The organism is Pseudomonas sp. ICMP 460, from assembly GCF_002723595.1.
GTDB classification, from domain to species: Bacteria; Pseudomonadota; Gammaproteobacteria; order Pseudomonadales; family Pseudomonadaceae; genus Aquipseudomonas; species Aquipseudomonas kitaguniensis.
On the sequence record NZ_LKBR01000006.1, the window covers coordinates 57,672 to 115,342 of the forward strand.

A 57,671-nucleotide genomic window follows, 5' to 3' on the forward strand; every position below is an offset into this window, starting at 1 on the left:
TCGTACGAATTTTTGCCGGGCTTTTAGGGGGTGTGCGGGAGATTTGCTCGGGCGCGCCGTTCCGGCTCCAGGAGAGGAGCGCGCCTGGCTGGACCTCCGGCAGCGGAGGAGTGGCTTTACGCTTTCCCGCGGCTACCTTCGCCCAATACCCAACGGCAGGACGGGGAATGTTCAGATGGGTGAATACGCGCGCCAAGTAGCTTGAGGACACCCCATAACGTTCCGCGATTTTGGTCATCGGCGTTGACCAAGCCTGCTCGTAGAGTGACTCCCTGGTGACGGTGTCCTCGGGCGACGCACCGATGACGGCTGGAATGTTCGGAGTGTCTTCCATGCATGAGTGCTTATGAGTAGGTGGCAGGCAGATTCTTCTTTCAAACAGCCTAGCTCATGAATTGTGACGCTTATGGAGGAAAGCACGAGCGCAGCGTTGTCATGTCTTGGCGTAATCAATGCAAAGACGGCCAAGGGTAACTGCCAGCGCCCTGATCTGAGCGGTGCGGTGCGCAACTGCACATCGCTCATATTAGTTATCAACCGAGGCGATTCCAGCTAGGGCGTTGGAAAAATGAACGGTTGTGGGACGTCGGTGCGGAGCATCGCTGAGTGAAGTATTCAGCCACTGCGGCGCAAAACGGCTGAAATAATTTTAAAGTAGCTTGCGGGGATTAAGCGCCAGTAAATCTTAATTCGACTTAATAGTACACCACATGTACCATTAACTTGGCGTGGTCGGTGCCTATCCACAACTACGGTTCCATTGGAACCCAGAACAAGAAAACAACGTTGCCGGTGCCAAGTCATCAACCCACTATTTAAACTTAAGGTGTTTGACCGAGTGCGCGCGCTGCTCGTCGAGCGAGTTGTAATAGGTGTTTTGCGTGGTGCTCAGACTGTTATGGCGCAGGTCCGCCTGCAAATCCTTCATGTCGCGAAAGGGTGCATCAAAAGTTGCCGACGTGTGTCGCAACCAATGCAACGATGCAGAGCGCAGGTTATCGATTTCATCGTCGCTGCGACCTTCTGCGGTCATTTTCAGCAAGGCGCGATCAAACACCTGCTGGAGTAACAAGCGTAGGTGTCGACCTGAAAGGCCACCCCGGCCGCTTAACGTGGTCAGTAGGGGATAGGTCTCATGCGGTGAGGGCAGGGCACTTAGCCCCAAGTGTCTTCGATAGCGACTCAAATAAGTGTACACGTAGTCATCGCGCACGCTGATTTTGGCCGACTTGTTGCCTTTGCCCACTACATGAAACCACCAGTTGCCCATGCTATCTCGCCGAAAATCACGCATGGTTGGTTCCCAGTTGTCGCGACCGACCAGATCAGAAACGCGTAAGTACATGGCAAACAAAGTCGTGAGTACAAACAGCGTGCGTTCATGGTCGGGGTCTTCTTCGGCCATTTCCTCCGCGGTTTCGATTACATAATCCCACTGGAGGTGGGAGAGGGCGCGGCCGGACACCTCCTGGTATGGCGTTGCTTGTAGACCGCCTTTTGTTTGATCGCGCGAAATGGGTTGGCTTCGGTGAGGCCTTCGTCCATGGCGTATTGATAGAAGCTGCCACAGACGGCAAAGACTTGGGCCACGGACCCTTGGGCCATCTTGTAACGATTCTCTGACGGCGAGGGCTCCGGAAGGTGTTTGTCACGTTTGGGCGCCGTCTGGCTGAAAGGACGCCACACCGCGTTGAGTTAGTAAGTGTCGGCACTGCTTTTGCGCTGGCCACCGACCCGGAGGAAGCGCGACTTGACCATCGGTCCAATCCAAGCCGCCGTCGGCTGCAAGCAGAATTCCATAAACGCCTCGGCGTCACTGCGGCGTAATTCCAGGAAAGGCTTCCGGGCCATCAGCAGTGACCAAAGCAACAAACGTTCCACGTGCGTGCGGTAGGAATTGAAGGTCGCCTCATTGCCGGCATACGATTTGAGGAAACCGCGCGCAGCGATATAGCCCTGATGAGCCTCCAGCTCCTCGGGAAAGCTTGCCAAGTAATCCCGAGCCAGAGGTAATTCTTCACTCATCTGGTGAAAGTTCAACTCCAAAAAGCGTCGGTAGCTTTCAAACAATGGTTGCGGTGACGAAGGCATGGGACGTCCTGCATGAAATTGGAACTTGCGGGAATGAAATATACGGGTCTGGACATTATCGGATATCTGAAAGGGCTAGCTGCGCCTGCAACGACATAACTCAACTAAACAGTCATTTAGTTGAGTTAGCCACCAAAATGACTTTCATTCGATGGATGAATCCTAGCGCCAGCGCTTTTTAAAAGCAAGGTACGACGTCCAACAGAAATGTAGGTATATATAGGGCCGAACCGCCTAAATTAACGAAGGCCGATCCGTAACTGAAAGAACTAGCCTCATCAGTTAGGTGGTGAAAAACCTTTTCCAAAAAAAGAACTTTTTATGGGTCTGTCCGGTGTTTAAATGCGCCTCTGTTTTGGCTTGTGGCCAAGTGTAGCCGGGGTTAGCGTCTAATTAAGTGGGCTTCGGGGTGATTAAATAACTAAAACTGGTCCTTTGTTCGGAGGTTAAACCGGGTAACTCTCAACTATTTCAGGTTTGTTCGGTAATTAAAAATTTACATATTGCGCTCTGTAAGCCTTGCTGATTGGTAGTCTTTCGTTGAGATTCTATAAAATCTGTATATCTGCCTGGGCAAAAGATGTGGTTTTGTTCGGTGAATCGAAAATATCGGACTGTAGAAAAGTATTTATCAGCCACGTGTTGACAGGTGATGCCTCATAGACGCAAATTTTCGTCGCGTTTCCGGCTTATCTGGAGAGATCAAGATGCCCCCGTCACAGTAGTTCGGTGATTTAAAACTTCTCGATAGATCCATAGCTTTTTCCGCCACTTACCTATTTTTAGTAGTACAGAACTGGCACGGCCCTTGTACCATGGGGGGTTTAGCAAAACGGTTTATTATCACAACCCACCTAGGTTTTCACAGGGTTCTTTGTAAAAGCTAGAGGAACATCCAGTTATCCTAGGTAAGTCATTGATTTTAATTGAGTTCGGTGAATAGCTACGATTTGGTTCGGAGGTTGGGTGTTCCCGACAGTGATCAAGGTCTGGGGCAGGCTTCAAATTTGACCTCCAGAGCCCCCCAGCTCCGCACATAACGGTACGCATAATGTATATTATGTTAAATGATGTGTCATGCTCGTCAGAAATGCCCTACAACCCCTTGGGCTGGGTTCTACTCAACTTAGCCTTGTTAGCTGCCATTCTTTGCCGAGTCAGACAAGGCCTGCACGAAGCCGCAGGCCTTAAACGCCCTGCCCGACACCGCCCATTTCGCGTGGAGCAAAGCGACAAGGATTCCCCATGGAAACGCAATACAAACGACTGTTAACTGACACCACGACTTGGGTGCCCGTCATACTTGAATACGGTGCTCACTTCCTTTTGGCAATTGCAACACTGGTGATTGGCTGGTGGATGATCAGCGGCGTAACGCGACGCATCAGTAAGGTATTGGCGCGGCGCCATGTCGACCCTACGCTGCGCAGTTTCACCGGCAGCCTGGTTAACATGGGACTGAAGATTACGCTGATCATCAGTGTGGCTTCGATGATCGGTATTCATACCACCAGTTTCATCGCGCTGGTCGGCACTGCCGGTCTTGCAGTGGGCCTGGCGCTGCAGGGAAGCCTGTCGAACTTGGCTGGCGGCGTGTTGATCTTGCTGTTTCGTCCGTTCAAGGTCGGCGACGTCATTGAGACGCCAAACCTGTTCGGCACGGTGAACTCGATCAGGATCTTCCATACGATCATTCTCACCATAGAGAACAAAAAGATCGTGGTGCCCAACGGGGTCCTTTCGAACGGCGTTATCACCAATCTCTCCAGCGAACCGGTACGCCGCGTGACGCTGGACGTGGGTGTCGACTACGCCTGCAACCTGGCAACCGCCCGCGCAGCCCTGCTGGGTATGGCTGTCGACCCAAGGATTGAGCAGCATCCGGAACCCACGGTGGTCGTCAAAGCGTTGGGCGATAGCGCGATAGTCATGTCATTACGCGTATGGGCGAAACCCGAGCATTACTGGCACCTGTTGTATTTACTTAACGAAAGAGCCCCTGCTGCATTGGCAAAAGAAGGAATCAGTATTCCATTCCCGCAACGGGTTATTACCGTTATCAAAACTCAATAATTCTTCAGGGAAGTTAACTTAACTTCCACCTCCCTGCCCCATAGCGAAAACGCTAACGGCAAATTCCGTTTAATGAGAACGCACTATGAACGCTGCAAACATTCAGCCCGCCGTGGCCGAAACGTTGACGCGGACGAGCACGACGTCCATAAAAAATTTACCCATCAATCTGTTTGGCTCAGTAATGGGGCTAGCCGGATTGGGCCTGGCATGGCGCTTGAGTGGACAGTTTTATGGCTACGGCGCTGTGCTCGGTGAAGTACTGGGAGGCTTGGCCGGCCTTGTATTTGTATTGCTGACCCTGAGCTATTTGACCAAGTGGATAAAACACCCTGAAACCGTCCGCGCGGAGTTCAATCACCCCATCGCCAGCAACTTTTTCGGCACTGTGACCATTGCACTGTTGCTTCTTTCGGCAGTGGCGGCGCCCCACAATCAGTTGCTCGGACAGGCACTCTGGGTACTCGGCAGTCTTTTGACCGTACTACTCGCCGGCCTGCTGGTCTCCCGGTTGTTGTCGGGCGACCAAGATCAATTGCATGTTGTTCCGGCGTGGCTGGTGCCGGGTGTTGCCAGCCTGGATATTGCGGTCACCGGTGCGCACATGCCGATGAAATGGGCGCCCGAGTTTAATTTGCTTGCTGTCGCCATCGGCACGGTACTGGCGCTGATCTTCTACACGCGGATCTTTTCGCGGCTGGTCCATCAGACCACATTGGCCAAAGGCATGGTGCCCTCGCTGATGATCCTGATCGCACCGTTCGAGGTGGGCTTCCTGGCCTACGTCAACATGTTCGGCATCGATAGGTTCGCCAGCGTGTTGTTCTACTTCGGCTTGTTCCTGTTCGTGGTGCTGAGTTTCAAAGTGTTTCGCCGTGATGTGTCCTTTGGTCCTTCCTGGTGGGCGATCAGCTTTCCCATCGCCGCATTGAGCAATGCCGCGTTGACCTACGCGCATGCACAGGACAACACCCTGCTGACGATAATAGCGGCGGTGATTTTGCTGTTCCTTACCGCCGTATTAGCCGTCCTGGCAGTGAAAACCCTGACGCGGCTCTTCAGTGGCAAATTCTTCCCCAACTAATTTTCGCCCCCCAAACAGGCGAGCCATCTTTGGCTCGCTTTTTTCGTATGGGTACAGGACTTATCAAATGACCTATAACGCTTCCTGGTTATTACTGATCATCGCCGGTTTTCTAGAGGTGGTCTTCGCAGTCGGATTGAAATCTGCGAGTGGCCTTGAACGACCTTGGCTGTTGGCCGGCACCTTAGTGGTACTGGCCGCAAGCTTGACGCTGTTGACCATCGCGCTGCGCGTGCTGCCCGTAGGAACCGCTTATGCCGTTTGGACCGGTATCGGTGCCGCAGGCACAGCGCTCGTCGGAATGTACTGGCTGGGTGACGCCGTATCGTTATGGCGGCTGATATGGATCGGCTTGATTCTGCTGAGCGTTATCGGATTACGCTGGCTTAGCTGAGCGGCCGCTGGTACTCCACCAGTAAGGCCTGCAACCCAGCACCGAGGCGGATGCTGGGTTGGTTTTGCGGCGCGTTTGCAGGTCAGGTATTCGCGCGCAATTGATCATAGCCGCGCAGGTAGTAATTGAGTGCCGAGATCAACCAGCACAGTACAAACATGCCGATAATCCAATAGCCAATTTCACCGAAGTTGTCGTTGATGGCGTTGACAGGTGTCCAGATTCCACCCCGCAATTCGAGCTTTTCGGCAATCAGGCCCAGCGCCTCAACGCCTCCAATAAACAGCGCAACGACCACCGAGGCGGCAGTGATGGTGATGTTGTAGTAAAGCTTGCGCACCGGCTTGGAGAACGCCCAGCCATAGGCGCCGACCATGACGAAGTTGTCCAGCGAGTCGATCAGCGCCATACCGACCGCAAACAGCACCGGGAACACCATGATCGACCACAGGCTGATGCCGTGTGAGGCACTGGTGGCGCTGATCGCCAGCAAGCCGATTTCTGTGGCGGTGTCGAAACCCAGGCCGAACAAGAAGCCCACCGGGTACATATGCCAGCTCTTGTTAACCAGGTTGAACACTCGACCGAACAGCCGCGCCATTACTCCGCCCTGGTTAGTTGCCAGAAAATCCAGCGCTTCGGGCGCCAGAACCAAGCCTGCCTTGACCTGTTTGAATTTTTTGTACACCGATACCAGGATCACCAGGTTGAACAGGCCGAACAACAACAAGAACACCGACGACACCAGGGTACCAATCAAACCCCCGGTTTCCTGGAACCAGGCCATGTCGTCCTTGAACGCCATCGCCGTGGCGGCAATGGCGAAAGAGGCCACTATCACGATCGTGGAGTGCCCCAACGAGAACCAGGTGCCTACGGCAATCGGCCGCTGGCCTTGCTGCATCAGCTTGCGTGTGACGTTGTCGATGGCGGCAATGTGATCGGCATCCACGGCGTGGCGCAAACCGAAGCCGTAGGCCAGTAATGCGGTGCCCATCAGCACCGGGTTGGTGCCGAACTCGATAACGGCCCAGGCCCACGCAAAGCAGTTGGCCGCGACCAGGCAGGTCAACAAATACACAGCGTGACGCGTGGTGACTGACGCCTGCCTGGTAGGGGTTAGAGAGGTGCTTGCAGTCATTGACGGTTCCTTGATTGGCGATGAACGTGCGTGCGTGGTGCGGGGCATCCAGACAGGGTTGGCTTAGCGCCAGAGAAACTTCGGCTGCACGCTAATGCCCTTGATTTCTTCGCGAGCAACGGTCCAGAACGCGCGGATTTGCGCTTTGACTTCACCGCTGTCATTGCCCAATACCTTGAAAATCAGCCCGCAGTTATTCGGCAAGCGGCTGACACCGCTCGCCTGCCCCGCTGCTTGGTCAAACAACGCCGGAATGCGCTCGATAATCCGCGCGTGATGCTCCTTGGGCGTGAGCAAAATCACATTGGCGAGGATGTCAAAGGTTTGCATCACACCCGTGGCATCCAGGCTGTCGGTTTTTGGCTGCAGGATGTACTTCTCCACAAACAATTCCCGGCCCTCGAGGTTTTCAGCCGACACCCGCGAGGAGTACAGGTCAAAGCCAAAACGCTCGTCCACGTGATGATATTTGCGGCCTGACATCAACATGTCGCAGTAGATGACGGTGGCGGTTGGATGCACCTGGATGCGGGTGTGGGTGATAAACCGCGCGTTGCGATGCGGAATCACCGGGTCGGGCAAAAACTCCAGGTAGCCGCCCTCCTCGACCCTGAAGTTCTGGATTTGTGCGGCATAGTTGGCATTCATCGAATGCACTTTGGTCGCTGACTGAGTGGTGACGTGGCCACAGGCTCCCGGCCCAACAGTCACGTCTGTGGCCAAACGGTCGCCCTGCAGCACACAACCGGTGGTTGAGATCATGGTGACGCAAGGCAAGTCAGGCATTTGTTCATCCCAATACAATGCCATTTGCACCAGCGACGGTACGCGCCGCTCCATGTTCGCCAGTACGCTGCGCTTGCCACGCAGTTCAAACCCAAGCAGCAGATAACCACTTTTGCCTACCGCGCCGCTGCGCATTTGGCGCGGCTCGTCCTGATAACGCGCAAGCTCAGGCGCATCTTGCCCAATGGTGTGGGCGAGCAGCCGTGATGGCGTGTTCAGGATGTTCAGCAATTGGGAGGTCATGCAACGACCTCGGCGCCGGGTTTGTGCGCAAACAGGAACATGTGCTCGATCATGTCCACCAGCTCCTCTATCCCATGGCCGGTTTTGCAGTTGGTGAGGATGTACGGGCGGTTGTTGCGCACCACCCGGGTGTCACTTTCCATTACCTCCAGGCTCGCGCCAACGTAGGGCGCAAGGTCGATTTTATTGATGATCAAAATGTCCGCCTGCACCAGGCCGGGGCCATTCTTGCGCGGGATTTTTTCGCCTTCCGCCACGTCAATCACGTAGATATAGAAATCAGCCAATGCCGGGCTGAACGTCAGCGTCAGGTTGTCCCCGCCGCTTTCGATCATAACCAGGTCGCTGTCCGGGAACTTCTCTTCCATTTCTTCGACCGCAGCGATGTTCATGCTCGGGTCTTCACGCACCGCCGTGTGCGGGCAGGCACCGGTTTCGACGCCGAGGATTTTGTCTTCGTCGAGTATCCCCTTCAGCGTGCGCTTGACCTGCTTGGCGTCTTCGGTGGTGACAATGTCGTTGGTAATGATCAGCGGTTTGTAGCCACGGTTGATCAGGATGGGGGTGATGACTTCGATGACTGCGGTTTTACCCGAGCCCACCGGGCCGCCAATACCAATGCGGGTAATTTTTTTCACAAGTGCTCCTTACTGAAAATGTTAAAGGATTAGTTCATAAACAGCCGTACATGGGCTTTGACGTGTACGGCAGCGAGCACATCGACAATGGGCACGTAAGCGCACATCTGCTCGACATCGCCGATTTCAGCGATGGCGCAGAAGGCTTCAATCTCGTGATTGAGCTCAAACAGGATGTGCTGGGTATCGAGGTGGGTAACCCGCATCAAACGCATCGCCGCGCTGAGGATGGTCATGGCCACACCGTACTGGTGCATCACCACCACCTCCCGGGCGCCGATGCCCAGGGTCGACATCACCAAGGCCTGGGTGACCGGATAAGTACCTGGTGTTTTGCCCGCCTTGATCTGCTCCAGCCACCAGCGCACTTGGGGGTGTTCAACAACATGCATCGACATTTCGGCGAGCTTCTTGCCCATGCGTGTGGCCATCAACCGGGTTTCTTCGCTGAGCTTGCGGTTATGCACCGCCCAATCGACCCGCACGATGCCGTCGCGGTCATTGCTCTGTGCCGCCTGATGGGCCGCGACGACTGCCATGCCGTCGCCGCTGGCAGCCTGTTGCAAGGCTGTGAGCACAAACCCCTTGAGACTCGTAACGTCGTGAACGATGCCTTTTTGGATAGCGGACTCAACGCCGTTGGAAAACGAAAAGGCCCCCACGGGTAATACCGAATCGCCAAATTGCAGGATGCGAATCAAATCGGACGGTTTCATCAAAGCGCCTTTTTATGCCGCACCTAGTGCGTGTGGCGGATACCGTCGCCATGGCTGTGCGGGCCATGCACTGTCAGGGTCGCTGCGTCGAGCTTGTCTTGTGGGCTGGCGACGTGGACATGCGTAGCGGTTTCCTCGGCGCCGCCGAACAGCAGGCGCGCTTCGCAAGTGGTAAGCCTGGGCAGAATGTCAGCACCCGCCACAAACGCGTACGGCAAGTGTTGAAACCCATGGGTGCGCATCACCGAGTCCATCATCTTGGTTGCCACCGTGAGCGCGATGTACACCTCATTGTGTTGGGTCACGGCTTTCCAGTGCTGATTGCCCAGGGCGTGCCCCAGCTCGAAACTGGTTTTGATCAGTACGTCCAGGGGTTGCTGTTTAAGCTCGCGAAGGTCAATCACCATGACGTCGCGCAGGTTCAATTGCACCACCACTGCGGTCTGGGCAGGCACGTCCCACAGCAGGATATCGCCGTCGCACAGCACCACATGGCGCTCCAGCGAGATACCCAAGTCCAGCCCGCTCATGGTGGTGCGCCGGCAGCGACTTTTATGCGCTTCACGGGGGTCGAGTACCAACAAGTCAATGCGCGCGGTCTTGAGTTGCAGTTTCCAGGCGGCATCTTTGTTGGCGTTGCCGAGTATTTTTTCAATCAGGATCACGTTGCACACTCCTTCCTCGATCAGTCCTGCTGCCTGGCCTTAGCCAAAGAAATAACGCTGGTTCATCACGGCCGTTTCAATTGGGTCGCAGGTGGCGTGCACACCGTCGACTTTCACTGCAAAGGTTTCCGGATCGACGTCGATATGCGGTGTTTTGTCATTGCGCACCAGGTCCTTCTTGGAGATGGTGCGGCAGTTGCGTACCGCCATGACCTGCCGGTCCAGCCCGGCCTTTTCCTTTACGCCGTCTTCCAGTGCGGCCTGGGACACGAAGGTCACGCAGGTGTCTTGCAGGCTTTTGCCCAGCGCCCCATACATCGGGCGGTAGAACACCGGCTGCGGGGTGGTTATCGATGCGTTCGGGTCGCCCATGGCCGCCCAGTTGATCATGCCGCCCTTGATCACCATCTTCGGCTTGGCGCCGAAGAACCGCGGGTCCCACAGCACCAGATCGGCCATCTTGCCGATTTCCACCGAGCCCAGCACATGGCTGATGCCTTGCGCGATCGCCGGGTTGATGGTGATTTTTGCCACGTAGCGCAGCACCCGGAAGTTGTCGTTGTCGGCGCTGTCTTCCGGCAATTTGCCACGGCAGACTTTCATCGCATGGGCGGTCTGGACGATCCGCAGCCAGTTCTCCCCCACGCGGCCCATGGCCTGCGAGTCGCTGGAGAACATCGACAACACGCCCATGTCCTGCAGCACGTTTTCGGCGGCGATGGTTTCCGGGCGCACCCGGCTTTCGGCAAATGACACGTCGGCGGGCACGTTAGGGTTGAGGTTGTGACAGACCATGATCATGTCGAACAGCTCGGCCTGGCTGTTGATGCCATAGGGCAAGGTCGGGTTGGTGGAGCTGGGCAGCACGTTGTTCTGGCTGGCCACTTTGATGATGTCCGGGGCGTGACCGCCACCCGCGCCCTCGGTGTGGAAGGTGTGAATGGTGCGACCTTCGAAGGCATCGATGGTGTCTTCGACGTAGCCACCTTCATTGAGGCTGTCGGTGTGCACCGAGACTTGAATGTCCATCTCATCGGCCGTACGCAAGGAATAACGCAAGGCATTGGAGGTAGCGCCCCAGTCTTCGTGAACCTTCAACCCCGCCACGCCGGCAATGATCTGTTCCGCCAGCGGGTCACGCCCGCAGGCACTGCCTTTGCCGAGCATGCCGACGTTGACCGGCAAGCCTTCGAGCGAACGCAGCATCTGGCGTATGTTGTACGGCCCGGCGGTAACGGTGGTGCCGTTGGAGCCATCGGTAGGGCCAATGCCGCCGCCAAAGAAGGTGGTCACCCCGTTGGACAACGCGTGAAACGCCTGCTGCGGCGAGATCAGATGAATGTGCGTGTCAATCCCGGCGGCAGTCAGTATCAGGTGTTCACCGGAGATTGCGTCCGTGCTCACCCCCACCACCATGCCGCTGGTGATGCCGTCCTGGACGCTCGGGTTACCGCTTTTGCCGATGCCGGCAATCTTGCCATCGCGAATCCCTACGTCGGCCTTAATTACCCCCTGGATCGCGTCGATGATCGTGACGTTGGTGATCACCAGGTCCAGCACGCCGTTTTCGCGGGTCAGGTTGTTATTGGCGCCCATGCCGTCGCGCAGGGATTTGCCGCCGCCATACACCGACTCTTCGCCGTAACCGCGCAGGTCCTGTTCGATCTCGACAAACAGCTGGGTGTCGCCCAGGCGGATTTTATCGCCCACGGTCGGGCCGAACAGCCCAGCGTATTCTTTGCGTGAAATGGTAGGCATCGATGGCTCCTTTCTAAGGCGTGGAGGACTTGAAACCGAGGTCCGCCGCGCGGCGAATTGCTTGCAGTTTCTCGGGCCGCTCATGCGGGCTTTCGGCGCCATCCGGTGCCCAGCCATCCACCAGGTTGTTGAAGCCGTAAAGGGTTTGCTTGCCGCCGAAGAAAATCAGCGGCACCTCGATTTCGTCACCTGGCTCAAAGCGAATGGCCGTGGTAGCGGTGATATTCAGGCGCTTGCCATAGGCTGCGGCGCGGTCAAACTCAAGGGCGCGGTTGACTTCGAAGAAGTGAAAGTGCGAGCCGATCTGAATCGGCCGGTCGCCGGTGTTGCGCACCCTGAGGGTCGTCACCGGGCGGTCTTCATTGAAGGTAATCGGTGTACTTGCGTAGATGCAGCCACCCAGCGGTACATCGTCGTTACTGTGGGCATGTACGCCGCCGGGGTTTTTGGCGTGGGGGATGTCGTGTTGCGGGTTTGTGTCTTGATGCGGGCTTGGGATTTTTTTTGTGCTCATGGTGTATTACTCCCGTTACTTGATCGGGTCATGCACAGTGACCAGACGGCTGCCATCGGTGAAAATCGCCTCTACCTGAACGTTGGGCACCAGGTCGCTGACGCCATCCATCACGTCAGCCTTGGTCAAGACCTTGCTGGCCTCATACATCACGTCCTCTACCGTCTTGCCGTCCCGTGCGCCTTCCAGTGCCGTCACGGTGATAATCGAAACGGCTTCGGGGTAGTTCAACTTCAAGCCCCGCGCCTTGCGCCGCAAGGCGACGTCCGACAAGGTGTAGATCATCAACTTGTCCATTTCTCTCGGGGTCAGTTGCATAAGCCCTCCTGTTTACGCTGCGCTAAACATCATGGCGCCGGGCGGCCGCACATCGGCCCTCTGCCCTGGGTGTAACGGCTTAACGCCGGTGCACGGCGGCGCACTGTCAATGATCGACATGAGCCCGGCGAGTGAACGCAAGTCCGGTGTGGCTTCCAACGAGGCATGCACGGCCTGGTGATCGCACGGCACCGTGTCGACCAGCCCGATGCGATAGTCGCTGTACGTCAGTGAGTGATAAACATGGGGGTTGCACTGGCAAAAATGTGCGACGTTCACGCCTTCGTAAGCCCCCAGCAGCGCGTCCACAATCAACAGATCAAACGGCGATACCGGCGGCGCGGTCAGTGCCTCCAACTCGTGATAAGAGCCCGCGGCGGCAATGCAGTGGTAACCCAGGCGATTCAACATGTTCTCGATGACACTTCGCTCGGCCGGCCTGCTGTCGGCAATCAATATGCGTAACGCTTTGTTCGTCATGGGCAGTCTTCCAGGGCGCGGCAGGCTGAGCCCGCCACGCCTTCAGGGTGCTTTGATTGAACGGGCTATCGGGCCTGGACCGCCGATGCTCCATTGGAGACGATCACTTCAACGCGGCGGTTGAGCTGCCGGGCGCTGGCAGTGCTGTTGCCCGCCACCGGGTACTCTTCGCCGTAGCCACGGGTAGTGATGCGCGATGGATCAACGCCCTGCTGAACCAGCGCGAACGACACGGCATCGGCGCGGCGCTCGGATAACGTCTGGTTCGAGGCCTGGTTGCCGACCGTGTCGGTGAAGCCCTCGATCCGCACTTTGCGTTCAGGGTTGGCCGTCAAGAAACCAGCCAGTTGCACAGCATCGCGGCGCGCACCGGACTTCAGATCAGACTGGCCGGTATCGAACAGCACGTCACCAAAGGTGATCACCTGGCCACGCTCGGTGGGCTTGGCGTTCAGCGCCTGCAACGCCTTGAGCTGCTGGGTGCGAACATCCAGCTGCACCTGCGTGCGCTCAACGTCGATATTGGCCAAGCCTGCGCTGGCTTCACGCCCGGCAATCACCTGTTCGGCCAAGGCAATCTTCTGCGTGGCCAAATAAGCCAGTTGGTCAATGCCAGCCGCCTTGCGATCCGAATTGGATAACACGTCAGCCTTGCTCAGGGCCGCAAAGGCATCTTTGGTTTCGATCGGCGCCAGGGTGCTCGACTGGGGGTTGTCTTGCAGCGTCGAAAACTGTTGGCGTGCCTCAACCAACTGAGGGTTTTCCGCAGTGGCAGCACAGCCCGCCAACACCAGGGCCACAGCCGAGGCCAGGGGTAACAGCAAGTAAGTACGCATAGTCAGTCCTTAGCGAATAGGGGTCGGAGCGGAGGCAGGGGCTTGCAGCATTTCCTGCTTGAGCACTTGAATGCCGCCCTGGGCGTCCTTGAGCGCTTTCTGCGTCTTCGCCGTAATGGCCGTGCGTTCCGCCAGGTTGGCATCTGCCTGAATCTGCTCGGCCAGCGCCTTGACCTTTACGTAGTTTTTTTCGCCGATGTCGCGCTCCATCACGAAGACCTTGTCTTGTGCGGCCTTCATTTGCAGCGGTGCGTATTCAGTCGCTCCGGCAGAGACGGCGCGGTCGACCGCGTCTTTGGCCAGGGAAATCTGCTCAGTGGGCATCGGGGCGCTGGCACAGGCAGCCAGCGTAGCCGCGGTGATCATTAGCAACAGCGGCGCGGGAGCCCGGGTGTAGAGGTGTCGATACTTCATTCAATGCTCCAGCCACTTCAAGTTGAGTAACGTCGGGAATCAACCCAGTGGCTGATGGTGCGCGTCTGTCTCTGTGGAATAACGACGAACGGGACTGAGGACTTGTAGGGAAATTCCCACAGGTCAAAGGCCAGGCAAAAAAAGACCCGGCATAAAGCCGAGCCAAAGCACTGGGATTTCTTACCAGAGGTAGCGATAACCGAGCGTCACGCCCCAAGGCTGCTCGATGTCATCGCCTTTGGCGTATTCGGCGTCCAGGGCGATCTTGCTCTTGGCACTGACTTGCACAATGGCGCCAAACCCGAGTTCGCCACGGTCGCTGGCGAGGTCGGTTTTGAAGCGGTTACCGTTGACCTTCACGTGGCTCTTGCCAGCGTGCTCATTGATGTACGACGCCTTGACGTAAGGCTGGATATTCAAACCGTTGTCCAGCGTCAGGTTGCGCCCCAGCAGCGAGCCCACCCGGCTCTGCAGCGAGTTCACGCGCTGGGCATCCACCTGCAGCCCGTTGCTGGCGGTGTATTGCGCGCCCTGAGTGCGGGTTGCCGTGAGTTCCAGTTGTGGCTCGACAAACCAGCCGTCCTTGAGCGCGATGTGCTTGCCGACCTCAACGTCCATGCCGATCCCATGGCTGCCATAGGAGGACTTGACCGAAGAGCCGAGGTTGGTCGGCGTCTTGATGTCGGTGTCGAAATGGCTGTACTTGAGCACGCTGTCGACATAGATACCGTTGTCATTCAAGTAGGTCGCATAGGCACCGATCATCTTGCTGTCGATTGAGCCTGTGGCCCCTTCGCCAAAATTCAGGTCCGAGCGCCCTGCGCCTACCATGCCACCGACGTACACCTTGCCGCTGGCCAACGCAATCGCCTTGTCGGCGCCGACTTCCACTCCGGTGTTGTTCTGAGTGAAGGCGCGGCTGGCGTTTTCGCCGACATTGAACTTGCTGCCAATGGCCCGCGTCCAGACACCGCCCTCATCCTGGCCCATGCGCAACTCGCCCAGGCGCTTGACCAGCACGCCCATCTGCGAATTCCACAGGGTAGCCACGGCGGTCTGGGAAGCGATGGCGGCGTTGCTGCCTTTCGACAGGTCGTCGGGCTTGCCCGGTGTAGCCCCAGTGTTCACCAAAAACCAATCGTCGCCTTGCTGCTGGAGGGAGTAGCGAAACGCGCCGGCATCGACATGGTCGCCGTACAAACCAAACTGCCCGGCCCCGCCATTGCCGTCGACCAACCGCAGCTCGCCACCCGCCGCCGCCGGTTCATGCCCGGAGTCCTCGACGATCAACGTGTGATCGCCTTCAATCTGACCGCCTACGCGCAGCAGATTGCCCTGCAGGCTGGCCAGGTCCGTGTTCATCAGGAAGCTGCCGTTACCGCTGAGATCGCCATCAATGGTGAGCGTGCTGAAGGGGCTACCGCTGAAATTGACCTGACCGCCGGCCATATGCAACTGGCCGACCTGTGAGTCGCCGGTCATCTGCCACAGGCTTTTATCCAGACTCAGTTTATCCAGCCCGTGCACCATGCCCGTGAGGCTGGAGTGGTCCTGCAAGGACAGCGCAGAGTCGAGCGCATCGACCCGGATGTCACCCGACAGGTGCGAACGCTGTGCGTTGATCTTTACATCCTGGGTGTCGACCCACGTACCGTCGGCGAGCTGGCGTTGCTCCACCACCAGCAGGTCTTTGGCACTGATCTGCGAATCACTCAGGTCGATGTTGGCGCTGCCGCCCTGCACGCTGATGCCGCGACCGTCGGCGGCGCTGAGGGAACTGCCATTGATCACAAAGGTATTGCTAACACCATTAGTGGCGAGTGATTGCAGGCCAATACTGTTGGCACGGTCGGCGCTCAGGCCAACATTATCAAGGCGCACGGTGCCGCCATTCGAGGCTTGAACACCCCGCGCAAACTCACCGGTCATGTTCACGACGGAGTTGCTGATAGCAATGCTGGAACCGGAAGCCGCCACCAGCCCGATGGCGTTCCCGCTGCCGCGTATATCCACCCGATCCAGGCTTATCTGCGAATTATCACTGGCGTACGCGCCGACGCTGTTGGCGCCCACCTGCAGCGACAGGTTTTGTGCAGCAATGGAGGACGTATTGCCGGCATACAACGCATAAGCATTGCTGCCCGTCGTGTGAATGTAGCCCCCGTCAAGGCTCGCCTTGCCGCCCAGCTGGGTGAACACCCCGATAGCGCCGTCGCCCGACGTATCGATGCTCACATCACGGGCGATCAGCTCGCTGTCAGCGTCGGGTACCCAAATGCCAAACGCATTCGCGCCGCTCGTGGTGATGTGCACGGTGTCGAGTGTGCCCGTCGCATTGCGGTTGATGTTCACACCAATCGCATTGTCGCCAGCGGTTTGAACCAGCACATTGTTGAGGGTCGCGACCGCCCGCTCGGAGGCGCTTGTGCCGCGTATATAAACGCCATGGGCGGTGTTCCCAGAGGTTTGCAAGGTGCTGTTGTTCAGCGTAAGCACGCTGTTTTCCAGCACATTGATCGCAGACGAAAAGCGGCCGCCGGTGCTGAGGGTCAAATGGTCGCCATTCACTTGGGTGCCGCGCCCGAGGTTCAGCGCAAACGAATTGTCACCTGCGGTACTGATGCGGTTGTCACTGAGATCTCCAGTGTTATGGGTGCCCGCAAAGCTGAGTCCGTGGCTCATGTCACCCAGGGTTGTAATGCTGGTGCCGGTCATGACCGTGCCGACGTTGGCACCCGACACAATCACTCCGTGACTGTTCCTGCCGTTGGTGGTGACGGCGCTGTCGGTGATCAGCAAGCTTACGTTGCTGTCTCCAATGGCAATGCCCGGCACGCTATCCCCGGAGACGTCAATGATCTGCCGGTCAAACTCAAAGTCAGCGGCATGAGCAACGGTGCTGTCGGCAGCAATCACCAGGAAGACGGCGGTGAAGGTGAGCGCGAAATTCGGTAGACGATCCATAAGTAGTCCTTCTTATTTCAGCGTGCAAAAGTCCGCATCGCCCTGATTAGCAAGGCGAAGGATTGCGGGGAGAGGGACGGCGACGTGTGCGTAGCCGTAGCGTTGAGGCGGGTGCCAGTGGTGTGGAGCAGCGTCACGGGGGACGCTGGGGTTAGTAACTGTTGATTTGAAACGACAGGTTGGCCTCGAGGTTTTTTGTATCCCGGGTGCGCAGTTCAGCCACCGGCACTTGCGGCTTAAGCTCGACTTGCATCGACAGCTGCGAACCCTCCACGGGCAAACCGCCGCTGACGGCAATCACGCGGTCTCCGGGCATCGCCTCGATCGAGGCACTGGAATTCCCGGGCGGCGCACCGAGGGACTGCACTTTCGCCAGCTGAACACTGCGCCCATCGACTGAGGCATTGCTGAGCGTCACTCCGAGCTGCCCCCGCTGAGCGAAGCGAAACTGCTCGCCCTGCCCGGCCCCTTGCAGCTGAATCAAGAGCTTCGCCGGCTGCGGGCAACTGGCATTGAGGCTGATGACCCGGTTGCCCAACGGGTGCATCGCATTGCCGCTGGCGGGGTCATTTGCCCCCGGTTGAGTCACCCGACCAAAGTCCAGGTTCGAATCACTGAGGGTGATTTGGCATTCCTGAGCGGCAAAGGTCTGCTCGGCCAGAAACAGCGCGTACAGGACACAGGCTGTCAGGCCAATGGCTTGAAAATGCAAGGTTTTAAACTTCATAGCGGTTCCTGGCCCGAAGGCGGGTTTTCCATCAGCCAGCCGTGCAGGTGGCTTTTACGGTTTCGAAATAGACGTTCAAGTCAGGTTCTTCCGGGAGCTGGAAGTGGACGTTACAAGACTTGTCCTCACCCTGACTGATGCTTAGCGCATCGGTGAGTTGGTCATTGGCAATAAAGACCTTGCCGTCATCGACCACGGTGGTCACAAACTTGCCCTTGCTATCGAGTACGGCCGCGCCTTTTTCAATTGGCTTGCCCTCGGCGTCATTGATTTGCAGCAACGCGCGACGTGATTTCACTACCGCAAAGTCCAGCTTGTTGACCGAGCCGCGCCCTGCGGAAACAGCTTTGAAACCGTTTTGAATATCAACGTTACGGGGCAGGCTCTTGGTGTCGATTTCAACGCGGGTGTTCTGGTAAGCGTTGAGCTGCGGTATCACCGCATTGCCCCACGGATCGGTCCAGACCGGGCCGCTCGGTGTGGTAAGTTTCACACCGCCTACGTCCCCCACTTTCGCAACCCCGAAGGTGTCCGCCAGGGGATAGGGGGACAGCGTCACGCCATTTTCATGCACGGCCACCCCCCCACGCAGTTGTCCGCTATAGCTGGTGTTGTCCGGGCCGTTGCGTGAGTACCCCAGGTTGACTTGCGCATAACGCGGCAACAGGTTCAGGTTCCCGGCGAAGTCTTGCTCCTTGCGTTGCACGTCGCGCTCGGCAGTCAAACGGTACTTGGCAAAATCACTGCTGTTGTCATCGAAGGTGGTCCCAAAGTGAGTCGTGCCATCTCGCTTGCTGGCATAGCTGCGCACACTGCGCTTGCCGCCCAAGGGGACGCTGACCGACAGGTACATTGCGGTTCCATCGTCATCGCTGCGACGACCACGGAAATCATTATCGGTGTCGGTATGAGTTCGCCCCATCCTGCGTTCCAGATTGAAACTGACGGTGGTGTGCTTAAAGGTTTTACCCCAAGACGCTGTTGCAAACTGCGTACTTCGTCCATCGAATGAACTGCCGGTTGTGTAGCCAGCGGTCACGCTACCAAGCCACTCATCGCTCCACCCGACATTAACGCCGTACTGGTCACGGTTCAGGCTCCTGAAGGAGTCCCGCGTGTGGATCCGCGTCGTATCGAGCAGGTCACGGAAGCCCGATGTCTGACGAGTCATATTAATGCCCGCATTGAGATTTTTAGTCAGGGTGGAGTTGAGGGTTAAGCTCACTTGGGTCCCCTTGACGCCTTCTTCACCCGCGTTGGCCAGCGTGTTGCGAACGCTTGCGTATGTACTTGACGTGATGTTCGAATCCAGTGTCCAGGCTGCGGCTTGATAGCTGTTGTCACTGGCCATCAAGCCGGTGGAGAGTTTGTTGGTTGGGCTGAGCAACCATCCCCCCGAACCGGTCACCACCATGGGCGACTGCTGGTCGTCCCTGTCGAAGGTACGCACTTTACCGACAGCCACCGAATAGCCAGGTGCACTCAACGAGCCCTGCACCAGCGAAGCTGCAGCGACGGTGAAGCTGCGTGTCTCACCACTAGCTTCTATGACCCGCACGTCCAGGTCAGTGAAGCCGTTGAGCAACTGCACATCCGGCAGGCGAAACGGTCCGGCCGGTACCAAAGAGGTGTGGATCAGGGCGCCCGCCTGGCGAATCTCAACCCTTGCCGAACTCTGGGCAATACCCTCGACCGTAGCGCCGCCTAGACCCTTACCTTGCAGGCCTGTGTCCGGAACCATCTGTGCGCCCGTAATGGCGGCACCGGGGAATACTGAGTTACGGATATTGATCTGGCCGGCCTGTAACGTTGACTGCAACGGCACAAACGTCTTTTGCCCATAAGTGTAGAGGGACTGAAAATTACGCGTGTTATTTTGCACGTTATACGACTGACGACTGCGCACAATCCAATCGCCTGCATTAAACCCTACCTCAGTGTTAGTCGAGTAGTAACGACTCTCGCCATTTGAATACTGACTGTTCTGGCCCAGCACTTCATAGTTGAATAAACCTGCAATCCCGCCTGAATCGTAAATACCCTGATCCTGACTCAGAGGCCGTAAGGCATCGATACTGACCAGCAGCGAAACTTCTCCTCGACTTGGGTGTAATTCTATCGCGGTCTGCGCAAAAGCCTCCAGGAAGTCATAGCAGTCATCCTCCGATTTATCGTTTGCCCCGAGAGTAAGGTACTTGTCGCCTGGGATTATTAAATTGGCTTGATCCAGAAATGCTCGGGTAAAACATAACTGTCCCTGTTCATCAAAGAGGGCGTCGACGCTCCCCCGTTTTTTGCCATTAACCTGAAGATCTACCCGTCGAACACCCGCAGAAAAACGCTGTGCCTTGCTGAAAAATTCCGCCACTTTTATATCAAGCCCGCGGCTTTTCAGCATTTCAAGATCAAACGAAGCGGCGCGGGGTACTTCGTTTTTTGGTGGATGACTGACTGTAGGTGCAGCAGCAGATGTTGACGCCTTTGTATCTTGCGCCCAACTACCCAACAGCGCAGCCATGACCACAAATAACGGCTTAAATGCACTGACTGGATAAACGACGCGGGTCATACACGCACCCGTTCGCACGGAATGCGTCAACACGAGCAAACTAGGCATACAATACACCATCAAGAAAGTGGGGACGAAATCACTACTGGCTCAGTGGTGCATCGAAAGGTTTTGTTGCGTAACCATAAGTGGTGGCCGGGTAGATCTGCACCGTTGAGTCGGGTGCAAGGCGAGCATCAGTAGGCAATTTAAAGCTGTCTGTCTGACCGGGCAAAATATAAGTACGCGGTAGTTGCAAAGATATCTTTGCTGGCAGGACATTAATGAGTTGGTTGAGTCGGACGACGTACCGGCTATCATTTTTTACCGTTAACGTTTGCCCGTTCACTGACCATTTCAGTAATGTCCAAGGGTCCGCTTTGAGTGGCAGGTCACCTGGCGTAATCAATACCGGTAAATTTTGGCGCACGGTCATACCAATGACAGAGGCAGATTCGGGGTTCTTTTCCGGGATACCTTCAATATTGACGCGCTTGAGTCGCTGAGTCGTAATCGGACTCTCGGATGAAATAATAAATCGTAACAACTGTTTTTCACCCGCCTCAACTCTTGCCACTGGCGGTGTCACAACCAGCAGGCTCTCTTGATCTTCCGGCAGGTTTTCCAACGACGTGTACAACAATGCGACACTTTTGTCTGTATTGGTTACATTGATGGTGCCCTCACCATCAGCGACATTTATTAGAACAACTGTGGTCTCTGGCACCATTCCCGATGCCGAGGCGACGCCACTAAAAACGCCTGTAACAGCGATGAATAAAAATAATGTTACTGCGCCATTTGATCTTTTCAAACCCTACTGCTCCCACAAATACATTTCTATCCCTATTACATGATTTATGTAATCAAGTATTAAAATGCACAAGACTAATAGCAACTTACATTGACAGGCCCGCGCCACGCTCATTGCAGGATGAGCGCAGCATGGTTTAGTGCTGATTACAAATAGCGAACAGTCATTGTCGACAAGCCATCAAGCGTAATAGCTGTGGTCAAGTCCAAACCGTTAGTCGGGTTGATAGCGGCAGATACAGTAAGAACACCGGCTACGTCAGTATAAGCACCAGGAACAAGCGTGCCGGGAGGCGCAAACGCAAGTACTGAGCCATCGTGAGCAGCGTTCTCAGTGGCAGCGGTTGGGACTGCCCAGCCGGTTACACCATTTGGCGAATAGATAACGTCAACCCGTGCACCATCACCGGTGGATGCGGTCGTATCATGTGTAATGATATACCAGCCGATATTATTAGCCCCCTGTTTGCCCAAACCAAAGTTGTAACTAGTTCCTGGGGCCGTGCCGGTGCGGCTATCGGTCCAAGATGTACCAATTGCAATCGGCGCATCACAATGAATAGTATAGGGAACAGGCATATCTGCAAGCGCGGTAACGGCCCCGGCATTCAGAGACGCAGAAGGAATAGTGCCGTAGTCAACGTCCCCCCCGCCGGTAAAGGCTGGTGTACAGGCAGCGGGTACAACAACGCCACTCACGGTCAACGGCGCATTATCAAGTGCAAATGCGCTGGCCGAGCTTGCAATCAACATCGCACCGAACAAGGCTTTTTTAGAAAAGTTCATCATCGCTACCCTAGAGGTATATCAATTATAGGAAAGGCTATAGTTTGCAAGATCCGAAACCCAACTCTTACGCCCTGTTTACCTGAAACAAATAATATTCCTGATGACTTGGCAGAACGATATGAACGGGCCCAAGGTTTTGTAGGGGATTTCCTACGAGCTAGTTCTTTTTTATATGAATAGTGAGGAACTTTATTATCCTGTGACTGCTCAAGGCCCGCCATCATAGGGGGCTGTTGAGCAGCCTAACGGCGATAGGTCTGCAGGCTCGTTGCGAGACATGTCATTTGCGCGCTCAAATTCGCGACCGCCAGCTCAAGCGCTACCTCGCCGCTGTTGGCCTCACACGCCTCCTCCAATTGCTCGCACGCCATAATCAAGCGGTGGGCCTGGATGATCCGGGCACCACCCTTGACCTTATGCGCCAGGTCACAGAGCCCTCTTATATCGTCCTCGAAAACCATCGCCGGTAACCTCGCCAGGTCCTGTTCAGTGCTCTGGGCCAGGTCGTCCAACAACTCGAACAGCGCCGCCTTATCACCGTCAACCAGTTGCCCGAGGTGACTGAAATCAAGCAGTGCGCCCTGCGCAGGTTCAAGCGGCAACACGACCGCCACCGCAGTGGCTGGAGCCGCCAACGCCAAACGGTCGGCCAACGCTTTGAGGCTGGTGGGCTTGAACAGGCAGTCATCCATGCCGGCGTTGAGGCAGTTGGCTCGTTCATCCGCCTGGGCATTGGCGGTAAACCCGACGATCAGGCAGCGTGGTGCAGTACGCACCTGCTCTTCGGCGCGGATCGCACGGGTCAAGGCATAGCCGTTCATGATCGGCATGCTGCAGTCGGTGATCACCACGTCGAAACTACGCGTTCGCCAGGCGCGCAGGCCATGCGCACCGTCTTCGGCTTCGGTAACGTGGTGCCCCAGATAGCCCAATTGTTTGGAGAGCAACAGGCGATTGGGTGGGTAGTCGTCCACTACCAAAATGTTCAGCACGCGCTGTTCCAGGGGTGCTGGCTCAACGGGTGCTTCTACTTCGGGAAGCGCGTCGAGCAAAGGTAAATCGAGGAGCATTTCTACCTGAGTGCCCTTCCCCACTTCACTGCTCAGGCGCAACGAGCCCCCCATCATTTCACACAGCGTGCGGCTGATGGCCAAGCCCAGGCCGGAGCCTGCACGTGCCGATTGGGTGTTATTGCTGGCTTGGCTGAAGGGGCTGAAGAGGTGCAACTGATCCTCGCTGGAAATGCCGATGCCAGAGTCCTCCACACGCAAGCGAATCGACAAACGCCCTTCGACGGACGTCGGCACTACCGTGAGTTTCAGATGAATTTGGCCTTCGGCGGTAAACTTGATCGCGTTACCCAACAGATTGGAAACCACCTGTTTAAACCGCAAGGGATCAATCAACACATCGCCGTTGGCCTGGGGGTCCATATCCAGGATCAGGCGCAGGTTCTTCTGGCGGGCCAAGCCCTCGAAGATTCTGATCAGGGACTCAATCAGTACGCGTAGATTGGCCCGTTCAGGCGAAAGGGAGAGCTTGCCTGACTCAATGCGCACGATGTCCAGGATGTCGCCAATCAACTCTTGCAGGCCCTGCGCCGCCCCGGAAGCGACCTCGATTGCAAAGCGGTCCAGCACGCCCTGGTCAGCTTTTTTCAGGGCCAGTTCAAGCATGCCGATGATCGCGTTCATGGGCGTGCGAATTTCATGGCTCATGGTGGCCAAAAACGTGGTCTTGGCCCGGTTGGCGTCGTCTGCGGTGTTTTTTGCTTCATCGGCGGCGGCTCGCGCTTCCTCGACCAGCGCCAGTAACCGCTGGCGCTCACTGATGTCGATCCAGCCCGCGATCAGGCCAATCACCGAACCCGCAATGTCCCTGTACGGCAGCATCCAGTGATAGATGCTCATGACCCTGCCGTCCGGCAAGGTCAGCGTGCGGTCCTCAAGCCGAGGGCTGCCATCGGACATCACCTGCAAATATTCAGCATGGTAGGCGGCGGCTTCGTAGCGGTCGGCAAACACGCTTTCGGTCACGCGCTTGCCCAGGGTGTCTTCACGTTTCAAACCAAAGGCCTGGAGGTACACGGTGTTGCACACCAGCATCCGCCCTTCGCGATCGCGCACGTAGATTGGGTGCGGTGTGCCATCGATCAGCACGCGCATGAACTCCAACTGGTTTTTGAGGGCTGCTTCGGCCGCCTCGCGTCGACGTATCAACGTGCGCAAGTAGGCAATCCAGGCCGATGCGAACAGCAACAGTACGATGGCTGCAGCGAAGCCCTGGATAATCGCCGTGCGGTTGCGCCGCCAAAAACTATCATCAACCACCATTTCGCCGTGCCAACGGTTGGCCAGATCACCCATTTCTTCTGGCGAAATGCTCAACAGGGCTTTTTCCAGGATGGCGTACAGCTGCGGCGAGTCGTGCCGCGTGGCCAATGAGACGCGCGCCGGCACGTCGCCAATTGTGCTGGAGACCTGAAGTGCGCCACGGTACTGCCGGGAAATCATGTAACGCGCGGTGAGTAGCGAATTGACCGCGCCGTCCACTTTGCCGGTCGCCAATAGCTCCATGGCTTGCGCGGCGTTGTCGGCGTCAACGATCTGAACCTTCGGGTACTTCTGCGTAAGGTATGTGTGCAGCACGTTACCTTTAACCAACGCCAGTTTCTGCCCGGCCATTTCATCGAGGATCGTGGGGCTGCCCTTGCCTGTTCGACTGACCAGCACATACGGTGCGGTTAGATAGGGTCGGGTGAAGCGCATGGTCTGTTCGCGGTCGGCGCTGGGGGTAATCGCGGCAAGCACTTCAACCCCGCCGTTGCCTAGTTGCTGAATAATCCCGGACAAGGTGTTGCCACGCACAATCTCAAACTGCAGCCCGGTGCGCAGGCTGATCTTGGCCAGCACGTCGGCGCTGATCCCGCGAAAATCACCCTGCTCGTCAAAGAACGACATCGGCAGGAAGTCCTCCACCACGGCGACGTGAACGCGTGGGTGTTGGTCGATCCACTGCTGTTCATCGGCGGTGAACTGCAACAGGTGCTGGCCGGGAATGCTGATCTCCAGGGCGCCCCAGCGGCGAAGAATCGCCAGGCGCTCATTCAGCGGAATCGCTGCCAGGGCCGTATTGACCAAACGTTGCAGCGGGCTGTCTGCACGCCGCATGGCAAACGCAAAACGGCTGCCTTGCATGGCGGAGAAACCCGCCAGTTGCACGTTGTTCAAGTAGTTGCGGCTGATCAGGTAATTGGCGCTGATGGCATCGCCGAGGTAGACATCGGCGTTGCCAAACGCCACCGCGCCCATGGCACTCAGGGTCGAGGGGAACAGCTGAATCTCAGCGTCGGGATAAAAGGTGCGCACCTGTTCCGGCGGCAGGTAGTGGTAGAGCATCGCAATTTTTTTGCCCGCCAGGTTCAGCGTGGGTTGCACAAGGTCATTGCTGGCTGTGACCAACGTCGGCTGATCATCGGCGTAAGTCGTCGACATGATCAACGCAGGGTCTATTTCCTCAAAGCAGTTAGCGGTGCCCAGCAGGTCGATTTGACCCTGTTTAAGCGCCTCGACCACTGCGCTTCGGGAGTCGAAGCGCAGCACCTGTATGGGCACTTTCAGCAACTGCGACAACAGCTGCGCGTAATCGGCCGTCATGCCCTCGTAGTCGCGGCCATTGCTGGTGATGTCGAACGGTGGGTAGTCCGGCGCCGAGATACCCAGGCGCAGCACGCCTTTGTGCGCCAGCCAGCGCTGGTCGTGGTCAGCCAGCGCGACGCCGTAATGCTCCACGTCCGACCTGCCGAGCAGTTTCAGGGCTTCGGCGGCTGATGCCGTCAGCGGCGCAAGCCATACACACACCAGTACCAGCAAGACCCTCCGGCAAGGGCGCATCAAATGACGTCGTTACGCTTGGCCAACGCCGATAAATGAATAAGCGAGGTAATGTTCAGCTTTTCAATCAGCCGTGCCTTGTAGGTGCTGATGGTTTTGTTGCTGAGTAACATCGATTCGCCGATTTCTTTATTGCTCAGGCCTAAAGCCAGCTGTTTGAAAATCGACAGTTCGCGGTCGGACAGGCTTTGAATCAACACTGATTCCGAGGCTTGCACATCATCCCGGCGCACTGAATTGACGGTCAGGTCGGGAAAAAACGTATAACCCGATTTGATCGCGTTGATGGCCTTTACCAACTCATCCAGGTCATCTGCTTTAGACACATAGCCTGATGCACCGGCTTTCATGCAGCGCAACGAATAAAACACGGGCGACAGCGACGTCAGCACCAAGACCTTGGTGGGCAGCTTTAGCTGGGTGATGCGGTTGAGTGCGTCGAGACCATCGACCCCTGGCATTGAAATATCCAGCAGGATCAAATCCGGCTGGAGTTCGCGCGCCAGTTGCACGGCATCAGCGCCGTTGGCGGCCTGGGCGACCACCTCGTAGTTTTCCTGCTTGAGCAGCATTTTGACGGCGGAGCGAATGAACGGATGATCGTCAACGATGATGGCTTTCAGCATGTGTACCTCTGAGCACTATGCAAACGGTTAGGTCACAGTGCTTGAACAACTCGTTTGGCGATCATAGGCGTATGCAACCTGCGATGCCGATTTATATTCAGTTCGGCGAAAACCCGCGCAAGTCAGTCAGCCAGCCGATCATTTGGTGGGAGGTCATCGGGGCTGCGTAGTAAGCCCCCTGCCCCAGCGAACAGCCGAGGCTGACGAGTGCCTGGCATTGCTCGGCGTCGCTGACGCCGTCGATCACCAACTGCATGTCGAGCGCACAGGCCAACGCCAGGGTGCTGCTGATCATGGCGTGGCTGCGCGGTTTTTGAAGACTTTGGACGAACTCGGCATCGAGCTTGATTTGCGTGAAGGGCAATTGGCACAGCGACTTGAGCGCGGAAAAACCCCGTCCAAAGTTGTCGATGGCCAGCTCACAGCCCATCATCCGCAGGTGTATCAGGCTTTCTTGAATGCCGTGGTTGACGTCGAGCAAACCGCTTTCGGCCAGCTCAAAGGTCAAGTTTGAGCCCGGCACGCAATAACGCTTGAGCGCGCGGCAGATGTATTCGGTAAGTGCATTCCCCTGCAACTGCGAGGCGTACATATTCAAGGCCAGGCTCAGGCATTGATCACGGCGGTTCAGCACGCTGAGCAAACTCAAGCTCTGGTTCAATAGCTGCTTGAACAGCACATCTACCAAGTCATAGGCCAGCACGGCCGCCAGAAAGTCCTTGGGCAACAGCAGCCCGCGTGCCGGGTGCTGCCAACGCACCAACACTTCGGCCCCGGCGTTGTCGCCAGTGCCAAGTACACATTTAGGCTGGTAGTAGGCACGAAACTCACCCAGGTCGAGCCCGCGGCGGACTTCTTCTTCACTGGGCAGTACGCTGGCGGGAGCATTGAGAGGTGACAAGGCAAGGCTGTGGGTGTTGTAGCGCAGCAAGACGCTTCGCAGGGCGCCGAGTTCCAGGTGGGGGTCCAACACGCCCAATAGCTTCAAGCCTGCAAAGTGGCTCATCTGGCCTAGCGCGCGATGCATCGACGGTTGCAAGCGGTTCAGCAGCACCACGGCACGCGCCATGCCCAACTGCCTCGCGCAGTTCAGAAACTCGACGCAATCCAGGCCCGCAAAGCCCAGGTCGCACAGCACGATGTCGACGGCGCCGTCCCTGTTCAGCAACGCCATTGCCTCTTCGCCGGAGTCAGCCTGCAAAATATTGGTTGCGCCGACTTTTCGGAGTGCGTCAACTGCAGCGTTACGTCGAGGCGAGTGACTTTCTAGAACGAGAACACGTGGAAACGTCATCTGTTGCCTGCCAGGTACTCATAGAGCGAAGCAACAGAGTGTACGGATCAAGGCGTAATGTTGAGCAAGGTGGTTCCCGCAGGTTTGTAGGGCATTTCCCAAGGCGCCCACTCGAAAATCGACACGTTTGGGCGCCATGATAGCGCCCTGTTGCTGTGTCCAAATTCATCAGGCCCGTTCAGCTGTGCGCCTGAGTCAGCGGCGAAACAGACGGTCCATAATCAGCAGGGCGACTGCACCGATTGCGATCGCGGCGACTGGCTTTTCTTTAACGAACGTCGATACGCTGTCCAATGCATCGCCATAGGCTTGGGTCAACTGACCGGCAGCTTGGCGCCCAGTACCTTCAGCTTCCAGCTTCGAGTCACCAAACAGTTTGCCTACTGCGCTCTGCGCTTTGCCGGTTATCTTTTCTGCAACGCCTTCAACTTGTTCGCTCTTCATGATCCACCAAACCTTCGTGTGTGAATGAGTAACCCAGGATAAGCCTGAGCTATGGATTAGCTGCACAGATTTAGGTGGATGAGCGTGACGATTAGTTCAAAAATTGATGAGGCTCATGAGCTGCCTGGCTAGCCGCCTGCGCTCAATGCTGCTCCCATGGCGGGCATGGTTGGTCACCCTTGTTTGGTAATCGCCGACGCTACCGAACGGTTCACCTGGATTGATCACCTCACTCCTCCCACCGCAACACCGTGTAGGCCCGCCCCTTCACCGCATTCAACAACACCGTCACCTGCAACCGCGCGCTATACCCATCACCGCGTTGCGCCCGACTGTCAATCACCAACACCTCGCCAGGGTCCACACCCGCCGGGTTGCCCTTTGGCAGGTTCAGTGCAGTGCGCATCAGCGGGCTGGCGAAGGCCGGATCGGGCCGATCAAAGCCGCTCCACAGCGTAATCTCCGGCAACAGCCGGCTGTACAGCGCTTGCGTCATGCCCGGCAGTTGCCGTACTTCTTCAAGCAAGCGAAACGGCGGCTGGTCTTTATTCCGCCGCGCTTGCAGTTCATCGGCCAACTGGCTGGCTTGTGCCTGGCTCGCGCCGCACGCCAGCGCCAAGCGGGAAAAATCATCCGGTTCGGCGTTGTTCAGGTAGAGCTTGCCGTTCTCGCTGTGCAGGCTGACGTAGAGCTGCGCGTCGTCGAAAGTCAGGGCCATTTCACGTCCGTCGGCGACCCACTTTTTACGCTGCACAGGATCCGCCAGGGCTTGCACCGCCAACTCGACGCCCGCCTCTGCCGCCAGCAGTGCCTGCGTGTGCTGGCGAAGGTACACGGCCTGGCGACTTTCGAGTTGCACCCAGCCGGCAAGTGAAGCCAACAGCAGGCTGAGCAAGGCCATGACCCACAGCACCATCAGCAGCGCGATACCACGCTGGCGGCTTGCCGGGAAGGCTCCGCGATCACGCATGCGCTTCGGCCTCTGGGTCAGGCGCGCCAAAGCGCTGCGCTAAAGGCGCACCGCCAGGGTGACGAACGCGCTACGCGGGTTGCCGACCTGAAGTATCTGCAAGTCGCCGGTGGGGTCACTTGCAGCAGTGGCATCCGTGTTAATCGTTGAGATGTAGCGCTTGTCGAACAGGTTCACCACGTTCAGCGACACGGTGGTGTCTTTGACCGCGCCCAACTTGCCGAAGTCATAGCCCAGCGTTGTATTGGCCAGCCAGTAGCCGGCAACGCTTGCGTCGTTGGTGTAGGTGAAATAACGCTTGCTCATGTAGCTGCCCTGCAACCCCGCATTCCAGTGCTGCCAATGCCAGTCCAGGGCGCTTGAATACATCAGCTTGGGCGTGTCGACCACGGTCTTGCCTTTGACGTGAACCTGGCTGGTACCGCTTTGGTAATCGTCGTCGTATGTGCTGTGGTTGTAGGAGGCGGAGTTGGACCAGCTCCAGTTTTCGTTGGGGGTCAGCGCGAAAGTCAGTTCCAGGCCTCGGCTGGTTACCGAGCCGACGTTGGCCACGCTGTTCTGGCAAATCACGATGCCGGTGCAGTTGGTAATCGCAACCAGGCGGTTATCGAACCGGGTGTTGTAGACCGCCGCCGAAGTGGAATAAAGCGGGGTGCTGCGGCGCACGCCCACTTCAATGGTTTTGGAGGTTTCCGGTTTGAGGTGCTTGAACCCGTCTGCCGCGTCGACGGCCGCTTGGGTGGTGAAGAATGGGCTGTACCCGCTGCTGGGGAATGCGGCGACGTTTTCCGAGTACGAGGTAAACACCTCATCTTGATCATTAAGCTTGTAGGTAGCACCCAGTTGCGGCAGGAACCGGTCTCGCGCCTCCAGCGAACCACTGGCGTAACCGCCGCCCTTGCCTTCCACCGTAGAGGTCGTGACCGTGTTCTTGGCGCCGAACTCCAGCTTCAAACGGTCGTCGAGCAAGGTGTAGCTGTCGCGCAGATAGAACTGTCGCGTCAGGTCGTTGTAATCCTGGGACAGAACGGTGGCGACCAGCGGCAAACCATCGGTTCTCACGATGTGGTTCTGCGGCGCGGTGCCGGTTGGGTCGAACAGGTAGCGGGAGACATCATTCTTGTTCGACTGGATCCAGAAGCCGCCCTGGATTTCGTGCTGACCGAGAAAGTACGTCAGCGCGGTCTGGAACCCCGTGCGGTTGATACCGTACACCGTGCTGCGAATCGAGTTGGTGGGCACCGTCGTGCTGCCACTGGTGTAGACGAACGGGTAGTAAGAGTTGCCGCGGCCTGAGTCGTGGTGGTGATAGACCGTGGCATCCAGCAGCAGGTCATCGGTGAGCGAAAAGTTGCCGCTGAGGATGTCCAGTTCATCATCACGCAAGCTGCTGCCGTTGTAGGTTGCATCTGACGCGCGGGTGACGCCGCCGGTAAAAATACCGTTGGCGGCGTTGACGGCCCGCGTCCAGTCAGGCGTGTAGTAACTCCAGTTGTAGCCCAAGCGACTGATCATGCTGGTCGACATCGCTGGCAGGTTGGCTTCATTGTGGGTTGAGGTACTGTGGTAGAAGCTCAGGTGATTGCCGCCGAAATCGTAGGTGACCTTGGCGTTGAGCGCGTCGGATTCCTGCGGGTTGTCGTGACCTTTCCAGGCGTCGGCGTCGTATTTTTCCCCCGAGACATAAGCCGCCAGCCCGTTGTATTCGCCGGTATCGACGCGCAGGTAGGTGCGTTGGGTGGCGTAGCTGCCCAGGGTTTGCGAAAGGCGTGCGCCAAACTCCTTGTCGGGGTTTGCGCTGGTGAACGCGACCGTACCGCCCAGATTGCTGTTGGAGGCAGTGCCCAACGCGCCGATCCCGGCCGCGACTTCGCTCTTGGCGATGTTTTCCGCGATGATTGCGCGGGTGATGCTCAGGCCGTTGAAGTTGGCGAAACTCATGTTGCCCAGCGTGACGCCGTCCAGTGTGTAGCCCAGGTGATGCATGTCGAAGCCACGCAGGCTGATGCGCTGGCTGCTTTCTTCGCGCCCGAGCGGGTCGCCCGATTGAAAGCTGACCCCGGCAAGACGCTGCAGCACCTTCATCGGGTTAGTGCCCGCCGAGTAAGCCTTGATGTCCTTTTCATCGACGCGCTGTACCTGGCGCGTTTCCCCTTGGCCAATCACTGAAACAGTGCCCAGCGTGGTGTCGGCGCCCGCGGAGGCAGCCTCCTCCGCTGCCGGTGTCGCGGCCTCCTGCGCATAGCTCGCCGGGCTCAGTGCATGCAGCCCGACCAGCAACACCAGTCGTTTAAGGGGAAAACCAGACGCACGCGCAGTCGATAACATGATCATGAAAGCGTTTCCTAAAGGCTTAATGAGGCGACAGGCTCTGGCGCCGTGTTTTTATTAATCGCAATGGCCGTCATCAGGGACTTTCGGTGATCACCGCCAAGCGGGTTATGCCCGCGCTCTGCACGTCTGCCAGCACCCTGGCGACGTGCCCGTAGTCGGTCGCGGTGTCGGCACGCAGGGTCAGCGCCACGTCCGGGTCACGCGCACGCAGGTTCTGCAGGGTGTCCGGCAATTGCGCTTCGGGCACAGGCTGATCGTCGACGAACAACCCGCCTTTGGCGTCGATGCTGATAGCCACCGGCTTGGCGTCGTCCTGCGGCGCAGTGGCGACTGTCTGCGGCAAATCCAGCGGTATGGCATTGGTCAGTAACGGTGCGGTCACGATAAACACCACCAGCAGCACCAGCATCACGTCGACCAGAGGCGTGATGTTGATGTCACTGATTGCATCGTCGTCGTGGCTGGAAGAGAAGGCCATCTCAAGCCACCCCGCTGAGGCTGCGACCCGTGTCACGCTCGCCTTTCAATCTGAAGGCATGGCGTTGGGCGCGGTTCAGCAGGTCGACCGCAAACACGTCCAGGTCGGCCACCATGAGTTTCAATCGGCGGCTGAAAAAGTTGTAGGCGAGCACTGCCGGCACCGCCACGGCAATGCCGACGCCGGTGGCGATCAAGGCTTCGCCGATCGGCCCTGCCACCACTGCAATGCTCGCTGACTTGGCTGTGCTGATGGCTTGCAGGGCATGGATGATGCCGAACACCGTACCGAACAGGCCGATAAAAGGCGCGGTGCTGCCGATGGAGGCAAGCACGATCATGCCGCTTTCAAGGGTACGTCGTTCAGCGTGAATCTGCTGATGCAGGCTGCGCTCCAGCAGTTCCTGGCGGCTCCAGCTGTCAGCCGGTTCGTGGCCATCGTGGCCGCCGGACAGCGCTTGCGTGGTGACGTGCGCAAGACGCGCCAACTGGCTTTTTTGCGGGCCGCTGTGCAACGCCGTATCAAAATCCTGCGCGGCCCAGAACGCCTGCGCGTAGCGCTTGTTCTGGCTTTTCAACCGGCCCTGCTGCCAGGCCTTGAGCAGCAGTACGGCCCAGGTCGCCAGTGAGAACAGCAGCAGAATGCCCATGGAGCTTTGCTGAATCAGCGTTGAGTAGTCGATTGTCATGGTAAGGCGCCTCAAGGAGCGAGAGTGAAGGCAAGCGGAACGTTGACCCAGCCATCGACCGGGCTGTCACCGCGCTTGGCAGGAGTGAAAGACCACTGTCGAACAGCCGCGCGGGCGGCATCGTCCAGGGCCAAAAAACCACTGGACTGAGCAACCTCAACCTGGTCCGGTCGACCGTTGGCCAGTACATGCACGCGCAGCACTGTGGTGCCTTGCTGATGCCGTTTGGCCGCTGCGGGCGGATACACCGGTGGCGGGTTGTTCAAGTAACCGGCGCGGCCGATGGGTGCCGTGGTAGTCGGTTCGCGGCTGACGGGCGAAGCTGGCGCAGGCCGCTGGGTCGGCATCGATTGGGGCGCCGCCGCAGGCGGTTGCTTCTCGACGGCCGGCTTTTCGGCGACCGGCTTCCGGGCAGGTTGTGGTGTGGCCGCTGGCTTGGCGGGCGGCGCACGTGGCGCCTCGGGCTTGGGCGCGGCGGCCACGGGTTTGGGTGGCGGTGGCGGGGTCGGTGCAACGGGTGGCGGCGGCGCCGGTTGTTCAACCGCCGGCGTTGGAGACGGCGGCTTGGGCCTGGCAACCATTTGCATTGCAATCGGCATCGGCCGGGTGATCGGCGGTAAAGGCTGCGCGGGCGCGCTGTTGCGAAACCATAGAAAGCCCGCAGCATGCATACCCAGCGCAACAAGGCATGCGCAAGCAATAGGTCCCACGCCACTGCGGGGTACAGCGACTGCCGGTAAAGGTGTCGCGGGGGCATCGAACGTAACTGCCGGCGAAGCACGCAACAGATCGCAGTCGCGAAAAAGTTGCGGAGGATGACGCGATGAAAGTAACGCGAACATAACATCACCAATCGGGACAAAATAAATAGCAGCATGGCGCTTTAAAAAGGCTTTTAAATATCGCGTCGATGCGGCTGTTTTTATTATGTTGACAACAACGTCAGTTGATTAAATAACAGCAACCTGTCTTTCCACTAGACTGTTAGACAGCACGCTATCGACCGGACACGGCATGCGCATCCGGCCGGCGCAATTAAAGTAGTCACTCACCCAACGGCTATCAAACAACTAGTTTGAAATAAGACTCGTGTTTCGACGGTTATCATTTTTTAGTGCCGACATGGCAGTCAGAGGATCGTCCGTAATGATGTAGCTGAAACTTTTGCCTGCGGTGTTCATGATCCAGTTGAGGCTTGTGCGGTTATCGCCCGTCTCCTGGCCAAAGCCCTTCTGGGATTTCCACAGCCAGTACTTGGGCTCCGTGCAGCAATGGCCATCGGCGGCAAAGAAGCTATAGAACCTGGTCTCCGCGACAGGCTGATAAGCACCCATGGTTTTCACATCGCGCGTGGTTCGCATGGCGTAGTAGCTGTTCATGATGTTGTTCAGCGGAAACCTGAGCGTGCTGTCATATTCCTTGAGTCGCACCTCGGTGGCGTAGACATATCCCTTGTTGTAGTAACCTTGCCAGTTCATAAGGGAATTTGCCGGCCCGCCACTGGCGTCGATGAAGTCTGCACCAAACACCGGAATCAGGCGGAAGCGTCCGGCTTCGCTCTGGGCATTCATGATGCCCTTGGCTTCAAAATTGGCCGCGGTCGTGCCAATCACATTGACCGGCATCTTGAAGTACACCCAGCGCTCGGCCGGCGTGCCCCACCAGTTGGTGTGCGTCTTCACGCTCTGCCAGGCTTTTTTGGCGGCTTCGATGTTCTTCACATCAAGCAGCAGGATCATCGCGATTTTATCCCGCTTGATCGTGTCCAAAATGGCATCGAACGTCGGCAATTTCTGATTGCTGTAGCCATTCAGGGAGGGATGCCGAAGGTTCAGATTCAGGGTGTTTCCATAGTAGTTCGACAAGTTCGGGTTATAGCCGCCGTGCCCGTAAGGGTCATACTCGGTCGAGTTTGCGGTGGTGTAGGCGTTGGTGGTGCGGCCGACGTTGGAATCATGTAACACGATCACGTTACCGTTGCGGTCCAGTTGAAGATCGATTTCCGAACACTCGATTCCACTGCTGGCAGCCTGCTGAATGGAGGCGATCGAGTTTTCCGGCACATCGCGCAGCCAGTCCGGGTGAGCGTTGGTGCCTATCGCGGTTCCGTGCAAACCGCGGTGGGCGCAGACAATCGTAAGGTCGTTGTGGGCGTCTTTGAGTATCCCGCCGATCTTGTCGGTGTTGTACTCTGCGCGCGCAATACATGGCGCCGCCAAAACAACCACCGATGTGCACAGTAGAACTATTCTCGGTATACAAAACATAGACTTAACTCCCGCAAGGTCAGAAGTGGATTAGGTTTGTACGTGCGAAAGCAACAGCGCTAGTCAGCCACCGACGATGACAGGCCTGGGCCTGACACCGCTTCCACATACACCGAAGGGGGTACGGGAGGTGGTTGCCTGGGGGACAGCAAAACGCCGGTGTCCGGGTCGTAGTAGTAGATCTCCTCAATAGTGTCGATGCTGACTTTCAGTCGGCCTTTGTGCAGATCGTCATCCACGTTGACCAACCGTTTAGTGCCGGTGGAACAGCTCACGCTCGCCCCACCTGCAAAGCCCTCGCGCCCTGCCCCGGCGGGCTCGATCAGGCACATCGCGCCATCAGGACGAATGATCTGCAGCGCGCCCTGTGGCGTAATGCGATGGGTATAGACCGGGCGGCCATCAGGGCCGACCGTGGTAAATGAATCACCGCGCTCAAAGCGCCTTTGCGGGGCATCAATCCCTTTTACGCCGACAATGTTGTGCAGCAGCAGACCGTCCGTGCCGATGTAGTAGTGGGCGATTTGCGTGCCGGTGTTCGCTGGCCAACGCAGGTGCATGTGCATGTGGGGCGGCGCATCTTCATGGCCGTGGGGGGCATTGGTGTCGAACCCCATGATCTGGATCTTGCCCAGCCCGCGGCGTTCTACCGTGTGCCCAAGCCCCAGGTCACGTACGGCCTCACGCTGCGCGAACTCAAGCACGTTGGCCGCCGCGCGCTGCACAGAAGGAAACTCACCCTGACGATAAAAACCCGCACGACGTGCCGGGTCAGCATGCTCGAAGCGCAGGACCATACCTGGCTCAACGATGTGCGTGGACACTTCGGCGGCCGTTATCGCATCCGCTTCCAGTGGCGGCAGTACCACGTACAAATGCCCGTCATCAAGCCTGAACGGAATGTCACCGCTCTCCAGAATCACTCGCGAGGTATTAGCCACCGCGCCGTCGAACCTCAGTTCGAGCATGCGTGAGCGCGGTACTTTTAGCGCGATGACCGTTTCGCGCGGGTTGTCGGCGTTCCAGTCGGGATCTGTCACCGGCCTGCAGGGGGTGCAACTCGCTGGATCGAAGCGCAAGCCAGGCCCTTCGGCGCGCTTTACGAATTTAATCACCGCAACAACAGTCTGGTCTTCGACGGGTGCAGAAGCAGCCATTGCACAACTTGCGCTGAGTATGACGCTGGCCGCCAGTGCCATTACGGTTCTATGTGCCGTCATGCTGCCAATACCCGTGACAGGATGCCAACGCTTGCAATCAGCCAACCAAACTTCGAAAACTGCGCGTTCATAAGCAAGTCAATATCCATGTTGGACAGACAACCTGCGTTTCGAAGTGTGCATCGCAGATGCGCGTTATCAAGACAAAACAGGTTGACTCGGAAAGTTATGCAGCAATAACGCTCCTGGCCAAAACGGGGTCATTAGATTCTTTAGCGCACGTCATCGCCGACAAGCATTTGGCAACGCGCTATCGAACTCATGAGCCTGAAACATTTCCTTACATTTGCGCGTACTTTAAGGTTTCGATATGACAGATTGAGGACATCGACACCCGATTTGTTAACCGGCCTACTATGGTTAGCTAACTAACAATATGCATTGTTGAGTGTGCGGCAAAATAGCGCACGCCATAGAATTTTACACCGCTGTCGAACTCTGGCTAAATGCCAGCCCCTTTGCAGCGACTTCTTGCATGTCTTCGTTGAAACGCATCCGCCCGTGGATTGCCTGCCTGGCCGTGTTGTTAAACATGTTGGCCATGCCGTTAAGCCGCGCTATGCAAACGCCAGACGTGCAGTTAATGCTGTGGGGCGGTTTTTGCTCCGCAGGTGCTTCGAAAGTAGTGCCGCCTGGTTTCGTCAAACTCATTGATCCGCTTCAACAGCAGACGCCCTCAAAAACCCTCATGCAACACGGCGATTGCTGCTGTGGGCATGCCGGGCTGGCAGCGCTGCCCTCTAACTACTACCGCAACTTCCTGCCGCGATACACGCCTGACGCCGCGCTCGTCTACTTGGAATTACCCACGCTACATCCTCGCCTCCGCTGGCCGAGCCTAAGCCCGCGCGCCTCGCCTTTCGCCTGATGAGCCCTCGCAGTTAGCCGACACATGTTCGGCGCTGTGTTTATTGCCTGGTGTTTGTGCGGCCTGCGCGTGGCCGCTTAAACGTCGATGAATACGCTTGGTTATCAGGAAGTGTGCGTTATGCCTTGTTCAAACACTTTGCCGCGTGCAAAGCCTTTGTTTATTTGCTGTTGCGTGTGGCCCTTGCTCTCGATAGGCGTGCTTGTATCAAGCCCGCTGTCAGTGGCACTGGCTGACGCCGGCAACCTCGAAAACTCAACGCTGACCTTGGGCGCGGTGAGCGTCCAGGGCACCGCCAGCGGCCCGCTGAACACCAGCAATGTACTCAGCTCAGTCGATATTCTGGGCGCCGACATTCTCGAGAAAATGCCGGTCAACTACAGTTGGGAGCTGTTCAGCCGCGCACCGGGCGTGATGCTGACTGAATTCAACCAAGGCACCACCTCCGGCAAAATCTCGTTTCGAGGCTTCAACGGCGAAGGCGAAGTCAACGCGGTCAAGCTGCTGATTGACGGTATCCCAAGCAACAGCAACGACGGCAACATGCCCTACATGGACATGATTTTCCCTATGGAGCTGGACAGCATCGAGGTGGTGCGTGGCACCAGTGATGCGCGCTATGGCCTGAACAACATCGCCGGCAACGTCAATATGCTGACCCGCACCGGTGGCGACTACACCAAGGCGCGCCTGCGGTATGGCAGCTTCAATACCCAGGAGGCCCAACTCGCCAAAGGCATTCAAAGCAGCAACTGGACGCAGAACTACTTCTTCGCCTATCAGAAATCCGCTGGCTACCGCGATCACGCTCAGGCAGACAAGTTTTCGATGTCGGGCAAGTGGTTCTACACGCCGGACGATGACAGCTACCGCATCGGCCTGATCGCCCGTCACTACGAAACCGAGGCGCAGGAGCCGGGTTATCTGACTGAGGACGATGCGCGTCGTCATCCCGAAATGACCAACCGTTTTAACGCTACCGACAAAGGCACGCGGCGCATGAACCAGGTCAGCCTGCATGTCGACACAGACCTGGCTGATACGCTGGCCTGGTCAGCCAAGACCTACGTGAATACCTTTGATGACAGGCGCTGGACGCAGTATTGGCGCACGAGCTCGCAGCAGGAGCGCGACGCCTACGAGACACAGTATGGCGCCCTCACCTCTTTGACCTGGCGACCTGAGGTCAGCTGGCTCTACGATTTCGCGCTGGAAGGCGGCGCAGACGTACAACAGCAGCAAAACAAAAGTGAACGCTATCGCAGCAAAGACCGTGCGCGCCTGGCCACCACGCGCGACCAGCAGTTCGACTTCGACACCTACGGCGCTTATGTCCAGGCCGAGATCAAACCGTTCGAGTCCCTGAAGATCGTACCGGCCTACCGCGTCGATAAAATTCAGGGCAACTTCACCAATGAAATGACCGGCACCGATTACGACATCAACCACTATGGGCTGATCAAGCAGCCGAAGCTCAGCGTGGTCTATTCGCCGTGGGACGTCGCCAGCGTCTACGCGAACTGGGGGCGTACCTTTCAAGTCGGCACGGGTGCGGCGGCGTACAAAATTCCGCCCAGGGATACCGACCTGGCACCGTCGATCAACGACGGCTGGGAAACCGGTATCAAGTTCACCCCGGCTGACTGGGTGGACGGGCGTGTCGCCTATTGGCAACAAGAGGCCTCCGGGGAAGTCAGTCGCAGGCTGAACGACCCGAGCGGCGAGTCGGATAACGTCGGCGAAACCCGGCGCTGGGGTTACGATTTACAGGTGAACCTGCACCCCAACGACCGCACGGAACTGTGGCTGGCCTACTCCTGGCAGTATTCGAAAATACTCCAGCCAAGTGCCACGTTACCTGACAGCAAAGGTCAGCAAATCGACCACATCCCCAATCACCTCTACAACGCCGGCATCAGCTACGAGGCGACACCTGCGTTGCAGTTGACTGCGTGGATGAACGGCCAGACCGACTATTACCTGGAGCGCGAAAATACCCAGGGCACGTATGGCGGTTACGTACTGATGAACCTCGGTGCGACCTACAAAGTGACGCCGTCGGTGAGCGTCGACCTGCAGCTGAAAAACCTCACCAACCGCTACTACGAATATGTGTGGTACGACCCGGACGGCGCCCGAGGGTCGTTGCACTCTCCGGGAGATGGTCGCGCGCTGTACGCAGGCGTAACGCTGGACTTCTAACCGGCAACCTCGACGTACTCGGATATCTCGATCAGGTTAAGGTCCGGATCGCGCACGTACACAGAGCGTATCGGCCCCGTAGCGCCGGTGCGCATCACCGGGCCTTCGATGATCGGCCAATCGACGCTGGCGAGATGCGCAATCACCTCGTCCAGCGGTTTGCAGGCGATGAAGCACAGGTCTAAAGCGCCGGGCACCGGCAGGTGTGCCTTGGGCTCAAATTCATGACCCCGCACATGCAGGTTGATTTTTTGCCTGCCGAAAACGAAAGCCTTACGCCCGCCGGCAAAGGTCTGCACATGCATGCCCAGCACCTGCACGTAGAAATCTTCGGCGGCCACTGGGTCGACAGTGGTGAGAACCAAGTGGTCAAGATGGTCAATCATCGGTGCGACTCCAAGGTATTGGCCACGCGTTTTTGCAGAAAAGCCGCATGGCCGGGAAGGGGTTAGCCGGGCATCGCGCGATCAGGGCTGCGCGGTGATCGAATGGGCGGCCTTGAACAGGATCTGCGCAACAAAGTCGATCTCTTGCTCGGTAATGATCAGCGGCGGCAGAAAACGCACGGTTGCGCCGTGACGCCCGCCCAACTCGACGATCAAACCGTGCCGCAAACAGGCCTGCTGGAACGCCTTGGCGCGCGCAGCGTCGACCGGCGGGTGCCCTTGTACATCAGCAACCCCGTGCGGGTCGACGATTTCCATGCCAAGCATCAGCCCGCGCCCGCGCACATCGCCGACCCAGGCGAATTCACTGTGCAGCGCCTGCAACTGCTTGCGCAGGTGCGCGCCCACGCTCTCAGCGTGCGCCACCAACTGGTTGTCGCGAATAAAGCGCAAGGTCGCTGTGCCAGCCGCCATCGCCAGTTGGTTGCCACGGAAGGTGCCGGCATGCGCGCCGGGTTGCCATACATCCAGCGAGTCGTTGTAGACCACGACCGACAACGGCAGGCCGCCGCCGATGGCCTTGGACAAGGTGATCACGTCCGGGGTAATGCCCGACTGCTCGAAGCCGAACATACGCCCGCTGCGCGCGATACCGCACTGAATTTCGTCGACGATCAGCGGAATGCCGTGGGCGCTGGTCAAGCGGCGCAGTTCCTGCAACCAGCGGTCTGGCGCTGCGATCACACCGCCCTCGCCCTGGATCGGCTCAAGGATCATCGCGGCCGGCAAGGTGACGCCGCTTTCCGGGTCGTTAAGCAGATGTTCCAGATAACGCACGTTGAGGGTCACGCCCTCCTCGCCTGCAACGCCAAACGGGCAGCGATAATCGTGCGGGTACGGCAGACGCTGCACGCCCGGCATCAACGCGCCGAGGGCATTTTTTGGCGACAGGTTGCCGCTGATCGCCAAGGTGCCCAAGGTCATGCCGTGATAAGCGCCTTCGAACGCCAGCACCGAATGCCGCCCGGTCGCGGTACGCGTCAATTTGAGCGCGGCTTCCACCGCATCCGCGCCACTCGGGCCGCAAAACTGGATACGTGCAGTGCGCGCGAAATCGGCTGGCAGGCAGCCGAAGACTTCCTGAACGAAGGCGTCCTTTACCGGTGTCATCAGGTCCAGCGTGTGCATCGGCACACCGGCGGCCATCAGTTGGGTGATTGCTTGAATGATCACCGGGTGGTTGTGGCCCAGCGCCAGGGTGCCGGCACCGGCCAAACAGTCGACAAACACTTGGCCGCGACTGTCCTGTACGTAAATCCCATGCGCGCGTTCAAGCACCAGCGGGATGCGGCGCGGGTAGCTGCGGGCGTTCGATTCCTGCTGTTGCTGGCGCTCCAGCATCGGCGTCAGGTCCAGGCAATACGGCTGCGAAAGGCCTGTGTGCGACAGGCGTAGCTGTGACGCGCCACCGGTTGTGGCATTCGAAAAAGCGTTCATAACGTCCTCCATGGAGGCTGGGTTTGGAAGCAAGCAGCGCTGCCTGGGCGCGCATGCGCCTGGCAGCAAAACTCTTGAAACCAGACGCAGGGAACGCGCATCCCTGCGCCCATCGACTTACATGTCGTAACGCAGCACCAGGCCGAACGTACGTGGGGCGCCCACATCGATGATGTCGCCAATGCGGTTGCTGGTGACGTATTCCTTGCCGAACGCGTTTTTCAGGTAACCGGACACCGCCACATTCTTGGTGACCTTGTATTCAGTGCTGAAGTTGGTCAGCACATAGTTGTCGCTGCGGCGTACTTTGCTGACTTGGCCGTTATCATCAAACTCGAAGTCGGACGGCGCCGTGCTCTGGTAGGTGAGGTCAGTGTTAAGGGTCAGGCGCTCGTTCCAGCGGTAAGTACCGCCCACCGACATTTTGTATTTCGGCGAATAAAGGAACGGCTGGCCGCTGCGGTCAAGGCCGTCACCGGTGTTGAAGTCCTTGTACTTGGCGTCGGTAACAGCGCCGCCGACGTTCAGGGTCAACTGCTCACCGAAGTCTTTTTCGACCGACACTTCGAGGCCTTTGATGTCGCTGCGCCCGGCGTTGTAAACCAGGAAGAAATCACCCGACGGGTCAAGCACGCTGACCTGCTGGTCTTTCCAGTCGGTGTAGTACAGGTTGGCACGCGCACGCAGGGTCTTTTCGAGGAACGAACCACGGTACGACAGCTCGTAGTTGGTGGTGTATTCAGGATCGTAAGCCTGGTGACCGCCACCTGCTCGCACGTTCACGCCACCGCCACGGTAGCCCTTCTGCACCATGAACCCGACGTACTGGTCGGGAACGAATTGATAGTCGACGCCAATTTTTGGCAGGAGCGCATTAAAGCTCTTTTTGACCTTGCCTGGGCTTGAGAAGTCGTCCTGCTTGATGTCGGTATCGTTGGTTTCGTAGTCGTAGCGCAGGCCGGTGATCAGCGTCCAGTTGGGTGCAAAATCCCAGTCCACTTCACCGAACAGCGCAGCGTTCTTAATATCGACGTCGCCCTTGGCGGCACCACGCGGCACGTTGTTGAACTCCAAACGGTCGTGGAAGCTGTTGGTGGTGTTGCCGAAGTACACCCCGCCAAAACTGCGCACGGTGTCGGACTGATAACCCAAACGCAGTTCCTGGCTGAACATATCGCCGGACTGTTTCCGATAGATGACGTTGTTGGCCGTGGCAGTCTGGTCGAAGTCCTTGCGCGCGGTGTAGTCCGAATGCGTGTAGGTGGTCAGGTTGGTCAGCGTCCAGGCATCGTTGAGGCGCCAGTCGATCTTCGCGCTCAGGGTGTCCTGGTTAAGGTTGTCGTAGGCCTTGGTGTTGGAGTCGATCTTGTAATACTGCACCTTGTCGCCGATGCGGGTGATCGAGTTGTCGCCCTGGCGGTGCTCGCTGTGCGCGTAGGTCAGCAGCACATCGATGTCGTCGTTCGGCGTGATCAACAACTTGCCGCGATAGTTGCTGGTGCGGTGCGGGTTGGCATCGTCGTGGTTGGTGGTGTTGCGGATATAACCGTCGCCGTCCTGGGTGTCGATGGCGATACGCCCGGCGATCTTGTCGTCGACGATCGAGCCACCGCCCGCCACGGCTACACCACGTTCACCGTAGTTGCCAATGTTGGTCTGCGCGGAGAACGACGGATCAAAGGTAGGGTTTTTAGTCTGGATAACCACCGCACCGGCCAGCGAGTTGCGGCCCTGGGTGGTGGATTGCGGGCCAAGGAACACTTCGACCTGCTCGGTATCCCACAGCCCGATCGGGCTCAAGGTCAGCGCGCGGTTGGGTTGCTGGGCGCCGTCAACGTACACCGAGACCGCACCATTAAGGGTGGCCGGGCCCTGGTCATCGAAACCCGACACCGGCACACCGCGGATGCCCCAGTTTTCGTTACCGGCCTGGTTGTACACGCCGGGGGTGCGCGCGAATACGTCGATCAGGCTGTGATCCGCCTTGTCGCGCAGTTGCTGTTCCGTGACCACGGCTACACTCGACTGGGTTTGCTCAAGCGTGCGATTGATTTTTTCACCGGTGACGGTGATCGGAGCCATTTCCAGCGCGGCTGGCTGATCGTCGGCCCATGCGCTGTTCATCAGGCACATAGCCGACCCTACCGCCAACGCAAGTGTATTCATTTTGTAATTCACGCCCCGCCCCCTACCGCAGTTATTCATGCAGTTATTGGTATTTTTATCCGTCGGCAAACCGCTGTTTTTTCCCAGCGGGGCGGAGTCTAGTCGAAAAAAAATATTAAAGGAATAGTATTGATAATCCCTCGCATTCACACCTAGTATGGCCTCAGTATCGAGATGCACACATTTCGTTTCAATGTTTTGTGAAGGCCTCTGCCCAGCTTTCAAGGCCCGCTTTGACGTTGCTACAGAGCCAGAAAAACAACAGGATGTGCAAAGGATGACCTCAATCGAACACCCCAACGGACGTTCCGCGCCTGTTTCCATCAGCACAGATGGAGCCCCCGCTGCAGCGACGCTGCCGAGGCGGATTCAGGCCGAACCAGGGCAATCGATCCACGCCCTCGAACCGTCGATCCGAGACAGCCTCGATGCGACCTTGCGCAGCGTCGGCGGCGTGCTGTTTCGCGGCTTTAATGTGGCCACACCCATCGACTTCAAGCGCTTTGCCGCGAGTTTCGGCGCGCCGCTGGCCAGCTACGAATTCGGCTCCACGCCACGCAGCAAAGTGTTCGCCGGGGTCTACAGCTCGACTGAATACCCGGCCCATCAATGTATTCCCCTGCACAACGAACAGGCCTACACCCGGCCGTGGCCGTCGCGCATCTGGTTTCACTGCATCAAGGCCAGTGAAACCGGCGGCGAAACCCCGATCTGCGACAGCCGCCTGATCTACCAGCGCATGCCCGCCGAGATCCGCGACCTGTTCGCCAGCCGCGAGCTGCTGTACGTGCGCAACTACAGCGGTGCCCTCGACCTGCCTTGGCAGAAGGTGTTCAACACCGAAGACCGCGCCCAGGTCGAGCGCTACTGCCAGGCCAACGGCATCGAGTGGGAATGGAAACCCGACGGTGACCTGCGCACCCGCCAGCGCTGCGCCGCCGTGTTGCAGCACCCCCAAACCGGCGAGTGGGTCTGGTTCAACCAGGCCCACCTGTTTCACGTCTCGGCCATTGAACCCGGCGTACGCGCCAGCCTGTTGGCGGCGGTCGGTGAAGAAAATCTGCCGCGCCACGTGTACTTCGGCGACGGCTCGGCGATCCCCGACGCGATGCTCGCCACGGTGCGTGAGGTCTACGACCAGACCGCCGTGAGCTTCCCGTGGCAAGCCGGCGACATTCTGATGCTCGACAACCGACTGGTCGCCCACGGGCGCAACCCTTACACCGGTGACCGTAAAGTCATCGTGGCCATGGCGTAAATCCCAGCATGTTTACCTTCAATCATTGGATCGACGTGCTGGAGGCTAACGCCCTGCACTTCCCGCAGCGTGCCGCCGTGCATTTTTTGCCCGACGGCGTCGAGGTCGGCGAAACCCTCACCTTTGCCCAACTGCACCAACAATCCCAGTCGCTGGCGGCCGCCTTGCAAGCGCGTTGCCAGCCAGGCGAGCGGGTACTGTTGATGCTGCCCAGCAGCCTCGACTATGTTCGCGCGTTCTGCGCCTGCTTATATGCCGGGCTGATCGCCGTGCCGCTGTTCCCGCCGCCGTCGCGCAAACCGCGGCACCTGGACCGCGTGCGCAATGTGGTGATTGATGCGCAGCCGGCATTGATCCTCGCCCCGCTTGAGCACTGCGAAGCGCTGCGCGAGCTGGTGGAACAGCGCATCGACGTGTTGACCGTCAGCGACCTCGGCACGCCTGCCGCCGATCAATGGCAACGGCCTCCGGTGGACGGCGCCAGCGTCGCGTTCCTGCAATACACCTCGGGCTCCACCGGCACGCCGAAAGGCGTTGAAGTTCGTCAGCGCAACCTGCTCGCCAACGTCGAACTGATGCGCCAGGCCTATGGCTTCGATGAGCACGGCGCGATGGTCAACTGGCTGCCGCTGTACCACGACATGGGCCTGATCGGCGGTGTACTCGCGCCGCTCTACAGCGGCATGCCGTGCTACCTGATCGCCTCGCAAACCTTCGTCAATGCGCCGTCGACGTGGTTGCAGGCGTTGAGCCGTTATCGCGCCACCGCCAGTTTCGCGCCGAATTTCGCCTACGCGCTGTGCAACCGTGTGGTCAGCGACAACCTGATCGCCCAGCTCGATTTGAGCGCCTGGCGGCACGCCATCAACGGCGCCGAGCCGATCCACCCCGGCACCCTCGACGCCTTTGCCCAGCGTTTTGCCGCCTGCGGCCTCAACCCTCTGGCGATCAGCCCCGGTTACGGCCAGGCCGAAGCCACCTTGTGTGTCAGCGCAACGCCCGCCGACGCGCTGCCGGTGGTGGTGCGCCTGGACAAGAACGTGCTGGAAAGCGGCCGCGCGGTGCTCGCGAGCGGCGACGCGGCGGCCGTGGAATTCGTCGCCTGCGGTTACCCGCAGGCACTGCACCGTATCGCCATCGCCGACCCGCAGACGTTTGAGCGCTGCGCCGGCGACCGCATCGGCGAAGTCTGGCTGCAAGGCCCAAGCAACGCCGAGGCCTATTGGCAAAACCCCGAAGCCAGCCGCATCGCGTTCGAGGCGCAAATTGTCGGCGAGCCTGGGCATTACCTGCGCTCCGGCGACCTGGGGTTTATGCACAAAGGCCAAGTGGTGATCTGTGGGCGCCTGAAAGACTTGCTGATCCTCAACGGCCGCAACCTCTACCCTCACGACATCGAGTTTGCGATCACCGACAGCGAGCCAGGCATTCGCACCGGGCGCATCGCCGCCTTCTCGCAGATGGACCCGCTGTTGGGCCGCGAAAAACTGGTGATTGTCGCCGAACCGCAGCGCAAATTCGTCGACCCGGCGCATCACCCCGCGCTGTTTGCGTCGATGCAAGCTGCCGTGCGCGAAGCCGCCGACTGCGGCATCGACCAGATTGTGTTGGTGCAAGCCGGCACCATCCCGATGACCACCAGCGGCAAAATCGCCCGCCAAGGCGCGCGCGCACAACTCGCCGCCGGTACGCTGAGCATCATCGCCCAAAGCGGTGCTGCAACCGCAGCGCCTGTCGAGCGCATTGACGTCGAACACCTGCGTCAGCACGCCAGCACTGCGACGTGCCGCCAGTGGCTGCAACAGACTTTGGGTGAAATCAACCCGTACCTGGCAGTCGATTTCGAACTGAGCCTGATCGGCCTGGGCCTGGATTCCATCGGCGTCGCTGATTTTGCCGCGCGCTTGCACCGCGACCTCGGCTGGAACCTCGATACCCAAAGCCTGTTCGGCGAGCAAAGCCTGGCCGAATGGGCACAGGCGCTGCTGGTGTACCTCAGTACGCCGGCGCCGATTGCCGAGGCCGCAACCAGCACCACCGCCAACCACAGCCGCCAATCTTTCGCGCAACGCCGGTTGTGGTTCCTGCATCAATTGAACCCGCAAGACAGCCGCCACAACCTGGTGTTGCACCTCACGCTGCAAGGCCCACTTGATGTAGACATGTTGTCGCTACGGCTGAATGCGCTGGTCGAGCGTCACAGTGTGCTGCGCACGGTCTACCACGACAGCGCCGAAGGGCCGCAACAGCGGGTATTGCCCAGCCGCGCCGTGGTGCTGAGCCGCCACGCTCAGTTGCAGGATTGCCTGGACCATGAACACGCAAGCCCGGTCGATCTGGAGCACGGCCCCGTGCTGCGCGCCCACCTGATCAGCCACGCGCCGCAACACCACCTGCTGCTGACCCTGCACCACATCGCCTTCGATGGGCGTTCCGCGCAACTATTGCTCGCCGAATTGGCCGCCGAAACCGCGCCAACCAGCCCCCTGCAATACCTCGACTTTGCGCGCTGGGAAGCCGCGCACTGGACGCCGCAACGCATCGCCACGCAGCAAGCGTTCTGGCGCGAGCACCTGGCCGACGTGCCGCAAAGCCTCGACTTGGGCGGCAGTGGCGGCACGCACGCCGAACACAGCCTGAACTTCAACCTGCCTCAAGCCACCTGCGACAGCCTGGCAAGCCTTGCCCGCGAACACGGCATGACCCTGTTCATGCTGTTATTGGCCAGCTACCAACTGGTGCTCAAGCAATTGGGCGGCCAGGCGCAGTTCCTGCTCGGCACTGATGTCAGCGGCCGCCCGCTGGCCGCGCATAACGAGGTGATCGGCTTTTTCGTCAACCAACTCACGCTGCGCTGCGACGTGCAGGGTGAGTTAACCCTGGCCGAGTTTTTCCAGCGGGTGCGCGATCAAGCGCGACTGGCCTACGCCCATCAAGACCTGCCGTTCGACCTGGTGGTCGCCGCGTTGGCGCCTGCACGGCGCCCGGGGCATTCGCCACTGTTTCAGGTCAAGCTCAACTATCAGCCGTCGCGCGTGGCACCCGCCACCCTCGCCGGCGCCGAGCTGACGGCAATGGCGGTGGCACAGGCGCCGGGGGACTTTCACCTGTTACTCGACCTGGTGCATGCCGCCCACGGTATCGACGCCACCCTCAAATACCGTGGCGAGTACTTCGACCCGCAACGCGCCGAGCGCCTGCAGCACCTGTGGACGCGCCTGTTGGGCGAAGCCCGCGACCTGCTCGGCGAGCCGCTGACGGCACTGGCCGAGCGCCTCGACGGTTGGGATCAGGCCGTGCGCCGTGACGCCCAACAGTCGCAAGCCCTCGCCGGTCGCAGTCAGTTGCTGCACACCAAACGTCGCTCACTGAGCCTTTGATAAGGTGGATGCCTGTATGCCTATCGCGCCCCCAGCACCTCGCACACTCGGCGGTGTACGCCGCAAAGCGCTGAACGTCGCGCAACAGCCATTGGTCAGCGAACGCCTGCTCAGCCCTGACCACGCCTTGCCGCTGGTGATTGAACCGACGGTCAGCGGCGTCGACCTCGCCGCTTGGGCCGCCAGCGAACGTGAAAGCCTTGAACAAAAACTGCTGCACTACGGCGCCCTGCTGTTTCGCGGGTTCGGCGTGGCGTCGGTGGAGCAATTCGACCAAGTGATCGCTGCCCTGTCGCCCGGCGCGCTGGAATACATGTTCCGCGCCTCACCGCGCACCCGCGTCGGCGGCAATATCTACACCTCGACCGATTACCCGGCCGACCAGATGATTTTCCCGCACAACGAGCATTCGTATTCGCCGCGCTTTCCGCTGCGGCTGTTCTTCTATTGCCAACTGCCTTCCGAGACCGGCGGCGAAACCCCAATCGGTTCGACGCGTGCGGTAAAAACCCGCATCAGCCCGGAAATCGAAGCACGCTTTCGTGAAAAAGGCGTGCTCTACGTGCGCAACTACGGCGACGGTTTCGGCCTGCCCTGGCAGAGCGTGTTCCAGTCCTCGGAACGCAGCGAAGTCGAAGCCTACTGCGCCAGCGTCGGCATCGAAGTCGAATGGAAACCAAACAACCGCCTGCGCACCCGCCAACGCGGGCCTGCGACAGTGCGTCACCCGCGCACCGGCGAAGAAGTCTGGTTCAACCACGCGACCTTCTTTCACATCAGCACCCTGCCAGCGGCCATCCGCGACTCGCTGCAAGGCAACTTCAACGACCTCGACCTGCCCACCAACACTTTTTATGGCGACGGCACACCGATCGAGCCACAGGTGCTGGAGTCGCTGCGCGCCGCCTACCTGGATTCGCTGGTGCGCTTCACCTGGCAACAGGGCGACGTGCTGTTTATCGACAACATGCTGGCGGTGCATGGTCGCGAGCCCTTCACCGGCAAGCGCGCAATCATGACCGGCATGGCCGAGGCCTTGCTGTCCAGCGACGTGGCTGTTTGAGCGCCACTTACCCCATTTTGCAGTTGAGTTGAACATGAACGGACTTCAAGGTTTTCGCATCTCGCCGCAACAGGCGGCGCTGTACCCTCACCTCAACGGTGCAACCGAACACCCGTTCAGTTGCCATTTGCAATGGGCGATCAGCCAGACGCTGGACGCCCACACGTTGACCCGGCGCCTGCAAGCGCTGGCCAACGGCAGCGAGATATTGCGCACTCAACTGACCAGCGTGCCGGGCTTGCGCCACCCGGTGCAGGTGATCCATGACACCACCTCGCTGAGCGTTACGCTGAAGGATTTGCGTCACCTCAGCCCGGCTGAGCAACAGGCCGCGCTGGCCACGCGCGACTGGAGTCAACCGCTGGCGGTCACGCTGCTGCAATTGCCCGATGGGCCGCAATTGCACCTGGCCGCTGCGAGCAGCCACCTCGACCTCACCAGCCTGAAATTGCTCGCGCAGGCCCTGCTGCAAGACACCCCGCCCGACCTGACCGACAGCCTGCAATACGCGGACTACGCGGAATGGCGCTGGAGCCTCAGCGAAGACGCGCCCGAGCACCCCGGTGCGGCGTTCTGGACACCCTCGGCCGACAGCCAACAGCACGCCTTGCAGTTGTCGCTGGAAACCCCGCTGGGCGGCGGGTTTGCCCCGGCGCGGGTGGCGGTGAACCTGGCGTACCACTCGGCAATGCAGCCGGCATTGACCGCCGAGCTGATGCTGACGGCCTGGGCCGTTCTGCTGGGGCGTTTGTCGGGGCAACAACACGTGCCGATCAGCCTGATGCATGCCAGCCGAGGCCCGGAACTCGACAGCGCCGTGGGCCTGTTTGAGCAAGCGCTGCCCGTGCGCATCGACCTGCAAGCCGAGGCCACGCTGCTGGAACAGAGCCGCCACGTCAGCGCCGTGGTCGAACATGCCACGGGCTGGCAAGACTATTACACCCAGGACCTCAAGGGCGGCTACGCGTTTGCCTGGCGTGCAAGCGATGCCTGCGAACGTGACGCCAGCGCGGTGATGAGCCCGGCCAAGGCGTGCCTGCACGTGCATCAAGGCGCCGACCAGCTCAACGCGCAGATCATCTACGACCGCAATGTGCTCAGCGCAGAAGCGGCCGCCTGCCTCGCCGAACAATGGTCGCAGTTGCTGCTGGCGGCGCTGGCCGAACCTCAACACACGTGGGCGCAACTGCCGATGAACGGCCCGCTGCAGGCGCAGATTATCGCGAGCCAGGCGCAACCGCCGCAGATCGAAGCGGTCACGCTGGTCGAGCTGATCGCTCGCCAAGTGCAGCAACACCCCAACGCCGTCGCCCTCAGTGACCAACACGGCGACCTGAGCTACGCGCAGCTCGACGCCTGCTCGACGCAACTGGCGCACCAACTGGTCAACGCCGGTATCGGCGCGGGCGTGCCGGTGGGCATTTTGTTCCCGCGCAGCAATGCCGCCATCGTCGGCATGCTCGCCGTGCTGAAGGCCGGTGGCGCCTATGTGCCCGTCGACCCGAGCTACCCGCAGGACCGGCGCGCCTACATGCTCGCCGACAGCGGCATCGCGCACATCGTGGTCAGCCCCGAGCTGGCCGACAGCGTGCCGGCTGGCCTGCAATGCTTTTTACTGGACGACCTGCACAGCGGCGACGCCCTGCCGTCGTTGCCGCTGCCCGCTGCCGATGACCTGGCGTATTTGATCTACACCTCCGGTTCCACCGGCGCACCCAAGGCGGTGGAAATCAGCCACGCCGCGCTGAGCTATTCGACTCAGGTGCGCATGGCCACGTATGCCGCGCCAGTCAGCGCTTACCTGCTGCTGTCCTCGTTTGCCTTCGACAGCTCGGTGGCGGGTATTTTCTGGACCCTGGCCCAGGGCGGGCGCCTGGTATTGCCGGCGCCGGGTGAAGAACTCGACATGCCGCGCCTGGCGCAGTTGATCGCCGCGCACCGCGTCAGCCATGGCCTGTCGCTGCCGTCGTTGTACCAGGCGCTGCTCGATCAACTCGGCAGCGCCGACAGCCTGCACTGCTGGATCGTCGCCGGTGAGGCCTGCCCGCCGTCGCTGATCGCCCAGCACAGTAAAGCCTTGCCGCACGCCCTGCTGGTCAACGAATACGGGCCGACCGAAGCCACCGTGTGGGCGACCTGCGACGTGCTCAGCCCTGAGCGCGCCTTGACCATCGGCCGACCGATTGCCGGCATGGACCTGCGCGTATTGAACGAGCACGAGGCCGCCAGCGGCATCGGCGAACCCGGCGAAATTGTGCTTGCCGGGCCGACCCTGGCGCGCGGTTATCGCAACAAACCCGCTGAAACCGCCAAGGCCTTTGTGACCCTCGCCGATGGCACCCGCGCCTACCGCACCGGCGACCTGGCGTGCTGGCTGGCCGACGGGCGCCTGGCGTTCCTGGGGCGCAAGGACCATCAAGTCAAGTTGCGCGGCTACCGCATCGAGCTGGGCGAAATCGAGCGCCAACTGTGCAGCCACAGCGACGTGCGCGAAGCCGCGGTGATCGTGCAGGACCAACCTGCCGGCAAACGCCTGCTCGCCTACGTGCTGGCCGCGCATGGCTACGCGCCGGATTCGGAAGCGCTCAAGCGCTACCTGGGCGAGCGCCTGCCGTCGTACATGGTGCCCGCGCGCGTGCTGACCCTCAGCGCGTTTCCGCGCACGCCGAACGGCAAGCTCGACACGCGCCAATTGCCCGACCCGGACGCCTTTGACCAAAGCACCCACGTTGCCCCGCGCACGCCGATGGAAACCACGCTGCACGCCATCGTCGCCAAGGTCTTGAAGCTGTCGAGCATCAGCGTCACCGAGAATTTCTTTGCGATTGGCGGCGACTCGATCCTCAGCCTGCAAGTGGTGGCGCAGGCGCATGAACACGGCATCGCGCTGTCGGCCAAGCATGTGTTTGAACACCAGACCATTGCCGCCATGGCCAGCGTCGCGCAGCCACTGGACGCCCGTCATGTCGAAGCCGAGAGCGCAGAGTTCAGTGCCTCCGGAATGTCGCAAGACGAACTCAACGCGCTGATGGCCGAGCTCAACGACGCCGACCTGTAACCGCCGCGCCTGGCGCCGTAGCCCCTTTTTTGCAGGACGTTTTGAATGACCACCGAACAGACCACCCGCAATCCGATCGAAGATGTCTACCCGCTGTCACCGCTGCAACAAGGGATGCTGTTCCACTCCCTGCTGCACGAAGACTCCGGCGTGTACTTGATGCAGGATCGTTACCGCATCGGTGGGGCCATTGATGAAAGCGCGTTCCTTGAGTCCTGGCGTCAAGTGGTCGCGATGCACCCGTCGCTGCGCGCCAGTTTCCAGTGGAAAACCCAGAAGCAACCGGTGCAGGTGATCCACCGCGAGGTCAAGGTGCCGCTGGATACCCTCGACCTGCGCGGGCTGGCGCCGGCGGCACAGGAAGCGCGTATTCGTACGCTGCTGGAAGATGAGCAGAAGCTCGGCTTCAACCTCTCCAAACCGCCGCTGATTCGCTTTCGCCTAGTGCGTCTGGCGGACGAGTCGTATGAATTCATCCGCAGCTTCCACCATATCTTGATGGACGCCTGGTGCATCTCCTTGGTGACCGTGGACTTTCTCAAGGTCTACGAGGCCTTGTGCAACGGTGGCACGCCACAGATCAAAAGCCCGCGGCCATTCCGTGACTACATTCAATGGCTGCAACGCCAGGACGCGGGCAAAGCCGAGCAGTTTTGGCGCGGGCAGTTGCAAGGGCTTAACGCACCGACCGCGTTGACGGTCGACAATGGCGTGACGCGCGACCGCTACACCGACGCGGTGCTGGTCGCCGATCAGTTGATTCACCTCAGCGCAAGCGACACCCAGGCCTTGGCCAGCTTCTGCCGCAGCCGCCGGATTACCCCGAACACGTTTTTCCAGGGCGTATGGTCGCTGCTGCTGTCGCGCTACAGCGGGCAACGCGATGTGGTCTTCGGCGTCACCGTGGCCGGGCGCCCGGCCGAGCTTACCGGCGTCGGCGAAATGATCGGCCTGTTCATCAATACCTTGCCGCTGCGCGTCAGCGTCGACCCGCAAGCGCGCTTGGGTGACTGGCTCAGCGCGCTGCAAGGGCTCAACGTCGACATGCGCGACTTTGAACACACGCCGCTCACCGACATTCAGGGCTGGAGCGATTTCCCGCGTGGCGAAACCCTGTTCGACAGCATTCTGGTGTTTGAAAACGCACCGATTGACGAACAGATTCTGCACGGAGGTTTCCAGTTCACCCTTGATGGCATGGACCACAGCGTGCACACCCACTACGGCCTGACCGTGGTGATCCTGCCCGGCGAGCAACTGGGCATTCGCGTGTCGTACGACCGTGAACGTTTCGAGGCCGACACCGTGCAGCGTTTGCTCGGCCACTTGGCGAGCCTGGTACGCGGCATGCTCGCCGCGCCCGAGGCGCCGCTGGGCAGTTTCGAGCTGCTGGCCGCTGACGAGCGTCAGCAATTGCTCGGCGAATGGGCGGTGAACCCGCATGAGTTTGCGCTGGACAAAAGTTACGCAGAGCTGTTTGCCAGGCACGTCGCAGAGCGCGGCGAGCAGGTTGCCGCCGTCTGCGACGGTGAGTCGCTGACCTACGCCGAGCTGGACCGGCGCGCCACCCGCCTGGCGCATGCACTGCGCGCCGCCGGTGCTGGCGAAGACCAGTTGGTCGCGCTGGTCGCGCCGCGTGGCCTGGCGTTGTTAACCTGCATGATTGCCGTGTTCAAGGCCGGCGCGGCGATGCTGCCGCTGGAAGTCAATCACCCGCCGGAGCGCCTGCGCGAGATCCTCACCCTGTCGCGCGCGCCGCTGCTGGTGGCGACTGAAGATTGCCGCACGCTACTTGATCAATTGCTCAGCGGCCTCGACCTCGCGCCCACGGCGCTGTTTGCCGAAGCGGCCTGGAACACCCCGAACGACGCGCCGCTGGCGCCCCTTGGCAGCCCGAACAGCCTGGCTTACGTGCTGTTCACCTCGGGTTCGACCGGCACGCCGAAGGGCGTGATGGTCGAACAACGCGGCATGCTCAATAACATTTTCGGCAAAGTCCCGGCGCTGGGGCTGAACGCCGCTGACCGCATCCCGCAGACCGCGTCGGTGGCTTTCGACATTTGCGTGTGGCAGTTCCTCGCCGCGCCAGTACTCGGCGCGACCGTGCATATTCTGCCGGACGAGATTGCCCACGACCCGCAACGCCTGTTGCAGGTGCTCGCCAGCGAGCGCCTGAATGTACTGGAAATCGTCCCGAGCCTGATGCGCACGCTGCTTGCGCTGTGCCCGTGCGACTTGCAACTGCCGGACCTGCGCTGGGTGCTGCCGACCGGCGAAGCACTGCCGCCGACGGTGGCCCGCGACTGGTTTGCGCGATTCCCCGGCATCGCGCTGATGAACGCTTACGGCCCGGCCGAATGCTCGGACGACGTGGCGTTCCAACCGATTACCCAAGCGCCGCACGCCAGCATCAGCCATATGCCGATCGGCCAGCCGACGGCCAACAACCGCTTGTACGTGCTGGATGAAGCCCTGCGCCCAGTGCCGATTGGCGTGGCCGGGGAAATTTGCGTGGGCGGCGTCGGCGTCGGCCGTGGCTACCTGCACGACCCGCAGCGTACCGCCGAGGCCTTTATCCAGCACCCGCACCTCGACGGCCGCGTGTACCGCAGCGGCGACCTCGGCCGCTGGCGCGCCGATGGGGTGATCGAATACCTCGGCCGGCGCGACCAGCAAGTCAAATTGCGCGGGCACCGCATCGAACTGACTGAAATCGAACACCGCCTGGCCCAACACCCGAACGTACGCGAAGCCGCCGTGCTGCTGCGCGAGAACAGCGTCGGCGAAGCCTGGCTCGTGGCCTACTGGTCGGCGCATGACGACACGCTGGGCGACAGCGGCTTAAGCCAACACCTGCGCGCGCAACTGCCGCCGTACATGGTGCCGGCGGCCTTTGAATGCCTGCCACGTTTGCCGCTGAACAACAACGGCAAGGTCGACCGCAAAGCCCTCGCCGCGCTGCAACTGAACTGGCAGGCCGACACGCTGGAAAGCATCGCACCGCGCAACGAACGCGAAGCGGCCATCGCCGCTATCTGGGCGCAGGTGCTCGGTCGCGACAGCGTCGGCGTGGAAGACAATTTCTTCACGCTCGGCGGCCACTCGCTGCTGGCGACCCAGATCGTCGCGCGCCTGCGCAGCCAGTTCAAACTCGACCTGCCGCTGCGCGTGCTGTTCGAACAGCCGAGCGTCGCCCTGCTGGCCGTGGCCATCGCCGAGCGTGAGGCGCACGCCGCCACAGCGCACACCGCCGCGCACAGTGCGCCGCAGGCCAAGCCTCGGCCAGCGCTGCTGCCGTTGTCGTTCTCGCAACAACGGTTGTGGTTTATCGAGCAACTGACACCGGGCACCACGCTGTTCAATATCCCGTTTGCCCTGCACCTCGAAGGTCAACTCAATATTGCGGCGCTGCAGGCAAGCCTGAATGACTTGCTGGTACGCCACGAAATCCTGCGCACCGGCATCCGCAGCGTCGACGGCGTGCCGAGCCAGCACATCAGCGCGGCGCTGGACTTCGCGCTGCCGTTCGAAGATTTGTCGCACCTGAGCGCCACGGCGCGTGAGGGCGCGCAATTCAGCGCCCTGCAAGCGACCTTTGAACAACCGTTCGACCTGACCGCGCCACCGCTGCTGCGTGCGCACCTGCTCAAAGTGGCGCCAGGCCAACACGTGCTGGGCATCGCCTTGCATCACCTGGTCTCCGACGCCTGGTCGGCAACCATCGCCCTGCGCGAACTGGCGCTGGGCTATGAAGCGCGTTGCAACGGCAGCGCCGCGCAATTGCCCGCCCTGCCCCTGCAATACGCCGACTTTGCGCTGTGGCAGCGCGAGCACCTGCAAGGCGCCGAACTCACGCGTCAGCTCGATTACTGGACGCGCACCCTCGACCGCCGCGACCAGGACGCCAGCCCGTTGCTGGCGTCGCCCACCGACCACCCACGGCCGTCGGTACAAAGCTACCGCGCAGGCCTGGTACAGCGTGAACTCAGCGCCGACCTGAGCGGCCGCGTGCAAGCCTTCGCCAGCCGCTTGGGCACCACGCCGTTCTGCGTGTTGTTCGCAGGCTTTGCGGTGCTGATGCACCGTTTGAGTGGCGACGCCACGGTGCTGATCGGCACGCCCGTGACCCACCGCGAGCAACCAGGCACCGAAGGCTTGCTGGGGATTTTGCTCAACAACCTGGCGATTCGCGCTGACTTCACCGCGCAAACCGACTTCAGTGAGTTGGTCGGCCAAATCGCCAGCCGTTTGCGCGAAGGCCTGCAGCATCAGGACTTGCCGTTCGAGCAGTTGGTCGACAGCCTGCAACTGCCGCGCAGCCTCAGCCATGCGCCGCTGTATCAAGTGATGGTCGCGCAGCAATTGGCCATGGAGTCGCGCTTGCAGTTCCCCGGGCTGGCCTTCGAAGCCCTCGACACGCCGCTCAAACATTCCGAATGCGACCTCGACCTGCACGTGCTGTGCCCGGCCAATGCGCCGATCCAGTTGGAGCTGATGTTCGCCCTCGACCTGTTTACCCAAGACAGCGCGCGCCAAACCCTCGCGCGCCTGGAACATTTGCTGGAACAAACGCTGGCCGAGCCACAGCGCGCAGTCGCCGCCCTGCCCTTGCTGATGCCGGCCGAATGGCAACGCACTGTGGTCGAGTGGAACCACACCGAGATGGAGGTGCCGCAGCACCTGACCTTCGCCCAGTTGTTTGAACAGCAAGCCGAGCGCACCCCGCAGCGCGATGCGTTGTGCTTTGAAGGTCAACGCCTGAGCTACGCCGAATTGAACCGGCGCGCCAACCAGGTCGCGCACACGCTGCGGGCGCAAGGCGTGGTTGCCAATAGCCCGGTGGCGCTGTGTGTCGAGCGTTCGCTGGAGCTGTTGATCGGCCTGTTGGGCATTCTCAAGGCCGGTGGCGCCTACGTGCCGCTGGACCCGAGCTACCCGGTGGAGCGCCTGGCGTACATGCTTGAAGACGCACAACCGCTGTTGTTCCTCGGCCAGCTAGGCCTGCTCGAACAGCTCGGCAGCCAGTTGCCGCGCTTGCGCCTGGACGCCGATGCCGCGCTGTTCGCCGCGCAGCCAGGCCACAACCTCGCGCCAATCGCGGGGCCGGACGACCTGGCCTACATCATGTACACCTCGGGTTCGACCGGTAAGCCCAAGGGCACGCTGGTCACCAACGCGTCCGTGGTCAACCTCGCGTGGGCGCGTATCCACGGCCTGTACCGGCGCTACACCGACCAGCCGATGCGCACCAGCTTCAACTATTCATTCGCGTTCGACAGTTCCGTCGCCGAGCTGATCTTGCTGCTCGACGGCCACAGTCTGTACCTCACGCCCGAAGACGTGCGTTACGACCCGGCTGCACTCGCGCAGTTTTTCCAAGAGACGCGCCTGGACGCCTTCGAATGCACCCCGGCGCAGCTGAAGAGCCTGCTCGAAACCGACGGTGTGCGCCGTGGCGACACCTACCTGCCGCGCTTTGTGCTGTTTGGCGGTGACGCGGTGGACGCACAGCTCTGGCAACGCCTGCCGTCGATCCGCGGCAGCCGCTTCTTCAACACCTACGGGCCGACCGAGTGCACGGTGGACG

General features: G+C 59.4%; 41 protein-coding genes and 1 pseudogene (2 of these 42 cut by a window edge). 10 read left to right on the forward strand and 32 right to left on the reverse strand.

From position 1 onward, the window contains the following. Window positions 1–334: the 5' end (the start) of a hypothetical protein gene (locus AO240_RS06500; protein WP_099235618.1), read on the reverse strand. Its footprint begins 956 nt before the window's first position; only the first 334 of its 1,290 coding nucleotides appear in the window; the start codon lies at window positions 332–334; its stop codon lies beyond the left edge, outside the window. Window positions 335–811: 477 nt separating this feature from the next. Then, window positions 812–2,091, reverse strand: a pseudogene (locus AO240_RS06505) (tyrosine-type recombinase/integrase). A gap of 1,245 nt (window positions 2,092–3,336) precedes the next feature. On the opposite strand from AO240_RS06505, the gene AO240_RS06510 reads away from it, so the two are divergent. The 3 genes from AO240_RS06510 (at window position 3,337) to AO240_RS06520 (ending at window position 5,642) form a co-directional block, all read left to right on the forward strand. Then, on the forward strand, window positions 3,337–4,164 hold the full coding sequence (locus AO240_RS06510; protein ID WP_099235619.1) for a mechanosensitive ion channel family protein: 828 nt from the start codon (window positions 3,337–3,339) through the stop codon (window positions 4,162–4,164). A gap of 85 nt (window positions 4,165–4,249) precedes the next feature. Next, the gene (locus tag AO240_RS06515; RefSeq protein ID WP_099235620.1) at window positions 4,250–5,248 is read left to right on the forward strand and encodes an SLAC1 anion channel family protein; all 999 of its coding nucleotides are present in this window, start codon (window positions 4,250–4,252) and stop codon (window positions 5,246–5,248) included. A gap of 67 nt (window positions 5,249–5,315) precedes the next feature. Further along, a complete protein-coding gene (locus AO240_RS06520) occupies window positions 5,316–5,642 on the forward strand; it encodes a multidrug efflux SMR transporter (protein WP_099235621.1) in 327 nt (108 codons plus the stop codon). An 82-nt stretch (window positions 5,643–5,724) separates the two neighbouring features. Here the strand turns inward: AO240_RS06520 and AO240_RS06525 are convergent, their stop codons facing one another. From AO240_RS06525 to AO240_RS06655, 27 genes are all read right to left on the reverse strand, one after another. Then, window positions 5,725–6,783 carry a HoxN/HupN/NixA family nickel/cobalt transporter gene (locus tag AO240_RS06525; protein WP_099235622.1) on the reverse strand — a complete coding sequence of 353 codons (1,059 nt, stop codon included), beginning with the start codon at window positions 6,781–6,783 and terminating at the stop codon, window positions 5,725–5,727. Between the two features lie 63 nt (window positions 6,784–6,846). After that, the gene (locus tag AO240_RS06530; protein WP_099235623.1) at window positions 6,847–7,812 is read right to left on the reverse strand and encodes an urease accessory protein UreD; all 966 of its coding nucleotides are present in this window, start codon (window positions 7,810–7,812) and stop codon (window positions 6,847–6,849) included. Then, complete coding sequence (gene ureG / locus AO240_RS06535) at window positions 7,809–8,450, reverse strand: urease accessory protein UreG (RefSeq protein WP_099235624.1); 642 nt, start codon at window positions 8,448–8,450, stop codon at window positions 7,809–7,811. Before ureG ends, AO240_RS06530 begins: the two co-directional genes overlap by 4 nt. Window positions 8,451–8,479: 29 nt before the next feature. After that, entirely contained in the window at window positions 8,480–9,166 is a 687-nt protein-coding gene (locus AO240_RS06540; RefSeq protein WP_099235625.1) for an urease accessory protein UreF, read from the reverse strand. Between the two features lie 23 nt (window positions 9,167–9,189). Beyond that, on the reverse strand, window positions 9,190–9,831 hold the full coding sequence (gene ureE / locus AO240_RS06545; protein WP_099235626.1) for an urease accessory protein UreE: 642 nt from the start codon (window positions 9,829–9,831) through the stop codon (window positions 9,190–9,192). A 39-nt stretch (window positions 9,832–9,870) separates the two neighbouring features. After that, the gene (locus tag AO240_RS06550) at window positions 9,871–11,589 is read right to left on the reverse strand and encodes an urease subunit alpha (RefSeq protein ID WP_099235627.1); all 1,719 of its coding nucleotides are present in this window, start codon (window positions 11,587–11,589) and stop codon (window positions 9,871–9,873) included. A 13-nt stretch (window positions 11,590–11,602) separates the two neighbouring features. Then, window positions 11,603–12,103 carry an urease subunit beta gene (locus tag AO240_RS06555; RefSeq protein ID WP_099235628.1) on the reverse strand — a complete coding sequence of 167 codons (501 nt, stop codon included), beginning with the start codon at window positions 12,101–12,103 and terminating at the stop codon, window positions 11,603–11,605. Window positions 12,104–12,118: 15 nt separating this feature from the next. Next, window positions 12,119–12,421 (reverse strand): urease subunit gamma, encoded by a 303-nt coding sequence (locus AO240_RS06560; protein WP_099235629.1) that lies wholly within the window; start codon window positions 12,419–12,421, stop codon window positions 12,119–12,121. A gap of 12 nt (window positions 12,422–12,433) precedes the next feature. Beyond that, a complete protein-coding gene (locus tag AO240_RS06565; protein ID WP_099235630.1) occupies window positions 12,434–12,901 on the reverse strand; it encodes a response regulator in 468 nt (155 codons plus the stop codon). Window positions 12,902–12,966: 65 nt separating this feature from the next. Continuing rightward, window positions 12,967–13,737 (reverse strand): OmpA family protein, encoded by a 771-nt coding sequence (locus AO240_RS06570; RefSeq protein ID WP_099235631.1) that lies wholly within the window; start codon window positions 13,735–13,737, stop codon window positions 12,967–12,969. Between the two features lie 9 nt (window positions 13,738–13,746). Continuing rightward, entirely contained in the window at window positions 13,747–14,151 is a 405-nt protein-coding gene (locus tag AO240_RS06575) for a DUF4398 domain-containing protein (RefSeq protein WP_099235632.1), read from the reverse strand. Window positions 14,152–14,331: 180 nt separating this feature from the next. Beyond that, complete coding sequence (locus tag AO240_RS06580; RefSeq protein WP_099235633.1) at window positions 14,332–17,115, reverse strand: autotransporter outer membrane beta-barrel domain-containing protein; 2,784 nt, start codon at window positions 17,113–17,115, stop codon at window positions 14,332–14,334. Window positions 17,116–17,266: 151 nt separating this feature from the next. Next, on the reverse strand, window positions 17,267–17,842 hold the full coding sequence (locus AO240_RS06585) for a hypothetical protein (protein WP_099235634.1): 576 nt from the start codon (window positions 17,840–17,842) through the stop codon (window positions 17,267–17,269). 31 nt (window positions 17,843–17,873) lie between these two features. Continuing rightward, a complete protein-coding gene (locus AO240_RS06590) occupies window positions 17,874–20,411 on the reverse strand; it encodes a fimbrial biogenesis usher protein (RefSeq protein WP_158231387.1) in 2,538 nt (845 codons plus the stop codon). Window positions 20,412–20,493: 82 nt separating this feature from the next. Continuing rightward, the gene (locus AO240_RS06595) at window positions 20,494–21,204 is read right to left on the reverse strand and encodes a fimbria/pilus chaperone family protein (protein WP_218244381.1); all 711 of its coding nucleotides are present in this window, start codon (window positions 21,202–21,204) and stop codon (window positions 20,494–20,496) included. A gap of 146 nt (window positions 21,205–21,350) precedes the next feature. Further along, window positions 21,351–21,992, reverse strand: coding sequence for a DUF1120 domain-containing protein (locus AO240_RS06600; protein ID WP_099235636.1), 642 nt, complete (start codon window positions 21,990–21,992; stop codon window positions 21,351–21,353). Between the two features lie 242 nt (window positions 21,993–22,234). Beyond that, on the reverse strand, window positions 22,235–25,885 hold the full coding sequence (locus tag AO240_RS06605; RefSeq protein WP_099235637.1) for a transporter substrate-binding domain-containing protein: 3,651 nt from the start codon (window positions 25,883–25,885) through the stop codon (window positions 22,235–22,237). Further along, complete coding sequence (locus AO240_RS06610) at window positions 25,885–26,511, reverse strand: response regulator transcription factor (protein ID WP_099235638.1); 627 nt, start codon at window positions 26,509–26,511, stop codon at window positions 25,885–25,887. The genes AO240_RS06605 and AO240_RS06610 overlap by 1 nt, the downstream gene beginning before the upstream one ends. A gap of 97 nt (window positions 26,512–26,608) precedes the next feature. Further along, window positions 26,609–27,685, reverse strand: a complete 1,077-nt coding sequence (locus tag AO240_RS06615; RefSeq protein ID WP_158231388.1) for an EAL domain-containing protein — start codon at window positions 27,683–27,685, stop codon at window positions 26,609–26,611. Window positions 27,686–28,000: 315 nt separating this feature from the next. Further along, a complete protein-coding gene (locus AO240_RS06620; protein WP_099235640.1) occupies window positions 28,001–28,249 on the reverse strand; it encodes a CsbD family protein in 249 nt (82 codons plus the stop codon). Window positions 28,250–28,478: 229 nt separating this feature from the next. After that, window positions 28,479–29,219 carry a general secretion pathway protein GspK gene (locus tag AO240_RS06625; RefSeq protein WP_099235641.1) on the reverse strand — a complete coding sequence of 247 codons (741 nt, stop codon included), beginning with the start codon at window positions 29,217–29,219 and terminating at the stop codon, window positions 28,479–28,481. A 39-nt stretch (window positions 29,220–29,258) separates the two neighbouring features. Beyond that, window positions 29,259–31,553, reverse strand: a complete 2,295-nt coding sequence (locus tag AO240_RS06630) for a TonB-dependent receptor (protein ID WP_099235642.1) — start codon at window positions 31,551–31,553, stop codon at window positions 29,259–29,261. A 73-nt stretch (window positions 31,554–31,626) separates the two neighbouring features. Continuing rightward, entirely contained in the window at window positions 31,627–32,031 is a 405-nt protein-coding gene (locus tag AO240_RS06635) for a biopolymer transporter ExbD (RefSeq protein ID WP_099235643.1), read from the reverse strand. 1 nt (window position 32,032) lies between these two features. Then, complete coding sequence (locus AO240_RS06640; protein ID WP_099235644.1) at window positions 32,033–32,719, reverse strand: MotA/TolQ/ExbB proton channel family protein; 687 nt, start codon at window positions 32,717–32,719, stop codon at window positions 32,033–32,035. Window positions 32,720–32,730: 11 nt separating this feature from the next. Next, entirely contained in the window at window positions 32,731–33,561 is an 831-nt protein-coding gene (locus AO240_RS06645; RefSeq protein ID WP_099235645.1) for an energy transducer TonB, read from the reverse strand. 228 nt (window positions 33,562–33,789) lie between these two features. Continuing rightward, window positions 33,790–34,947: a glycerophosphodiester phosphodiesterase family protein gene (locus AO240_RS06650; protein ID WP_256585872.1), complete on the reverse strand. Its 1,158-nt coding sequence runs from the start codon at window positions 34,945–34,947 to the stop codon at window positions 33,790–33,792. Window positions 34,948–35,045: 98 nt separating this feature from the next. Then, window positions 35,046–36,026, reverse strand: coding sequence for a hypothetical protein (locus AO240_RS06655; RefSeq protein WP_256585873.1), 981 nt, complete (start codon window positions 36,024–36,026; stop codon window positions 35,046–35,048). 655 nt (window positions 36,027–36,681) lie between these two features. Between AO240_RS06655 and AO240_RS06660 the strand changes: the two genes are divergently transcribed. Together AO240_RS06660 and AO240_RS06665 are read left to right on the forward strand one after the other, a co-directional pair. Further along, window positions 36,682–37,074: a DUF2946 domain-containing protein gene (locus AO240_RS06660; RefSeq protein ID WP_099235648.1), complete on the forward strand. Its 393-nt coding sequence runs from the start codon at window positions 36,682–36,684 to the stop codon at window positions 37,072–37,074. A gap of 120 nt (window positions 37,075–37,194) precedes the next feature. Beyond that, complete coding sequence (locus AO240_RS06665) at window positions 37,195–39,276, forward strand: TonB-dependent receptor (RefSeq protein ID WP_099235649.1); 2,082 nt, start codon at window positions 37,195–37,197, stop codon at window positions 39,274–39,276. On the opposite strand, the gene AO240_RS06670 is transcribed toward AO240_RS06665, so the two are convergent. The 3 genes from AO240_RS06670 to AO240_RS06680 form a co-directional block, all read right to left on the reverse strand. Further along, the gene (locus AO240_RS06670; protein WP_099235650.1) at window positions 39,273–39,662 is read right to left on the reverse strand and encodes a VOC family protein; all 390 of its coding nucleotides are present in this window, start codon (window positions 39,660–39,662) and stop codon (window positions 39,273–39,275) included. The genes AO240_RS06665 and AO240_RS06670 overlap by 4 nt on opposite strands. Window positions 39,663–39,743: 81 nt before the next feature. Next, window positions 39,744–41,159 carry a diaminobutyrate--2-oxoglutarate transaminase gene (locus AO240_RS06675; RefSeq protein ID WP_099235651.1) on the reverse strand — a complete coding sequence of 472 codons (1,416 nt, stop codon included), beginning with the start codon at window positions 41,157–41,159 and terminating at the stop codon, window positions 39,744–39,746. A 117-nt stretch (window positions 41,160–41,276) separates the two neighbouring features. After that, the gene (locus AO240_RS06680) at window positions 41,277–43,337 is read right to left on the reverse strand and encodes a TonB-dependent receptor (protein WP_099235652.1); all 2,061 of its coding nucleotides are present in this window, start codon (window positions 43,335–43,337) and stop codon (window positions 41,277–41,279) included. Window positions 43,338–43,602: 265 nt separating this feature from the next. Here AO240_RS06680 and AO240_RS06685 point away from each other — a divergent pair, with 265 nt between their 5' ends. The 5 genes in view from AO240_RS06685 to AO240_RS06705 are tightly spaced (at most 45 nt apart) and all read left to right on the forward strand, a layout consistent with a single transcriptional unit that may run on beyond the window. Next, window positions 43,603–44,583 carry a TauD/TfdA family dioxygenase gene (locus AO240_RS06685; RefSeq protein WP_099235653.1) on the forward strand — a complete coding sequence of 327 codons (981 nt, stop codon included), beginning with the start codon at window positions 43,603–43,605 and terminating at the stop codon, window positions 44,581–44,583. An 8-nt stretch (window positions 44,584–44,591) separates the two neighbouring features. Then, a complete protein-coding gene (locus AO240_RS06690) occupies window positions 44,592–47,963 on the forward strand; it encodes a condensation domain-containing protein (protein WP_099235654.1) in 3,372 nt (1,123 codons plus the stop codon). 16 nt (window positions 47,964–47,979) lie between these two features. Beyond that, window positions 47,980–49,026: a TauD/TfdA family dioxygenase gene (locus AO240_RS06695; RefSeq protein ID WP_099235655.1), complete on the forward strand. Its 1,047-nt coding sequence runs from the start codon at window positions 47,980–47,982 to the stop codon at window positions 49,024–49,026. A 34-nt stretch (window positions 49,027–49,060) separates the two neighbouring features. Beyond that, window positions 49,061–52,084 (forward strand): amino acid adenylation domain-containing protein, encoded by a 3,024-nt coding sequence (locus AO240_RS06700; RefSeq protein ID WP_099235656.1) that lies wholly within the window; start codon window positions 49,061–49,063, stop codon window positions 52,082–52,084. 45 nt (window positions 52,085–52,129) lie between these two features. Continuing rightward, window positions 52,130–57,671, forward strand: partial view of a non-ribosomal peptide synthetase gene (locus tag AO240_RS06705; protein WP_099235657.1) — the 5' end (the start) only. The gene runs 8,369 nt beyond the window's last position; the window shows 5,542 of its 13,911 coding nt (coding positions 1–5,542); the start codon lies at window positions 52,130–52,132; its stop codon lies beyond the right edge, outside the window.

What these genes read in the sequence shown, in the direction of transcription:
- AO240_RS06510 (WP_099235619.1), top strand. Translation starts at nt 3,337, where the DNA reads ATGGAAACGCAATACAAACGACTGTTAACTGACACCACGACTTGGGTG.
- AO240_RS06515 (WP_099235620.1), top strand. Translation starts at nt 4,250, where the DNA reads ATGAACGCTGCAAACATTCAGCCCGCCGTGGCCGAAACGTTGACGCGG.
- AO240_RS06520 (WP_099235621.1), top strand. Translation starts at nt 5,316, where the DNA reads ATGACCTATAACGCTTCCTGGTTATTACTGATCATCGCCGGTTTTCTA.
- AO240_RS06525 (WP_099235622.1), bottom strand. Translation starts at nt 6,783, where the DNA reads ATGACTGCAAGCACCTCTCTAACCCCTACCAGGCAGGCGTCAGTCACC.
- AO240_RS06530 (WP_099235623.1), bottom strand. Translation starts at nt 7,812, where the DNA reads ATGACCTCCCAATTGCTGAACATCCTGAACACGCCATCACGGCTGCTC.
- AO240_RS06540 (WP_099235625.1), bottom strand. Translation starts at nt 9,166, where the DNA reads ATGAAACCGTCCGATTTGATTCGCATCCTGCAATTTGGCGATTCGGTA.
- AO240_RS06550 (WP_099235627.1), bottom strand. Translation starts at nt 11,589, where the DNA reads ATGCCTACCATTTCACGCAAAGAATACGCTGGGCTGTTCGGCCCGACC.
- AO240_RS06555 (WP_099235628.1), bottom strand. Translation starts at nt 12,103, where the DNA reads ATGAGCACAAAAAAAATCCCAAGCCCGCATCAAGACACAAACCCGCAA.
- AO240_RS06560 (WP_099235629.1), bottom strand. Translation starts at nt 12,421, where the DNA reads ATGCAACTGACCCCGAGAGAAATGGACAAGTTGATGATCTACACCTTG.
- AO240_RS06565 (WP_099235630.1), bottom strand. Translation starts at nt 12,901, where the DNA reads ATGACGAACAAAGCGTTACGCATATTGATTGCCGACAGCAGGCCGGCC.
- AO240_RS06570 (WP_099235631.1), bottom strand. Translation starts at nt 13,737, where the DNA reads ATGCGTACTTACTTGCTGTTACCCCTGGCCTCGGCTGTGGCCCTGGTG.
- AO240_RS06575 (WP_099235632.1), bottom strand. Translation starts at nt 14,151, where the DNA reads ATGAAGTATCGACACCTCTACACCCGGGCTCCCGCGCCGCTGTTGCTA.
- AO240_RS06580 (WP_099235633.1), bottom strand. Translation starts at nt 17,115, where the DNA reads ATGGATCGTCTACCGAATTTCGCGCTCACCTTCACCGCCGTCTTCCTG.
- AO240_RS06585 (WP_099235634.1), bottom strand. Translation starts at nt 17,842, where the DNA reads ATGAAGTTTAAAACCTTGCATTTTCAAGCCATTGGCCTGACAGCCTGT.
- AO240_RS06590 (WP_158231387.1), bottom strand. Translation starts at nt 20,411, where the DNA reads ATGACCCGCGTCGTTTATCCAGTCAGTGCATTTAAGCCGTTATTTGTG.
- AO240_RS06600 (WP_099235636.1), bottom strand. Translation starts at nt 21,992, where the DNA reads ATGATGAACTTTTCTAAAAAAGCCTTGTTCGGTGCGATGTTGATTGCA.
- AO240_RS06605 (WP_099235637.1), bottom strand. Translation starts at nt 25,885, where the DNA reads ATGCGCCCTTGCCGGAGGGTCTTGCTGGTACTGGTGTGTGTATGGCTT.
- AO240_RS06610 (WP_099235638.1), bottom strand. Translation starts at nt 26,511, where the DNA reads ATGCTGAAAGCCATCATCGTTGACGATCATCCGTTCATTCGCTCCGCC.
- AO240_RS06615 (WP_158231388.1), bottom strand. Translation starts at nt 27,685, where the DNA reads ATGGCGTTGCTGAACAGGGACGGCGCCGTCGACATCGTGCTGTGCGAC.
- AO240_RS06620 (WP_099235640.1), bottom strand. Translation starts at nt 28,249, where the DNA reads ATGAAGAGCGAACAAGTTGAAGGCGTTGCAGAAAAGATAACCGGCAAA.
- AO240_RS06625 (WP_099235641.1), bottom strand. Translation starts at nt 29,219, where the DNA reads ATGCGTGATCGCGGAGCCTTCCCGGCAAGCCGCCAGCGTGGTATCGCG.
- AO240_RS06630 (WP_099235642.1), bottom strand. Translation starts at nt 31,553, where the DNA reads ATGATCATGTTATCGACTGCGCGTGCGTCTGGTTTTCCCCTTAAACGA.
- AO240_RS06635 (WP_099235643.1), bottom strand. Translation starts at nt 32,031, where the DNA reads ATGGCCTTCTCTTCCAGCCACGACGACGATGCAATCAGTGACATCAAC.
- AO240_RS06640 (WP_099235644.1), bottom strand. Translation starts at nt 32,719, where the DNA reads ATGACAATCGACTACTCAACGCTGATTCAGCAAAGCTCCATGGGCATT.
- AO240_RS06645 (WP_099235645.1), bottom strand. Translation starts at nt 33,561, where the DNA reads ATGTTCGCGTTACTTTCATCGCGTCATCCTCCGCAACTTTTTCGCGAC.
- AO240_RS06660 (WP_099235648.1), top strand. Translation starts at nt 36,682, where the DNA reads ATGTCTTCGTTGAAACGCATCCGCCCGTGGATTGCCTGCCTGGCCGTG.
- AO240_RS06665 (WP_099235649.1), top strand. Translation starts at nt 37,195, where the DNA reads ATGCCTTGTTCAAACACTTTGCCGCGTGCAAAGCCTTTGTTTATTTGC.
- AO240_RS06670 (WP_099235650.1), bottom strand. Translation starts at nt 39,662, where the DNA reads ATGATTGACCATCTTGACCACTTGGTTCTCACCACTGTCGACCCAGTG.
- AO240_RS06675 (WP_099235651.1), bottom strand. Translation starts at nt 41,159, where the DNA reads ATGAACGCTTTTTCGAATGCCACAACCGGTGGCGCGTCACAGCTACGC.
- AO240_RS06685 (WP_099235653.1), top strand. Translation starts at nt 43,603, where the DNA reads ATGACCTCAATCGAACACCCCAACGGACGTTCCGCGCCTGTTTCCATC.
- AO240_RS06690 (WP_099235654.1), top strand. Translation starts at nt 44,592, where the DNA reads ATGTTTACCTTCAATCATTGGATCGACGTGCTGGAGGCTAACGCCCTG.
- AO240_RS06695 (WP_099235655.1), top strand. Translation starts at nt 47,980, where the DNA reads ATGCCTATCGCGCCCCCAGCACCTCGCACACTCGGCGGTGTACGCCGC.
- AO240_RS06700 (WP_099235656.1), top strand. Translation starts at nt 49,061, where the DNA reads ATGAACGGACTTCAAGGTTTTCGCATCTCGCCGCAACAGGCGGCGCTG.